This is a genomic window from Proteus myxofaciens ATCC 19692, from assembly GCF_001654855.1.
GTDB classification, from domain to species: Bacteria; Pseudomonadota; Gammaproteobacteria; order Enterobacterales; family Enterobacteriaceae; genus Proteus; species Proteus myxofaciens.
The window spans coordinates 1-48,179 of sequence record NZ_LXEN01000051.1 but is presented as its reverse complement, the minus strand read 5'-3'; the positions used below and the strand labels follow the sequence as shown (position 1 = coordinate 48,179).

At 36.2% G+C, this 48,179-nt stretch carries 40 protein-coding genes and 1 pseudogene; 24 read left to right on the top strand and 17 right to left on the bottom strand.

Annotation, left to right across the window (positions count from 1 at the left end; translation table 11 throughout):
• From M983_RS06190 to M983_RS06165, 6 genes are all read left to right on the top strand, one after another.
• Positions 1 to 331 (top strand): TatD family hydrolase (locus tag M983_RS06190; protein ID WP_210433231.1); only part of this gene is annotated, 331 nt, incomplete at its 5' end.
• A 586-nt stretch (positions 332 to 917) separates the two neighbouring features.
• Positions 918 to 1,697: a deoxyribose-phosphate aldolase gene (gene deoC, locus M983_RS06185; RefSeq protein ID WP_066748689.1), complete on the top strand. Its 780-nt coding sequence runs from the start codon at positions 918 to 920 to the stop codon at positions 1,695 to 1,697.
• A 73-nt stretch (positions 1,698 to 1,770) separates the two neighbouring features.
• A complete protein-coding gene (deoA, locus tag M983_RS06180) occupies positions 1,771 to 3,093 on the top strand; it encodes a thymidine phosphorylase (RefSeq protein ID WP_066748687.1) in 1,323 nt (440 codons plus the stop codon).
• 67 nt (positions 3,094 to 3,160) lie between these two features.
• Positions 3,161 to 4,387: a phosphopentomutase gene (deoB, locus tag M983_RS06175; protein ID WP_066748685.1), complete on the top strand. Its 1,227-nt coding sequence runs from the start codon at positions 3,161 to 3,163 to the stop codon at positions 4,385 to 4,387.
• A 77-nt stretch (positions 4,388 to 4,464) separates the two neighbouring features.
• Positions 4,465 to 5,181, top strand: coding sequence for a purine-nucleoside phosphorylase (gene deoD / locus M983_RS06170; protein WP_066748683.1), 717 nt, complete (start codon positions 4,465 to 4,467; stop codon positions 5,179 to 5,181).
• 288 nt (positions 5,182 to 5,469) lie between these two features.
• Positions 5,470 to 6,777: a CitMHS family transporter gene (locus M983_RS06165; protein WP_066748681.1), complete on the top strand. Its 1,308-nt coding sequence runs from the start codon at positions 5,470 to 5,472 to the stop codon at positions 6,775 to 6,777.
• Between the two features lie 115 nt (positions 6,778 to 6,892).
• Here M983_RS06165 and M983_RS06160 read toward each other — a convergent pair whose 3' ends face one another.
• The 6 genes from M983_RS06160 to M983_RS06135 form a co-directional block, all read right to left on the bottom strand.
• Positions 6,893 to 7,159: a DksA/TraR family C4-type zinc finger protein gene (locus M983_RS06160; RefSeq protein ID WP_066748679.1), complete on the bottom strand. Its 267-nt coding sequence runs from the start codon at positions 7,157 to 7,159 to the stop codon at positions 6,893 to 6,895.
• Positions 7,160 to 7,281: 122 nt separating this feature from the next.
• Positions 7,282 to 8,445 carry an MFS transporter gene (locus tag M983_RS06155; RefSeq protein WP_066748677.1) on the bottom strand — a complete coding sequence of 388 codons (1,164 nt, stop codon included), beginning with the start codon at positions 8,443 to 8,445 and terminating at the stop codon, positions 7,282 to 7,284.
• Between the two features lie 28 nt (positions 8,446 to 8,473).
• Entirely contained in the window at positions 8,474 to 9,763 is a 1,290-nt protein-coding gene (locus tag M983_RS06150) for a hypothetical protein (protein WP_066748674.1), read from the bottom strand.
• A 37-nt stretch (positions 9,764 to 9,800) separates the two neighbouring features.
• Entirely contained in the window at positions 9,801 to 10,988 is a 1,188-nt protein-coding gene (locus tag M983_RS06145) for an ROK family transcriptional regulator (protein ID WP_245684021.1), read from the bottom strand.
• A 308-nt stretch (positions 10,989 to 11,296) separates the two neighbouring features.
• On the bottom strand, positions 11,297 to 12,745 hold the full coding sequence (pyk, locus tag M983_RS06140; protein WP_066748671.1) for a pyruvate kinase: 1,449 nt from the start codon (positions 12,743 to 12,745) through the stop codon (positions 11,297 to 11,299).
• Between the two features lie 75 nt (positions 12,746 to 12,820).
• Positions 12,821 to 14,158, bottom strand: a complete 1,338-nt coding sequence (locus M983_RS06135; RefSeq protein ID WP_066748668.1) for an MFS transporter — start codon at positions 14,156 to 14,158, stop codon at positions 12,821 to 12,823.
• Positions 14,159 to 14,470: 312 nt separating this feature from the next.
• On the opposite strand from M983_RS06135, the gene M983_RS06130 reads away from it, so the two are divergent.
• Genes M983_RS06130 through M983_RS06120 form a run of 3 tightly spaced genes read left to right on the top strand, consistent with a single transcriptional unit; the run spans position 14,471 to position 19,442 of the window.
• Complete coding sequence (locus M983_RS06130) at positions 14,471 to 15,760, top strand: ABC transporter substrate-binding protein (RefSeq protein WP_066748665.1); 1,290 nt, start codon at positions 14,471 to 14,473, stop codon at positions 15,758 to 15,760.
• 57 nt (positions 15,761 to 15,817) lie between these two features.
• Positions 15,818 to 18,193: an ATP-binding protein gene (locus tag M983_RS06125; protein ID WP_066748662.1), complete on the top strand. Its 2,376-nt coding sequence runs from the start codon at positions 15,818 to 15,820 to the stop codon at positions 18,191 to 18,193.
• A complete protein-coding gene (locus M983_RS06120; RefSeq protein ID WP_066748659.1) occupies positions 18,171 to 19,442 on the top strand; it encodes a sigma-54-dependent transcriptional regulator in 1,272 nt (423 codons plus the stop codon). Before M983_RS06125 ends, M983_RS06120 begins: the two co-directional genes overlap by 23 nt.
• 76 nt (positions 19,443 to 19,518) lie before the next feature.
• On the opposite strand, the gene dhaM is transcribed toward M983_RS06120, so the two are convergent.
• The 4 genes from dhaM to M983_RS06100 form a co-directional block, all read right to left on the bottom strand.
• The gene (dhaM, locus tag M983_RS06115) at positions 19,519 to 20,958 is read right to left on the bottom strand and encodes a dihydroxyacetone kinase phosphoryl donor subunit DhaM (protein ID WP_066748656.1); all 1,440 of its coding nucleotides are present in this window, start codon (positions 20,956 to 20,958) and stop codon (positions 19,519 to 19,521) included.
• Positions 20,959 to 20,986: 28 nt separating this feature from the next.
• Positions 20,987 to 21,619 carry a dihydroxyacetone kinase subunit DhaL gene (dhaL, locus tag M983_RS06110; RefSeq protein ID WP_066748653.1) on the bottom strand — a complete coding sequence of 211 codons (633 nt, stop codon included), beginning with the start codon at positions 21,617 to 21,619 and terminating at the stop codon, positions 20,987 to 20,989.
• Between the two features lie 14 nt (positions 21,620 to 21,633).
• A complete protein-coding gene (gene dhaK, locus M983_RS06105) occupies positions 21,634 to 22,698 on the bottom strand; it encodes a dihydroxyacetone kinase subunit DhaK (RefSeq protein ID WP_066748650.1) in 1,065 nt (354 codons plus the stop codon).
• Between the two features lie 286 nt (positions 22,699 to 22,984).
• Entirely contained in the window at positions 22,985 to 23,245 is a 261-nt protein-coding gene (locus tag M983_RS06100; RefSeq protein WP_066748647.1) for an Ogr/Delta-like zinc finger protein, read from the bottom strand.
• 573 nt (positions 23,246 to 23,818) lie between these two features.
• On the opposite strand from M983_RS06100, the gene M983_RS06095 reads away from it, so the two are divergent.
• Positions 23,819 to 24,121, top strand: a complete 303-nt coding sequence (locus M983_RS06095; RefSeq protein WP_066748645.1) for a phage holin family protein — start codon at positions 23,819 to 23,821, stop codon at positions 24,119 to 24,121.
• Positions 24,122 to 24,491: 370 nt separating this feature from the next.
• Positions 24,492 to 24,872: a TonB family protein gene (locus M983_RS06090; protein WP_066748643.1), complete on the top strand. Its 381-nt coding sequence runs from the start codon at positions 24,492 to 24,494 to the stop codon at positions 24,870 to 24,872.
• Between the two features lie 116 nt (positions 24,873 to 24,988).
• On the opposite strand, the gene M983_RS06085 is transcribed toward M983_RS06090, so the two are convergent.
• The 4 genes from M983_RS06085 to M983_RS06070 all read right to left on the bottom strand — a co-directional run bounded on the left by M983_RS06085 (position 24,989) and on the right by M983_RS06070 (position 28,895).
• On the bottom strand, positions 24,989 to 25,465 hold the full coding sequence (locus M983_RS06085; protein WP_066748641.1) for a tellurium resistance protein TerW: 477 nt from the start codon (positions 25,463 to 25,465) through the stop codon (positions 24,989 to 24,991).
• A gap of 269 nt (positions 25,466 to 25,734) precedes the next feature.
• The gene (locus M983_RS06080; protein ID WP_066748638.1) at positions 25,735 to 26,670 is read right to left on the bottom strand and encodes an HpcH/HpaI aldolase/citrate lyase family protein; all 936 of its coding nucleotides are present in this window, start codon (positions 26,668 to 26,670) and stop codon (positions 25,735 to 25,737) included.
• Positions 26,663 to 27,751: a cysteine protease StiP domain-containing protein gene (locus M983_RS06075; RefSeq protein ID WP_066748635.1), complete on the bottom strand. Its 1,089-nt coding sequence runs from the start codon at positions 27,749 to 27,751 to the stop codon at positions 26,663 to 26,665. Before M983_RS06075 ends, M983_RS06080 begins: the two co-directional genes overlap by 8 nt.
• Positions 27,744 to 28,895, bottom strand: a complete 1,152-nt coding sequence (locus M983_RS06070; protein ID WP_066748632.1) for a phosphoribosyltransferase domain-containing protein — start codon at positions 28,893 to 28,895, stop codon at positions 27,744 to 27,746. Before M983_RS06070 ends, M983_RS06075 begins: the two co-directional genes overlap by 8 nt.
• 403 nt (positions 28,896 to 29,298) lie before the next feature.
• Here M983_RS06070 and M983_RS06065 point away from each other — a divergent pair, with 403 nt between their 5' ends.
• From M983_RS06065 to M983_RS06045, 5 genes are all read left to right on the top strand, one after another.
• Positions 29,299 to 29,889: a TerD family protein gene (locus tag M983_RS06065; RefSeq protein ID WP_066748622.1), complete on the top strand. Its 591-nt coding sequence runs from the start codon at positions 29,299 to 29,301 to the stop codon at positions 29,887 to 29,889.
• A gap of 91 nt (positions 29,890 to 29,980) precedes the next feature.
• Complete coding sequence (locus M983_RS06060; protein WP_066748621.1) at positions 29,981 to 30,436, top strand: tellurite resistance TerB family protein; 456 nt, start codon at positions 29,981 to 29,983, stop codon at positions 30,434 to 30,436.
• Between the two features lie 35 nt (positions 30,437 to 30,471).
• Complete coding sequence (locus tag M983_RS06055; protein WP_066748619.1) at positions 30,472 to 31,515, top strand: TerC/Alx family metal homeostasis membrane protein; 1,044 nt, start codon at positions 30,472 to 30,474, stop codon at positions 31,513 to 31,515.
• 37 nt (positions 31,516 to 31,552) lie between these two features.
• Entirely contained in the window at positions 31,553 to 32,131 is a 579-nt protein-coding gene (locus M983_RS06050; protein ID WP_066748616.1) for a TerD family protein, read from the top strand.
• Positions 32,132 to 32,207: 76 nt separating this feature from the next.
• Positions 32,208 to 32,783, top strand: a complete 576-nt coding sequence (locus M983_RS06045) for a TerD family protein (RefSeq protein WP_066748613.1) — start codon at positions 32,208 to 32,210, stop codon at positions 32,781 to 32,783.
• A 53-nt stretch (positions 32,784 to 32,836) separates the two neighbouring features.
• Here the strand turns inward: M983_RS06045 and M983_RS06040 are convergent, their stop codons facing one another.
• Complete coding sequence (locus M983_RS06040) at positions 32,837 to 33,511, bottom strand: HAD family hydrolase (protein ID WP_066748610.1); 675 nt, start codon at positions 33,509 to 33,511, stop codon at positions 32,837 to 32,839.
• Between the two features lie 401 nt (positions 33,512 to 33,912).
• Here M983_RS06040 and M983_RS06035 point away from each other — a divergent pair, with 401 nt between their 5' ends.
• The 5 genes from M983_RS06035 to M983_RS06015 all read left to right on the top strand — a co-directional run bounded on the left by M983_RS06035 (position 33,913) and on the right by M983_RS06015 (position 42,068).
• Positions 33,913 to 35,475 carry a methyl-accepting chemotaxis protein gene (locus tag M983_RS06035; protein ID WP_066748691.1) on the top strand — a complete coding sequence of 521 codons (1,563 nt, stop codon included), beginning with the start codon at positions 33,913 to 33,915 and terminating at the stop codon, positions 35,473 to 35,475.
• Between the two features lie 346 nt (positions 35,476 to 35,821).
• Positions 35,822 to 37,342 (top strand): methyl-accepting chemotaxis protein, encoded by a 1,521-nt coding sequence (locus M983_RS06030; RefSeq protein WP_066748607.1) that lies wholly within the window; start codon positions 35,822 to 35,824, stop codon positions 37,340 to 37,342.
• A gap of 237 nt (positions 37,343 to 37,579) precedes the next feature.
• Positions 37,580 to 38,473: a LysR family transcriptional regulator gene (locus M983_RS06025; protein WP_066748604.1), complete on the top strand. Its 894-nt coding sequence runs from the start codon at positions 37,580 to 37,582 to the stop codon at positions 38,471 to 38,473.
• A gap of 467 nt (positions 38,474 to 38,940) precedes the next feature.
• Positions 38,941 to 39,450 carry a Tli1a family immunity protein gene (gene tli1a / locus M983_RS06020; protein ID WP_066748602.1) on the top strand — a complete coding sequence of 170 codons (510 nt, stop codon included), beginning with the start codon at positions 38,941 to 38,943 and terminating at the stop codon, positions 39,448 to 39,450.
• The gene (locus M983_RS06015) at positions 39,438 to 42,068 is read left to right on the top strand and encodes a T6SS phospholipase effector Tle1-like catalytic domain-containing protein (protein ID WP_083954560.1); all 2,631 of its coding nucleotides are present in this window, start codon (positions 39,438 to 39,440) and stop codon (positions 42,066 to 42,068) included. The genes tli1a and M983_RS06015 overlap by 13 nt, the downstream gene beginning before the upstream one ends.
• A 261-nt stretch (positions 42,069 to 42,329) precedes the next feature.
• Here the strand turns inward: M983_RS06015 and M983_RS06010 are convergent, their stop codons facing one another.
• Complete coding sequence (locus tag M983_RS06010; protein WP_066748596.1) at positions 42,330 to 44,615, bottom strand: FdhF/YdeP family oxidoreductase; 2,286 nt, start codon at positions 44,613 to 44,615, stop codon at positions 42,330 to 42,332.
• Positions 44,616 to 45,287: 672 nt separating this feature from the next.
• On the opposite strand from M983_RS06010, the gene M983_RS06005 reads away from it, so the two are divergent.
• The 3 genes from M983_RS06005 to M983_RS05995 are packed head-to-tail and all read left to right on the top strand — an operon-like array spanning position 45,288 to position 47,825.
• Complete coding sequence (locus tag M983_RS06005; RefSeq protein ID WP_066748585.1) at positions 45,288 to 46,661, top strand: cytochrome ubiquinol oxidase subunit I; 1,374 nt, start codon at positions 45,288 to 45,290, stop codon at positions 46,659 to 46,661.
• Complete coding sequence (gene cydB, locus M983_RS06000) at positions 46,661 to 47,668, top strand: cytochrome d ubiquinol oxidase subunit II (RefSeq protein ID WP_066748582.1); 1,008 nt, start codon at positions 46,661 to 46,663, stop codon at positions 47,666 to 47,668. The genes M983_RS06005 and cydB overlap by 1 nt, the downstream gene beginning before the upstream one ends.
• Positions 47,652 to 47,825 (top strand): DUF2474 domain-containing protein, encoded by a 174-nt coding sequence (locus M983_RS05995; protein WP_066748579.1) that lies wholly within the window; start codon positions 47,652 to 47,654, stop codon positions 47,823 to 47,825. Before cydB ends, M983_RS05995 begins: the two co-directional genes overlap by 17 nt.
• 97 nt (positions 47,826 to 47,922) lie before the next feature.
• Here the strand turns inward: M983_RS05995 and M983_RS05990 are convergent.
• Positions 47,923 to 48,179: pseudogene (locus M983_RS05990) on the bottom strand (bestrophin family protein); the annotation flags it as partial.

Here is a 48,179-nt window from a genome sequence, read left to right as displayed (position 1 = left end):
TCTTCCTCGAAAAGGCGTCGTTCATGGATTTGCAGGTAGCTTGCAACAAGCCGAAAAATTTATTCAATTAGGTTTTTATATTGGCGTGGGAGGAACTATTACTTATGAGAGAGCACATAAGACACGTAACGCTATAGCTACTCTTCCTTTAGAAAGATTGTTATTAGAGACTGATGCCCCTGATATGCCAGTAAGTGGTTTTCAAGGTGAGCCTAATCGACCTGAACGTATCCAATCTGTTTTTGAACATCTTTGTACTTTACGCAAAGAAACGCCAGAGGTTATTTCTCAGCAAATTTATTTAAATAGCCAGCAATTATTCCAGATTTAAAACAATTACTTTTTCAATAGATATTCACCTAAACGCAACTCTTTTATGGCAATAAATCTTCTATAACAACCTAAAAATAAGCCTATATTTTATACTTATGGGTTTTATATTTGTCTTTATTGAAATGTTAACTATTTTTACTTATAGGATGTGAAATATTTCGCAGATTGCATCAAATAAAGTCAATAAGTTTGCTGTCTAGTTTAGATTACGTTTTTTTTGCGGTATAACGGCGACTTGGTGATAATATTCGAGTAATATTAACCCTTAATAGAGTTTAATTGTGACTTTTATCACACTTCAATGTGCGTGATTGCAAGTTGCATTTAATTACTGTGATACAAAGCACATCTAATTGTTCCTAAGCGTGTTCAAATAAAGATGTGCTGAAACTTCATGGAATGGCGAAAGCTCAATGACGGGTCGCCGAAGTGAGCATAGCGCGGTGAGAAGGATCTCAGCTGTCGTTGTAGTGTACGTTACAACAACATCTTCAAGGAACCAAGTCCGCTCGCCAACAAAAATTAATCGCTGATTTTAAGCGGGTGCCCAATATGGGCGTAAAAAAACATCGTTGGAGAGTTTTATGACAGATTTAACCGCAGCAGCGCGCCTTGCGCTGTCTTTGATGGATTTAACTACATTAAATGAAGATGATACTGATGCAAAAGTTACCGCATTATGTCATCAAGCAAAAAGTCCAGAAGGCAATACAGCCGCTATTTGTATCTATCCACGTTTTATTCCGTTAGCACGTAAAGTGTTACGTGAACAAGGTACGCCTGAAATTCGTATCGCAACAGTAACTAACTTCCCACATGGTAATGATGATTTAGCTATCGCATTAGCAGAAACGAATGCGGCACTTGCCTATGGTGCTGACGAAGTTGATGTTGTTTTTCCTTACAGAGCACTAATGGCGGGTAATGAGCAAATTGGTTTTGATATCGTTAAAGCATGTAAAGAAGCATGTGCAAAAGCGGGATCTTTACTAAAAGTGATTATTGAAACGGGTGAATTAAAAGAGCCAGCGCTTATTCTTAAAGCCTCTGAAATTGCTATTAAAGCCGGCGCAGATTTTATTAAAACATCAACAGGTAAAGTGCCTGTGAATGCAACTCTGGAAAGCGCAGAATTAATGATCCAAGTGATCCACGATATGGGTGTTGGCAAAGAAGTTGGTTTTAAACCAGCGGGTGGTGTTCGCACTGCTGAAGAAGCTGCTCAATACCTTGCATTAGCTAATCGCATTATGGGTGATAACTGGGTTGACGCTCGTCACTTCCGTTTTGGCGCATCAAGCTTATTAGGTAATTTATTAGCCACATTAGGTCATGGCGAGAAAAAATCGTCGAGTGGTTATTAATCTATTCGTGAAGCACGCTCATTTTAATTTGATTAAGTGAGCGTCATTAATGCTATAAAACCAGGAGGTTGCGGTGTTTCTTGCCCAAGAAATTATTCGTAAAAAACGTGATGGTCATCCTTTATCTGAGGAAGAAATTCGTTTTTTCATTAATGGCGTCAGAGATAATACTGTTTCTGAAGGTCAAATTGCAGCACTTGCAATGACGATTTATTTTCACGATATGACAATGCCAGAACGTGTTGCGTTAACATTAGCGATGCGTGACTCAGGAACGGTGCTTAACTGGAAAAGCTTAAATCTTAATGGTCCTATTGTAGATAAACACTCTACTGGTGGTGTTGGTGATGTCACATCGCTGATGCTAGGCCCTATGGTTGCCGCTTGTGGTGGCTATGTCCCTATGATTTCTGGTCGTGGATTAGGTCATACTGGTGGAACATTAGATAAATTAGAAGCGATTCCAGGCTTTGATATTTTCCCAGATGATGAGAAATTCCGCGATATTATTCGCAATGTTGGTGTTGCTATTATCGGTCAAACTAATTCATTAGCACCTGCTGATAAACGCTTTTATGCAACCCGTGATATTACTGCTACAGTTGATTCAATTCCGCTAATCACAGCTTCTATTTTAGGTAAGAAATTAGCAGAAGGTTTAGATGCCTTAGTTATGGATGTTAAAGTAGGCTCAGGTGCGTTTATGCCAACATATCAGAAATCTGAAGAGCTGGCAGAGTCTATTGTTAAAGTCGCAAATGGCGCAGGCTGTCAAACTACGGCCTTGTTAACAGATATGAACCAAGTATTGGCTTCAAGTGCAGGTAATGCCGTTGAAGTACGTGAAGCCGTTCAATTCTTAACAGGTGAATATCGTAATCCTCGTCTTTTAGATGTGACGATGGCGTTATGTGTTGAAATGTTGGTATCAGGTCGCTTAGCGGATGATCGTCAGCAAGCTCGTCAAAAATTACAAGCCGTATTAGACAACGGTAAAGCCGCTGAAGTCTTTAGTCGTATGGTTGCTGCACAAAAAGGCCCATCTGACTTTGTTGAAAACTACAATAAATACTTGCCAACCGCAGTATTAAGTAAACCTGTATTCGCTGAAAAATCAGGCTTTGTAACCGAAATGGATACTCGCGCTTTAGGTATGTCTGTCGTGACACTAGGTGGTGGTCGTCGTAAAGCAACTGACACAATTGATTATAGTGTTGGGTTAAGCGACATCGCAGCATTAGGTGACGAAATTGATACAGAAAGACCACTTGCTATCATTCACGCTAATAGTGAAAAATCATGGCAAGAAGCGGCGGATGAAGTTCGTAAGGCGATGATAATTGGTGACACTAAATGTGAAACATCACCAATGGTATACCGCCAAATCAGCGAATAAGAACTCAAATTATGATTTATAGGTGACATATCCGTTTATTTCGGAAAATGACACAGGAGAGAGAATAATGAAACGTGTATATATCATGGTATTAGATTCCTTTGGTATCGGTGCTGCTGGTGATGCAAAAAAATATGGTGATGAAGGTTCAAATACATTAGGCCATATCGCAAAAGCATTTGCTGAAGGTAAAGCAGATAAAGATGGTCGTAAAGGCCCTCTTCACTTACCTAATCTGTGCCGTTTAGGTCTAGGAAAAGCCGCTGAAGAATCATCAGGTGAATTCCCAGTTGGTTTAGATAAAAACGCAGATATTATCGGTGCATATGCTTACGCGAGTGAAATCTCTTCTGGTAAAGATACTCCGTCAGGTCACTGGGAAATCGCGGGTGTTCCTGTTCTATTCGATTGGGGATACTTTAAAGATTTGAAAAACTCATTCCCACAAGAGCTATTAGATAATATCGTTAAACGTGCAAATATTCCGGGTTACTTAGGTAACTGTCATGCATCAGGAACCGTTATTCTTGATGAGTTAGGCGAAGAGCATATGAAAACCGGTAAACCGATTTTTTATACCTCTGCTGACTCTGTATTCCAAATTGCATGTCATGAAGAAACTTACGGTTTAGATAAATTATATGAACTGTGTGAAATTGCACGTGATGAATTGAACAAAGGTGATTACAACATCGGTCGTGTTATTGCTCGTCCATTTATTGGTGACAAACCGGGTAATTTTGCACGTACTGGTAATCGTCATGATTTAGCGGTTGAGCCACCAGCACCAACTATGTTGAAAAAGCTGGTTGATGAAAAACAAGGAGAAGTCGTTTCTATCGGTAAAATTGCAGATATTTATGCAAATGTTGGTATCACTAAGAAAGTGAAAGCAACAGGTATTGATGCGTTATTTGATGCAACACTGGTAGAAATGAAACAAGCGGGTGATAACACCATCGTGTTCACTAACTTTGTTGACTTCGACTCTTCTTATGGTCACCGTCGTGATGTTGTCGGTTATGGTGAAGCGCTTGAGTTATTCGATCGCCGTTTACCTGAATTAATGGAATTAGTCACTGGTGACGATATTCTTATCTTAACCGCAGACCATGGTTGTGATCCAACTTGGCCAGGTTCTGATCATACTCGTGAACATATCCCAGTTCTTGTTTATGGTCCTAAAGTAAAACCTGGCTCATTAGGTCATCGTGAAACATTCGCGGATATTGGTCAAACAGTCGTGAATTACTTTGATTTATCACCTGTAGAATATGGTAAATCCATGTTTTAATTTTATTTCGGTAGGTATAGCAATGTATCTACCGAATTATTTTTGCAAAGTGAAAAGATTAATTAGAAGGATAAATTATGGCTACCCCTCATATTAACGCAGAAATGGGCGATTTTGCGGACGTTGTTTTAATGCCAGGCGATCCACTTCGTGCTAAATATATTGCTGAAACTTTTCTGCAAGACGTCCGTCAAGTCAATAATGTTCGTGGTATGTTAGGTTTTACAGGTACGTATAAAGGCCGTAAAGTGTCTGTTATGGGGCATGGTATGGGTATCCCTTCCTGCTCAATCTACGCGAAAGAACTTATCACTGATTTTGGTGTAAAAGTGATTATTCGTGTGGGTTCATGTGGTGCAGTATTACCGGATGTTGAATTGCGTGATGTTGTTATCGGTATGGGTGCATGTACTGACTCTAAAGTTAACCGTCTACGTTTCAAAGACCAAGATTTTGCTGCGATTGCTGATTTCCAATTAGTCCAAAATGCAGTATCAGCCGCTAAAGCTAAAGATATTAACGTTCGCGTTGGTAACATTTTCTCTGCTGATCTTTTCTACTCACCAGATCCAGAAATGTTTGATGTGATGGAAAAATACGGCATTCTAGGTGTTGAAATGGAAGCTGCTGGTATTTACGGTGTCGCTGCTGAATATGGCGCAAAAGCACTGGCTATCTGTACTGTTTCAGATCACATCAAGAAAGGTACTCAAACAACAGCAGAAGAGCGCCAAACAACATTTAATGAAATGATTGAAATCGCATTAGAATCTGTTCTATTACTAGAAGACTAATAGATTTATTACATTTCGTTGCTTAAAAAATAAAAAAGACTCAATAATGAGTCTTTTTTATTTACACTTGCTTGAAGGGGATTTATTTTAAATTAAATTTCATATTATATTTTTAATATATTCATTATTTTAAATATTAAAAATATATTTTAATCATAATGCGTGTATTCTATTTACTAGTGAAATAATCAGTGAGTGAGTTCACATGATTAAAAATGTTTTCACATCATCCTTTATCATTTTTGTAACATAAAGATACAAACATAATAATGAATAAAAGGATCTCATGTGTTAACGATTATCGGATTACTCATAATTATTACTATCGTGACATTACTGATGATGGGAAAAACAAGCCCTATTATTGCAATGTCGGTTGTTCCATTGATTGGAGCTTTATTTGCTGGATATTCATTTAGTGAGATCTCAACCTTTTTTGAATTAGGGATCAAGCAAGTATGTAATGTCGCCACCATGTTTTTATTTGCGATATTATTTTTTAGCATAATGAAAGATCTACATATATTTAATCCTCTCATTCGCATCATGATAGGCATTACGCGTGGTAACGTCATTATCGTTTGTATGGTAACGGCCTTAGTCTCAGCGATAGTGCATTTAGATGGTTCAGGTGCTGCAACATTTTTAATTATTATCCCTGCATTTCTTCCGCTTTATCGACGATTAGGAATGAGCCCTTATCTTATGCTTTTAGTCATGTGTACAAGTATGGGGGTGATGAATATGGTACCTTGGGGTGGGCCTTTGGGTAGAGCTTCTGCGGTAACTGGTATACCTGCGGCTCAGTTATGGCAAAATTTAATTCCTGTACAAGCTTTTGGTATTTTAGGTTCTGTCATTTTCGCGGGTTTAATGGGTATTAGAGAAACAAGACGTATTGCTAAAGCAACGTCAGCGGGTACCTATCAGCGAGATACCATATTAGGTTTATTTGATGAAAATGAACGTGAAACAGGCAATGAAAAACCTAAAAAATTCTGGATAAATGTCGCGTTAATTATCGCTTCAATTACATGTTTAGCATTAGGATTATTTTCTGCACCTTATATTTTTATGATTGCATTATCACTGGCTCTTATTATTAATTACCCTAATCCTAAAGATCAATTATCCGTTATTAATCATCATGCACCACAAGCATTATCTATGGTCGCAATAATCCTATCTGCTGGTGCGTTTTTAGGGATTATGTCTCATGGGAAAATGTTGGAATCAATTGCACTTGATTTAGCCGCTGTATTGCCTATTCATTGGATAAGCAAGTTACATATTATTGTAGGCATCTTTGGTGTTCCAATGGATATTTTCACCAGCACTGATGCTTATTACTTTGCATTATTACCGATAGTTCAAGAAGTAACATCAGCAGGGGGGGTTCATGCGACTGATGTGGTTTATGCAATGGCGATTGGTAATAACGCAGGTACCTTTGTGAGCCCATTCTCTCCTGCTGCATGGTTAGCAATGGGTATTGCTGGGACAGATATGGGACGCCATTTGCGCTATTCATTTGGTTGGATATGGTTATTTAGTTTCTTTACTTTGGGTGTTGGTGCGCTATTAGGTCTATTTTAAAACTTAATAAATATATGACTGATAGGTCAGTGAACATTTAATTAGAAATAAGTTGAAGTGACTTCAAGAATTGAATATTCGATTATGGAGTCACTTCACTATTTTAAGTTTTAGATTATCTTAGCTGACTATCTTTACTACCACGGCGATTATAACCACTGAATGCATCGTGTTTTTTATCTAACGCCTCCTGGCAATGTATGCAATAACGCACACCAGGTACGGCTTTTTGTCGAGCTAGCGAAATTTCCTCACCACATTCATCACAAAATTGTGCACTTTCACCTTGTGATATTTGATGGCGTATTCTTGAGATAGCATCATCAATGGTGGCATCTATTTGCTCTTGAACAGCACTATCATTAGCCCATCCACTCGCCATAATATTCTCCTATTCCAACATTGAATATAAATATTAATATAAGGGCGATGATGGAAAAATCAACAGCATAAAAAATCCCCTCATAAGAGGGGATAATAAGGAGGCGAAACGGATTGCTATTATTATTGTTGTTTGTGTTCTTTAATAAATAGAGAGAGGATAAAGAATAAGGCAACAAAAACGATAATTAAATTAAAGCCTATAGAGACATTATAACTTTCTGATACTTGGCCAATTAAAGAGCCCGCTAATGCACCACCTACACCTGACGCTACATAAATTAATCCCATAACAGAACCGCTTTTACTTGTTAATTTTGTCGCAACTGCGGCCGCTGTTGGAAATAATACTGATAATGCAAAACCAAATACCATAAAGAGATAGACAATATCTTGAACAAAAAGGCGGCTTACGATAATCGCAATAAGTGAAAATAGTGAGAACAAAATTAATGTCTTACGATCACCTAAGGCGAGATTAATAAACCCACCGATAAAGCGTCCAATAGTAAATAAGAATGCAAAGCTTGAAATAACATAAGCGGCGGTTTCTGCTTTTTGTGCATTTGTCATATTCCCAATATCCATAGAGGTATAGAAAATAGGGAAGAAGTTTAAAAAGGCAGCTTCAGCCGCGACATATAGCATAATAAACAGAATAACGAGTAATAAGGATTTTTGAGTCAGTAAATCTAAAAAGTCACTGAATTTCATATCCACTTGTGCGCTATTTTCAATTTTTAATGTACTAAGTACGACAAGAATAACGGCAACAATAACGGCGACACCGACATAGAATGAACGCCATGAAATCGAGTGTGAAAAGAGGTATTGTAAAATCAATGGAGTAACAATCATTCCAACGCCAAACATTGCATTGGAAACATTAAACATCATACCTGCTTTTTCTTTATAGAAGGTTGGAATAACGGTGACGATAGACACTAACATCGAACCAATACCCAAGCCAATCACTAAATAAAAGCCAAAGAATAAAATAACATTAAAAGCGAGGCTGGTTCCTGTTAAACCAACTGCCATCATTAATGAGCCGATGAACATCATTACTTTTAATCCTTTTTTATCGGTAAAGTAGCCTGTTAATAAACTGGCAACTAAAAAGCCGATTTGGAAAAAAGTAATTAATGTTCCCACTTGTCCCATATTTAATGAGATATCATGTTGAACTTGTTCGAGAATAAGCCCTTTCGTATTTTGAATGCCACCGAGTAAAAACATCGTGACAAACAAGAGGAAAAAGACTTTCCATTTTTGTTGCTTGGCCATAGTGTAGTCCTTGTTTTTCTGCGGTGTATTATTCTTTAGCCGTTTTCTTATTATGAGAAAGCTGGTGTTCACCAATTGCATCAAATAAGTCTTGTGTTGCCCATCCATAACAGTAATAAAGTAATGAATCACACGCACTTTCTTCTGCTGCAATGACGGCTTCTATTAATTGATTAGCAGGTAAATTCCACATTTGAATACCGCTATAAATAAAGGTATTAGGTTGTGAAAGCTGTCTTACTTTATTATTTTGTTCTGCGACAAAACGAATTGGAAAACCGTCTTGTTTAAACTGTTCATAAGAAAGCTCGTAAGGCAATTCAAATAAACGTTTAAACGCAGTAAATGCACGCTCTTGGCTTTCACTATCATGAGCAAAGTAATTAATTAGACCCTGAACATCAGCACCTCCTCCCAATTTATGGTAAGGAAAATGTTTTAATGTGTTGGAATAACGTGTTAGTTCATGATAATCCTGGCCTAAGATCCAACTATAAGCAGGTGGCCATAAATCAAGCCATAATGTAATTCCACCCGCAGTTTGCTTTGCATCCGCTAATAGTTTTTCAACGAGTTGTGAAACACTTTGTTGACGAAATGCCTGCCAAGCTTTTAAAAGAGGTTCTTCTTTTAGTGCTGTTACTGGTGTTTCAAAATCGCCTTGTTTTAAACAATTAGCAAGTGCAGCAAGACGTGCTTTTATTTCATTAACTGCTAAACCACGTTGTGCCATTTTCTTTTCACAATGGGGACAAAAACAAGTGAATAGCCCAGCAGGGTTTACCTCTTTTCCAGCCCAATCAGGAAAACGAATTCTGTCGATTAAAAAGGTGTCGTAGCCGTAGTTTTGTTTCAGTGCTGTGAAGGTCTTTTGCCATAATTTTGCGACATCAGGCGCATTAGGACATAGCCAGTGCGCTTGAGGACGACCTTTAAAATCGACGACGTGGTTGCTTTCTACCTCACCAATGAAATCACCGTTGAGGATATTTGCCCATGGTATGACTTTGTATTTTCCACCATCTGTTGCCTGTTTTATTGTCATTAACGGATCAGCGCCAGCTAAAATGGACGCATCAACTCGTTGGCTAAGACGAGGAAAATCGGTTTTTGTATTAATATGTAGAGTGCCCATTCCCATAACGACATCATGAATAGGGTTATGAGGTAAGTTGCCTACTGGGTAAGGGTTACGTTCAAAAATTGTATTAATTTCAACAAAGAGATGTTCTACATGCTTCATACCATCAAGGCGTTGAAGAATAGCAGGCATGCCTTCGTCTAAAATATCATGTGGATGAAGATGTATTCCGGCCATGAGTGACTCCCATCTCGTTTAAACGTTTTTATTAGAGTTATCTCAGTTGGATTTCGGGCATAAACTGAATAGAAGGATAAATAGTTGCTAAGGCGAGTATCGCAATACCATGTAGCGGGCCTTTTTCCCATAATTCAGTCAGCTCAATAGTAACTTTTGTGTTCGCAAACAAGTGTCTATCTAAATTTGCTTGAACACGTGGTAAAAAGAGTTCAGCAGAGCGTGTTAATCCTCCTGTTAATACAACTTTTTCTAAATTGGCTATGGCGATTAAATTCATTATCCCAATAGCAAGATAATCCGCCATTTCTTCAATTAATGATTGAGCGAGTGAATCACCTTGCTGTGCTGCATTGATAATTTCAATGGCACTCAGATCTTTGCCTGATAATGCGGCCATTCGCTCACTAAGGCCTGAACCTGAGCTAAAACACTCAAAACAGCCTTTATTTCGCCAATTTTGAAAAAGGTGATCGCGGGCAAACATCATATAGCCAATTTCACCGGCGGCATTGTTAGCACCGCGTATCACTTTTCCATCCATCAATAATGCAGAGCCTAATCCTGTTCCAATACCGATAAGCGCACAACTATGGGCATGACGACAACGACCTTTCCACATCTCGCCAATAAGCGCTGCTCGAATATCGTTTTCAAGAACGACGGGTACATTAAGTTTTTCTGTTAGACGTTGTGCTAAAGGCAAATGATCCCATTGGGGTAAATTTGGAGAGCCTTCAAGTACAACACCATTATTGATATCGATGATCCCTGGTGTGGCAACGCCGATAACATTGATCTTTTTGCGGTCTACGCCACTTTTTTCGATCACATTTTCAATACTTTGTGCAAATAACGTTAAAAAATACTCGCGATCATCAGTAGAAAAAGTAGGTTCTTGATACTCATACAACAATTCAGCATTTAAATTAAATACAGCGTAAGCGATTTTAGTACCGCCTAAATCAACACTAATGCCTAAACCATGTTGAGGATCGAAATTAATTAAAATACCTCTTCTACCTTGCCCTGAAGGCGAACTTATACCGCTTTCATAAACGATTTTTTCTTCAAGGAGATCATTAATAATTTCTGACACCGTCGCTTTTGTAATACCACTTATTTTAGCGATTTGAGCGCGTGACAATGGACCTTGTTGACGGATCACATTTAACACAAGAGAGGCATTCATTTGCCGTAAAGTATTTGGCACGCTGGGTGTCACGTTAGTTACTCCAAATTGTTTAGAAACAAAACTAAATTATGTTTTTTTTATGTAAAACCGTTTAATAAGGTTATTTATGCACCTATTTTACTTGTATGTAAAGTATAAAATGAACAATTAGTTTAGAAACCATCCTAAATGAGTTTTTGATCACATTTTAGTGAGCAAAATTAATCAATAAAAGAAAGAAAAAGAGAAAAATAAGAAAGAAAAAAAGAAAAATAGCCACATCCTTATGGCTAAAATTATGTAGTGCTTTTTAGTTTTATACTTCAGGTTGTCTCTCTCATAAGACGTGGGGTGAAAACTTAGACGACAACTTCAGCATGTTTAACCGGAACAAGATGACAACAATCGCTTTCGCCTGTTTTTTCAAATGTTGATAAACGCGTAATTAAAAGTGATGTGATATCTGTAAGTAACCCTTCATCATGTAGCTTTTTCATAATACGTGAATCGCTATCTGCACTATTTTGGCGTTGATAATAAATTGGTGTAACACCACGTAATACGGTTAACTGACCTGCTAACGCGGCATTATCTGTTAGTGCATAAACGTTATTATTTGGCATAAAACGAGAAAGCAAAGTCACTGATTTACCATTGTCAGTAAGCGCGGCTACACTAAGGTGCTCATCATCATGAAATGCAGTAGTCGCGGCGGCTAATGCAATCCAGCGACCTGTTTGCGAATAGTAAGCAGGCGATTGCCATGGATTTTCTCTATTAGCCGCAAAAGAACGTTCTGCACCTTGAGCAACACGAGCCATAGCACTGACAGCTTCTACAGGATATTTACCTGCTGCCGTTTCTGCTGATAGCATAACAGCATCAGTCCCATCACCAATTGCATTTGCAATATCCATGACCTCAGCGCGCGTTGGCATTGGGTTTTCTATCATGGACTCCATCATTTGTGTTGCGGTAATAACAGGGCAACCTAAAGCACGACAACGCGCAATCAGTTGTTTTTGCGCACCAGGTAAACTGGCATCACCAATTTCAACGGCTAAATCACCACGTGCTACCATAATGACATCAGAAGCGTTAATGATATCGTCCATATTTTCTTCACAAGAAACCACTTCAGCACGCTCTACTTTAGCAACAATTTTAGCGTGGCTTCCTGCTGAAATGACTAAATGACGTGCATATTCAATATCAGCACCATTGCGTGGAAATGAAACGGCAATATAGTCTGCTTGAATAGCGGCTGCTGTGTGTATGTCTTGCTTATCTTTATCGGTTAATGCAGGTGCGGATAAACCACCACCAAGTAAATTAATACCTTTACGGTTAGATAATTTGCCACCTACAGTCACTTTTGTTTCAATTTTATTATTATTAACGGCAATGACTTGAAGTTGAATATTGCCGTCATCGAGTAAAAGAATATTCCCTGGTGTGACTTCTTTAACGAGTTCAGGATAATCTAAGCCAACTTGTTGCTCATCACCTAATGATGCATCTAAAGAGGCATTAAGCGTAAATGCTTCACCTTGTGTTAAGTGAATTGAATCGTTTTTAAAGTTAGCAATACGAATTTTTGGGCCTTGAAGATCAGCTAAAATACCAATATATACACGATGCTTTTCTGCGACCTGACGAATAATTGCGGCTGTGGCCTGATGCTGTTCACAAGTACCATGTGAAAAGTTCAAACGAAATACATTAGCACCTGCTAAAATGAGTTTTTCAACCATCTGTTCTGAACAGCTAGCTGGGCCTAGAGTCGCAACAATTTTTGTCTTACGCATAATGACATTCTCTTTTATTTATAAGGAGGGAGTATGACTCCCTCATTGACAACGAAACTAATAATGATTAATCCATTAATTCATGGTGACTTTTTTCGCATTCCAGACAAACGTTGCTAAGATCATGGAAACTATCGCAGAACCAATCCAGAAATATTGCACTGTGCTAAAGTCGTAATGAGTTACATCACCAACTGTAGTTACTTTGATAAGTGAAGCAGAGATAAGCTCTTGAGCAGAAGCCGCGATATAAGCGAACAATCCGATAAAGCCTTTCACAGCACCAACCGCATTTTTAGGCATTAGGTCACATGCTGTTAAACCCGCTAAGAACACCACAAGTCCCCCCATTGCAAAACCGACCATACTCAATGCAACAGCATCCATCATGCGGCTTTGAGGACCCCAGAACATCAGCGCAAAGCCTGTGATATTGGCAATACCATAGATAAGTGTTGGAATATGACGATTGGCATTAAACAGTTTGTCAGAAGCCATACCAGCAAGGATTGCACCAAAGAAGCCAGCAATTGGGTACGTTGACATGGCAAAGCCAGCATCAATTAATGAATAGCCTTTTGAGCCTTGAAGATATAAAACAGCCCATGAGCTAATGGCATAGCGAGAGATATACATAGCGGCACAAGCAGCTGCGATTATCCAAACTGTAGGTTGTTTTAAAACAAAGAATTGAGCGCGACGCGTTTCTTTGGGATCACTTGATTTAACCGCTTCTGATGGTTCACCGTAAGCCGTCGCAGGATCAGGTAAGCCATAAGTACGAGGACGGTCTTTTAAGATAAGTAATAAAATGATGCCAGCAGAAATACCTGCAATACCTGCACCGATAAAACCAGCACGCCAGCCAAAGAAACTCACTATTGTTGCCGTTAAGATCCACGTAATGGCTTCACCGATATTACGAGAACCACCCCAAATAGAGTAAACTGTACCGCGCTGTTTTGGTGAGAACCATTGGAAAATAGAAACACAAGAAGGGGCTGATCCTACAGATTGGAACCAACCATTAATTCCCCATAATAAGATGAAGAATAGGCTCGCTGTCGACATCCCCATAAAGATACATACAAAAGAGGATGCAATGAGAGAGATGGACATAAAGCGCCCAATATTGGCATAATCCGATAAAAAGCCGTTTGAGAATTTACCAAATGCATAGGTAAAGAAAAACGCAGAACCCATCAAACCTAATTCTGCTGTAGTGACAATGCCTGCATCAAGCATGGGTTTTTTTACCACGCCAAGTGCCATACGAACAACATAAAACATGGCATAGCCAAGGACTAATCCCAAGAAAACTTGCCATTGATTTTTTTTATAGATTGCGCGGATCTTTTCACTCGACGCTTGGATAAGCGGTAGATCCTTTCTGGTTTTAAAGAAACTTAGCATAGAGATGACTCCGAATAGTATTCATGCCTGAAGCTGATTTTTGTTTTCAGTGATGATGCTATTCATTTAGGTCGTCTTGGTGCAAAACAGTGAATTTGAGTCAGCGCTGACACATTCGGCTGAATTGATGAGTCAATTTTGTAACATTGCTATTAGGTGTTGTTTTAAAAATGGGTGAAGATATCGTTGTATTACTAATTCAAATGAGTCATTAAGGACTCATTATCTAAAAATAATAAATATTACTAAATATCAGAAGTTTGATGCTCGACACATTTTTCGGTTTATTTCAATCAAATCCAGGGGTATGTAATGAAAATAAAAACAATATTTAGCCTCGTCTGTTTGCTCTTTAGTTGGCTGTTTATCATGCCGGTACACAGTGATGAGCAGCCACTTGTTATCTTGACGACGCTTTCTGATACACCAATGCGACCGCTAACAGAAGCTTTTAGTGCTCGTTATCCTGAAACAAAAGTGCAAGTTGTTTATCGACGAGTTGCCATAGCAACACGCATGATGAAGCAATATCCCACACAGCCTGTTGATATTGTGATGTCATCATCGGCTAATTTCTTCCATCATCTAGATAGAGAAGGGTTACTAGCTCGATTACCTGTAAATTATGAAACGCCTAAATGGCTGACACGTCATAGTGATATTCTTAATGATAAAATCACCACCGTGGGCTATTCCGGTATTGGTATTATGAGTAATACACAATATTTACAAAAATTAGGTATTCCTGCGCCTAAAAGTTGGCTTGATTTAAGTGATCCCATCTATCAAGGGCATTTAACCATGACAACACCCGCGAATTCAGGAACGATGCAATTGATGGTTGAAAATGTTTTGCAAGAATATGGCTGGGATAAAGGCTGGCAAATCTTACTGGAAACCAGTGGTAATCTCTCTTCAATATCAGCGCGTAGCTCACGAGTGAGTGATGCAATTGCAAGAGGTATTGTAGGTGCAGGTCCTATTATTGATAACTATGCATTTAATCATCAAAAACGTTTTGATTTTGTTGAATTTAGCTATTTTGATAAGTCGATTATTTTACCCGCTTATGTTGCGATTGTTGCTGAAAGCAGTAAAAGAGAGACCGCTGCAAAATTTATTGCATTTGCACTCTCTGATAAAGGGCAAGAGATCATTTATAAAAGTGATATGGCGAAGATCCCTCTTAGTAAACAGATCTTACGTAATAATGATGAGTTGGCTAATAATACCGAATTCATTCTTAACAGTAATGAAGCTTATCGTCGTAGTGAAGTTGTCAATGCTTTGTTTGATCAAATGATCACCCATAACTTTCCATTAATGCGCCAAGTCTGGAATGATATTCATGAAGCAGAAAGACAGGAAAATAAAACACCAGAGCGTATAGCGGCTATTAGTAAAGCCAGAAACATGGCAAGTTCGGTACTTATTACCGAAAAAGAAGCTAATTCACCGACGCTTCAAGCCCTTTTTATGAAAGAAGCCGATCAGCGAGAATATTCAGATCAAGCTCTTGCCGTTCTTTATCAATGGCGTACACAAGAAGCGCAAAATCTTGAACAAGCATTGGTTTTACTTAAAGAAACCAAATCACCCTGATGACCTTGTGGTTCACGTATACAGCAAAACATGCTGTTTTAATGAAAGGTATTATGGATGAAATTATTTGTGCCTAAGCAATTTGGCAAGCTAGGTAGACGCCTTTATATGGCGTTTATTTTTAGCTCATTACTCACCTTATTAATTGGTGTAGTTATCTTTTTTATGTGGGGAAAATTAGCGACACAGATAAATGCCTCAGTTGAAAATTCGTTACCGATGTTAACCACCAGCTATAACATGGAGCGTTATAGCACAAACTTGCAGATGCTCTTAAAAGAGCGTGAACAAACACAGCGAAAATCAATTTCAGAGCAACAAAAGCAGGCTATCTATCAGCTTTTAGATAATCTGCGCGATTTTCCTATTGAACAAAAGCCCCAGCGTGATTTTTATACACAACTTGTTGATGAATTATCTCATCTTATTGATGAGCAAGATATTTTGTTAGAAAAACGTCGTGAGTTAGAAAATAGACTAGCGCAACTTTTAGGACAATTAGCATGGATGCATGATGCTGTTGGTGAAGATATTAAACCGCTACTCAATGAAATTGAGTGGCATGTTAGCCAAATGATTAATGAGAAGAATGTACAAGAAAATAGCTTACAGCTTTTATTAGAATCGACCTTATTACAAGAGCTATTTACCACAGAAAATGAGTTAATCAGTTTAGTTGAAGAAATTGCACATCAACGCTATAGCCGTGATATTGATGTTGCGTTTCATTATATCAATGTAAAAACAGATGAAATTGTTGCCTTAAATGAAAAGTTAAAAAACTATCCTTCGACAATCGCTCATCGTCAGGTATTACAGGAAATTATAGCTATCACTCGTTATAAAGGGGATATTTATCAAACATTAATTGATGATGTAGAAAATGAACGAAAACTTAAAGCATTAACACCAGAACTTACACAAAAGCTTTCACAATTTGATGATGCTGTAAGAGGTAATGTATTTGCAACTAGTGAAGCGTTAAATAATCTGAATGCAGATACGCGAAAATTAATGGCAACAGGAAAAATAGTCATTGTGGTGATTATTGTTGCTTCATTATTGCTTAGCATCATTGCGATGAAAATTCTTATAGATAGACGCTTAGTCGCAAGATTAAATAGATTAAGCGATGATTTAGCGCATGTTGCAAAAGGACATTTAACAGAACCTGTATTAATTGAAGGGAAAGATGAAATTGGCTTATTGAGCCGTCGATTACGACGATTTTGGCGACAAATGAAAGAAGTTGAAGCTAGTAACGCACTAAATCTGATTAATAATACTGATGCTAGCCTCATTACATGTCATCATGATGGCAAAGTCGAAACGGTGAATCCAAGTGCTGCGACATTACTGGGTATTGGCAAAGAACAAAGTAATAAACCGTTATGGCAACTTTTTAGTGGTGAAGCCAGTGTTATGCTCAAAGCCCAATTTAGTATAGAAAGTTCACTTTATCGTGTTGGACAAAGTGAATGTATTATCACTATGGTGCAATCACATACTTCTCGTTTTCTACAATTTAATATTCGTGAATATCCCCATAAAGAAGAGCATAAATATATTGTTACTATCACCGATATTACACGCCAAGAATTAAGTCGTTTAGAATTACAACATCTGGTTGCACTAAAGACGCAGGATTTACAAGAGAAAAACCAGCAACTTAACGACGAAATTATACGCCGTGAGCAAGCGCAAAAGCACCTGATACAAACACAAGAGGAATTAATACAAACGGCTAAAATGGCGGTAGTAGGACAGGCGATGACAAGTTTAGCTCATGAGCTTAATCAGCCTCTTTCTGCAATTAATACTTACCTTTATAGTGCCAAATTAACGATAGAAATGAAAAAATACGATCAACTACCTGATTCAATCGAACGTATTGAAAAGCTTAGTGCTCGTATGAACCGAATTATTACGGCATTACGCAATTTTTCTCGTAAATCACCGTCTGAAATTAGCTTTGTATCAGCACCTTTAAAAGAGTTGGTGGAAAGTGCCATGGTATTAGTTGAGTCGCGCTCTAAACGAGAGCAATGTACCATTATTAATCAGCTTTCCGGTGAACTCACTATTTGTGCTGATCCTACGCAAATAGAGCAAGTGTTAGTCAATCTTTTCGTCAATGCGATGGATGCAATAGCAGGAAGTGGAAAAGGTCAAATTATAGTCATGAGTTTATCTAGCACAGCGAGACAGCAACTCGTTGGCATTGCCGATAGTGGTAAAGGCTTTAATCGTGATGTTTTACCAAAACTCTTTACGCCTTTTACTACCACAAAAGATGTGGGATTAGGGTTAGGTTTATCAATTTGCCGTTCTATTATGCAACGGTTTGGTTATGAAATTTACTTAGCATCGACTTTAACAGGTGGTGCTATGGTTGTTTTGGAGTTTACAAATGACACAATCACAGATGCCTGATGTTTTATTAATTGATGACGATGAAGATATTTTAGAATCATATCGTCATTTACTTAATCTTGCAGGTAAAGTTGCTAGAGTAACTAATTCACCTGAAGACGGCTTAAATTTATTAACACCTCATTGGCAAGGGGCGGTTGTGCTTGATATTTATATGCCAGCAATGAATGGTATGGAAGTATTAGAGCGAATAAAACAAATCGATGCTCGTATCCCCGTTATTATGATAACAGGACATGGTGATATTCCACTGGCTGTAGAGGCGGTTAAAAAGGGGGCTTATGATTTTATTGAAAAGCCAATTAATCCGCCATTATTTTTAGAGCTGGTGGCTAAAGCGTGTAAAGAGCGTAAAACAACACTTGCACTAAGAAATACAATGATTAGCACGACACAAGAACGACTTGTTGGTGATAGTGCACAAATCACAGCGATTAGAGAACAAGTACAACAAATTTCTGATATTGATAAAGACTTAATGATTGAAGGTGAAATGGGCACAGGGCGTCATTTATTGGCGCAATTACTTCATGAATTAAGCCCTCGTCATGAACGTGCTATTCAAACCATTGATTGTCAAAATACGCCAGATATTAGCCAAGTGATTGCGCAAATAGAGCAAAATAATATAGGGACACTTATTTTACGTTCACCTTATTCTCTTTCATCACAAGCACAGCGCTGGTTAAGCTCTTATTTGTTAGATATGGAACGGCTTGGTAAACGTCACTTTAAAACCATCGCTATTTTAGAAAACAATACACAAACACTCGTGACTGAAGGGCGATTAATTCCTGAGTTTTATTATTATTTCTCTCAAATTACGTTCTCTTTACCCCCTTTAAGTGCAAGACGCCCTGATATCATTCCATTATTTAGGGCATTTTTACGACAAAGCGCTCATAGACTCGGTATCGCCATTCCTAAAATTGATCGTAATTATCTTGATATTTTAAAGCGCTATGATTGGCCTGGAAATATTCGTGAATTACGCAATGTTGCAGAGTTATATGCTGTTGGCATTGTTAAAATGGTCGACAGTGAACAACACCGAGCTATTATCCCGCCTGAGGGGCCATTAGATAATCTTGTTGATGAATATGAACGCCGTTTAATTGAAGATGCGCTGTATTTATTTGCAGGCAGAGTGAGTGATGTTGCGGATTATTTAGGAATACCACGTAAGAAACTTTATTTGCGTATGAAAAAACATGATTTAGAGAAAGAAAGTTATAAACCTAAGATCTAGGGTCATTATAATAACCCGCACTATCATATGCGGGTTTTTCATTTAAGCTACGATTTAGTTATTTCTTTCTCTTTTATCAAGCGGTAATCGTCAATTCGCTATTTTGAATATCAAATTTGAGCATTTGCGCGTCTTTAATAGTCAGTAGCTCAGCACCTAAATTGACGAGCATTGGTTTTTTCATCTCTGAAGCAATAATTGCACTATGTGAACGATAGTCGCCTTCTGCTAAACCAATTGCCAGTAATTTATGGTTTTCAACTTGAATTAAAGTTGAAGGATATATTTCTTTCGCAATAAGAATAGCCGGTTTTGATGGTACATAAGAAGGGCGAGTTTTATTTTGCAAATGATATAGCACTTGATTACGGAGATCACGTAGATCAAGCTCTCTAGCGCGTAAATAAGGATCTGTGAGATCACGATATTGTTGCGTTCTCTCTTGCATTTCATCAGACCAACTTTGTTGTGCACTGAGCTTATCTTGCTTAATTCTATCTGTCACTGATGATAATAAATCGTCATCATCTAAAATCATGATATGCCCATCAAAAATAGCACTAATATGTTCTCCCATTTCACGGTGTGCTTTTTTAACATAGCGTTTGAGATCATCTAACGTATCGTTAATTGCTTGATTAAATAAGGTAATTTGTGTATCGATATCAATTGGTGAAGATAAGTTTTCAGTAATAGATAAATCAGTTTCATGCCATAAAAAAGCAGGAGCTTGAATCACTTTAGCAGGAACTAAAGTACCTTTTAAGGTTTTATTGCCTAACTCAGCAGGGATTTCTTCACCAAAGCCGTTTTTGGCTAATTCAAGAAATGCCGCAATAGCTTCATCTTGTTGTTCACCAGACGCGATAAGTGTAATCTCATCACCTTGACGAACTTGGATTAAAGAAAGTTGATTTAAACTTAAAGGATTAATGCGTCTATTACCTTTAATAAGTTGATATTCGGCTTTAAATTTTGAGAGTGTATCAACTAAGGCCGATGCCGGTCTGACATGTAATCCATGAGGATTGCGTACAGTCCAATGCGCTTCTTTGCCTTCTATTTTTACAGGTGCATCTGTATTTTCAGTCACATTTGAAATATTTTCACCTAATTGCTCTTTCTTAGGTAAAAGGGCGCTTGACGCTTCTTCAAGTACGGTTTCAAGCTTTGCGCCAGAAGAGGCTGAAACAACTGCCGCTAAGGTACCTTCAACTAGTGGTGCTGAACATAAAGAGACTTTTTCAGCGATGTCAGGATCAAGAAGCTCTAAAGCTGTTTCTGTACTAAGAATAGCGCTACCTAAATCCATCATAACAATAATCGCGTCAGCATCTGATAGCGATTCTATGGTACTCATGATTTTTACTGCATCTGTACCAATAGAGTGGTTTTCATCATCAATTCCAGCAGCAACACCGAGCTTACAGTGTGTTGGATTGATCATCTGGCTTGCGAGTTCAGCAACACCATCAGCGAGGTGCTTACTATGAGAAACAATAACAATATTTATCATTGCAGACCTTTCTTGGTTAGATTATAAGTTATTTATCAAGACTTTCTGTTAATGCTTGTAGTATAAAAACGACAGAAGCACTACCGGGATCTTTATGACCCATACTACGTTCACCAAGATAACTCGCCCGTCCTTTTTTTGCTTGCATTGGAATGGTATCTTCAGCGCCTTTTTTAGCGGCATCTAACGCTTTGGTAACCGCTTCTTTAATAGATAACTTATCGTCATTAGCTTGTTTTAGTGCATCGAGAACAGGCCACCAAGCATCACACATCGTTTTATCACTAGGTTGTGCTTTTCCGCGACTGACAATGCCATCAACCCCATCTTTAAATACGTCATATAGTTGATTTAAATCGAGACTTTCAAGACCTGCTGCGGGTTTTGCTCCTCGAATAAAGAAAGTACCAAATAGCGGACCACTAGCACCCCCAATATTAGAAAGTAAAGTCATACCGGTATTTTTTAAAATAAAGCCAATATCTTTATTTTCAAATTCAGGTAATTTTTCAAGCACCTTTTTAAAGCCACGATTCATATTTAAACCATGGTCAGCATCACCAATTTCACGGTCCAGATCGGTAAGATAATCACTATTTTTTTCAAAAAGTTGTGCGCATTGTTGTAACCAAAGAATAACTTGAGTATTTGTTAGTGCCATTATTTTTTCCTCTTTTATTTAACCATTGCAGGAGTATTAACAGGTGCATCCCATAAGCTGAGAAGATTATCATCAACCTTTAATAACGTGATAGAAACGCCTGTCATATCAAGTGAGGTACAATAAGAGCCGATTAAGGAGCGTTCAATTTTAAGACCAAATTTTTCACAACATTCAGTGAGATGATTGTAAACACCATATAATTCAGAAAGCGGTGTTGCACCTAAATTGTTCACTAAAGCAATAACGCGATCGCCTGATTTTAACGGTTGTTTTTCTTGATGTTCATCAACCCATTCACCTGTATCACGGTCCCATCGATGAATAATGCGTTGATAATGGCCATTTTCAATTAATGTTGTAAACATAGCTTCAACAGTATCATTCAATGTACTGAATTTACGGCGATTAATACCTGGTTCACCGTGAATACCAACACCAAATTCCATTTCATTTTCTGGTAGTGTAAAAGAAGGTTTACCCGCAGCAGGTACCGTGCATGCATCAAGTGCAATACCAAGAGAAAAACCGTTATTATTAATTTTGTATCCTAGTTCAACTAACTCATCTAGCGTATCACCGCGTTCAGCTGCGGCACCCAGTAATTTCTCCATCAATACTGTATTAGCAACACCACGGCGCCCTGCTGTATATAGACTGTCTTTTACTGCAACATCGTCATCAACGAGTACAGTTGCTACTTTTACACCATCATCATGTAAAAGTTCTGTGGCAGTTTCAAAATTGAGCACGTCACCGGTGTAATTTTTGATAATCATTAAAACACCTTCACCGCTATCAATTTCTTTTGCGCAGTCATACATTTTATCGGGTGTTGGTGATGTGAAAATTTCACCAGGACAGGCACCATCTAACATACCTTTGCCAACAAAACCTGCATGCATAGGCTCATGGCCACTACCACCGCCTGATAATATAGCGACTTTATCTTTGATAGGGGCATCATGACGGGTGACATAAAAAGAGGTGGGGTGGAGTTTAATTTCAGGGTGAGCTTTAGCGAAACCTTGTAATTGTTCTGATAAAACATCATCAACACGGTTAATCAGTTTTTTCATCGTAATACTCCATATGAATTTTTAGTGTGATCTGATGACAACATCATTGCGCATCCGATCTTAAAATTCGTGATTAAAGGATGGGATAGCGTTGCAATCCTTTTTAACCAAATTAGATAATTCTATGATAATGAAACAACAAAAAAATTTTGTGAGTGACCTACGAATTATTTTTAATAATATAAAAAATATTTGCAATGCAATTAAGACGATATAAAAAAGAGAGCACAACCTGTTAAAAAATAACAGGCTATGTAATCAGACAATATGTAATCAATTTGTTTTGTTACATCGATTGTAACAATGTTAACGCCTGCTTTCTTTGTTCAGGAGAAAGATTTTTTATTACATTTAATAATAGAACATCTTTATTTTTTGCGCTTGGCATTAAGGTATGGCTAAAGGTGAGATTTAAAACAAAGGTGTGCCCACATTCAGGATCACGGCAAGCACAGTAGAGGTCAGATAACTCTTTATGTTTGCGATTACTTTTTTTAATCGTGGCTTTTTCACCACATTCAGGACAAAAAACAGTTAAGGCACGCATAGTACTTTTCTCTTTGTAATGAGTAGGTAGATAACTTTTATATTAGACTAAATTTGTATTATAACCAGTAACACCATTGTTTATTTGTATTTATATTGTTTTATTTTCCATTTTTTAGCTAAAAACAAATAATTTTGTAAGTATGAGTGAAATAATTCGGTATTATTCTGTTATAAGTACATTTCAGAACTTAACCGAACAAAGTTTCTCGCATAAAATACAAACTTTATAGATAATAGAATCACTTTACATCACAAGGATATATTCAACATATTGAATTTTTGGTCTATTTTATTTGTTTTTTGAAGTAAAAATCGATTAGAGGTGAATAATACTGATTATCGATAAGCAAGAAAGTAAGTAGAAAAAATACTGAATAATATGTTGTTTAGTGCAAAAGGATTTTGCGCATTGTTCAAAACAAAAGGAGCTTGGGTTATCTCAATAGTGGTTTTTATTCAGTAGGATCAAGGAAGTTTCATTCACAAGGATGTGAATAAGGGATAATTTTATAATAATCGGATAGATATTATGAGATAGGAGGCTCTTACAACGTTAACTAAAGAGGTATTCATGGATGAATATGAAAAGACCCTGGCATCATTAGTGATTGTTGGCGCTGCTATAGCATTAGGGAAAATGCTGGTAACAAATGAAATAATCACAATTAGGTTATTTATAGGCAGAATTATTTTAGGTTCAGCAGTTTCTGTTGTCGCGGGTGCACTATTGATTTTATGGCCTGGAATTAATTCTATTGCAGTAATGGGAATTGGCTCTGCATTGGGGATAGCGGGTTATCAATTAGTTGAAATTTGGCTAAGGAAACGAGGTAATCAGCTATTTTCCAATAAAGAAAAGGATGACGATAAATAATTTTATTATCTAATTCTTTACGATATTTTTAATAAATACAAAAGGAGTAATAAAAATTTATCTCGAATAATTAAGGAATTATATTATGTTTAACAAGTAGGTATGGCGGTATTTTCGTTCTCTATTTTGTTGAATTGCTAAGGAAAGCATCGAGATAAGATACGTTAAATATGGATGTTAATAACGTTATTGGAAGATCATGTAAATAAGGATGTTTGCATGATCTTCATTTTTACTAATAAGTCGTCCTCAAGTATCAGCATTATCAATTTATTATTGATCTTGCGTTTTAAAATTCTCTATTTTAAATTCAGAATTTATTTTTAGAGTGTTAATATAAATGATACTGAACACCTAACTTATGAATTTTATGAAAATATTATCTCTTGTATCATCTTTATTCTTCGTATCAATTTTATTAATGGGTTGTACTCATCAAACAACTCAAAATACAACTTTAGAAGGGGCAATAAATAATGATAATGCTCTGCCTTTGAAAAGACCAAAAGCGATTGTACAGCCGTTACCGGGCTATCCAGTAAAAGCCTATTTCCAAAAAATAGAAGGTTCTTTAAACATAAAATTTGATATTGATGAAAAAGGGATGACACAAAATATTAGAATAAAAGAGTCACCATTAATCGATATATTTGGTCTTGAAGTAATAAAAACAATCGAAAAATGGCGATATGAACCAGGAGAACCGGTAAAAGATCATATTGTAATAATAGAATTTAACATGCGAAAATAATAAAGAGAAAATTATGGGCGTTATATTTAAAATAGCGCTTAATTAATATTAGTCATTCAATATATAAAAACGTTTATTCTTAACAAAATAATTTGATATTGCTTTATCTATTTATCCTATTTCTTGCTATTTTTTTCTTTTAATGTTGTTTGAATTAAATGTTCAACGTAGTTATCTACTAATAATTCAATAATTTCACTGCGGGTTGTACTTTTCAGGAAAGAAAGTCTATCAATTTTACGCAACGCGGACATTTTTAATGAGAAAGAAACTGATCTTTTCTTATCTTTATCTAAATAAACGCGACTTGTTATTCCTTGTTGAAGGTGCTCTTCATTTGAAGACAATGCCTCTTTCATGCGACGTAATACTTTATTATCAAGCTGTCCTCTTTCGATCATTTGATAAGAACGAGAAGCCTTGCTGTATTTTATTTCAGCACTATAAGTCTCTCTAATTTCTTTTAAGACACGAGTTAATGTTGGCTCTGAGCACTCAAGCGCAGAAATAATTTTAATGGTAGGAACTTTGTTCCCCGGGCTTAAAAGAATTGCCAGTGTAAAAACTCTAACCTGACGAGAGCTCAATTGCATGAAAAATTACCACTTATTGTCTTGTCGTTTATATGTTAAATCAGCGAAGGGTATATTTTTAATATACTACAGGATAAAATAGAGTAAATGCTGAATTAAATATAGTATAAATTAATTATTATTATAAAAAAATAAAGATAAATTAAAAAAATATTTATTTTTATACTATTTAGTCAAAAGTTAGTAAATTTCATGGAATGATCCTTAATAAGTATTTAAGTTTCACAATATTTTATTAAGAATATCAAGTTTTATTCGTTATCGACGTTTTAACGTGTTATACACTGTTTTTGTTGATTGGGATTAATGCCATACAGTTTCGCTCTAGTGAGTATTGTTAATGCCCAATGGCGGTGTGTTGCTGGCTCACACATGGCCCCTTGTGATTTAAAAACCGCTTGTGTTGAATTTAAAATACGCAGTGCATCAGAATGTTCTGCTTGTGACACCATTAATGCTTGCTCAATTTGATAAATTTGTTTGGGATGAATGGCTGTTTTTCCTACTAACCCATTAGCAATATCAAGTTCTAGTTCCTTTTCCATCATTTGATTATCATCAATGTGCTCACAAACTGGCGCTGTTAATGCAAATTGTCGAGTACCAAATACAGCAACCAGCATTTTTATGACATATCCCATTGGACCATCATAAAGCGTAAGATGGCGGGTTCTTCTTAATGAAAGTACATTCATTAAATCATTACCACCGATACGTAATGCAATAATTTTTGCTCGACAAGGATGTTTCAATAGTGCTTCTGCAAGTGTTGTCATTTGTATAACATCAAACACTTCAGCAGTTTCAAGTGTAGGCATCATTGATAAATGAGTATTTTCAATAATTGACCACCAAGTCGGCAATGAAGCTTGTGTGAATTTAGGTAATACAAAGCCATCAATTGCCGATAAATCAAGATGTAATGTCATCCACTTTGCCATGTTAGTATGACGAGGGCGAATAAATAGTAATGGCAAATGTAAGTGCTTTGACTGTTTTTTATGCTCAGCTAAGATATTCACCAAATTTTTTAGGTTTTCTAGTGCAAAAGGCACATCGATATCACTCACTGCATCTTCTAAACAAATCACTAAAGAACGCAATCGAACAATTTTTTGATTGAGTATAATCGACGCGATATCAAGGCGAGTTGCAGGCATATAAAGTGTCGCCCCTAAGTTCCAAGGCGAAAGGCGCTCAATCATTATTCACCTTTTTAATGATAGTTACAGCGCGGTATTGACCAAGTGTTTCACCAACTTCACTCACTTCAATATTTTTTTCTTGGGCAAGATAAAGCAGTAATGCGAGAGAAGGGTCGCATCTTTTTTTGACGAGAATTTTTTCAGGTATTCGGCGTAATACAGCGCGCGTTGCTTCAGCGATACCCGGTTTTATATGATTGAGAGTCGCAACCTTATGATGATGAGCTAAATACTGTATCACCTTTTCACTACGTATTTTTAAATTAGAGTAGCGCTGTTTAAAAGAAGCATAAGGAAGATGTGCTGATATTTTTTTATCTATAAATTCACTAATAAAATCAATAAAATAACGACTGCATTCATACTGTTTTAAATGATGGCAATTTACAACACCATGAAAACCATGGTAACGCCAAATAGAACGAGAAATTAAGCCCGAAATAGGCGCGCCCATAATGCTAAAAGGAATAAGCCAATCATCATGACTTGCGCTTAACCATGCACAACCACAGGGATCAGCAAGAACGACTAAACGAGGAAAGGAGGGATATCCCACTCTTTTTGATAATGATTGAGCTAATTCGTGAGTAATAGCTCCTTTTCCAGTCCAACCATCAACAAAGACAATTCCTTTAGTACCGTGTTGCGCTTCAATCCAATCCAATGCGTTAGTATCAATACCTCTATCACGAATAATACTAACACCATAATGATAAGAGCGTATTCCCATTTTACGTAATGTCCGATGCAACATAACACCTAATGGCACACCAGCGCGTACAAGACTCACTAAAATAATGGGAGTATCACCAAAATATTGAGTAAGAGATTTTGTCAGCATGATAACTTCATCAGCAACGCGAGAAGCGCAAGTGGCTAGTGTTTTTTCAAATAAAGTTAAATGCCATGGTGTGGGCTCAGGCTCTTGGCTTAACATATCGGAGTAATGATATTGGCCTGATTGAATTAACACCTCTTTTAATGTGATGGGGGTTATCTCTATTTCGATAGGCTGAAGTAAAAAATCGATATCTTCAGCTAAATAGCTCCCTGAAAAAGGTTTATGAACTAAATCATTCATAACTCAATATCTCAACACAAGACGCTATTTTTTTGAGCGCATAAATGAGCTGATTATCAATACTAGTAATAGGCGTTTCACAACACAGAAAAATACGATCAAATTGTTGGTGAGTAACATTATAGAGAAAATTGGGTATACCAAGACCATAATTATCTGCAAAAGTAATGGCAGACTTAATTGCAAAACTCATTGAAATAGGAGAGCGTGTTGTCGCACTAAATTTCACAATCGCACCTTGCTTTTCAAGGCGCTCTGCTAATAAAAAAGGTACCCACACAAATTCACCAGTTCCTAAAACCAAGATTTTTTCACCTTTATTAGTGTGTATTAAAGGTGCTAAATCATTTGTGGAGTACCTCATTCCAAGGCGTCCCCAATTTTGTTTTCCTGTAATTGCGACGTGTCCTTTAGTGCTCACATTGATATTTAATGGTGTAGGTAATGGGGCATTTGGCGTAGCTTGCCATTGCCATTTTCCTTGAACTAACGATATAGATTTAAAAGGTAATGAGCAGCGTTTAGCTATCGCACTATCACTCCAATCAGTTAATGTGACAGTGATAACTTGCTGAATATTAATTAGCTTACCTTGGATTTGTAATGCAGAAAGTAGATTTAAAAATGTATTACCCGTTGTGGCTTCATCATCAATAAGAACAACGGTTCTTGCTTGTTTCACCCAATCTTGTTGGTTTTTCTCATTTGGAAAATACAGTAAATGATCGGTTGCATGGCTATGATTTTCTTTAAATTCGCATAATAGCGTAGCGTTATCGATAGGATGACGAGTTGAGGTTAAATAGACAGATTGTGGATAACGAGTACTCACTTCATCAAATACGCCAGCACCTAAACCAACCGCTGTTTCTGCCATACCAATAAATACCGTAGGACCTTCTAAATAAGCTGGAAATTGTTTGGCAATTTTTTGATATGTTTCACGCATTTTTCTTGGTGAGATAGGGATATGGCGACCGAGGACTTTACTAACAAATAAAAAAGCGCGCTTAGGATTGTGACGTTCTGCAATATCAAATAATTCATCGAGATATGCAACATTAGAGCAATCATGCGTGATGCTTAACGTACCACAACTCAGGTGGCGACGATAAATGGAAGAGCCAAATATCTTATTATCCATTTTAGTTTTTATCCGTTTTTATTTTTGTACAGTGCTGAATTTATCGTTAAAAAATTCGAATTGTCTTACTCAATCTCACTATCTCGTGCGTGGTACAAATATTGTAAATGACTAGGATCGTCTTTTTTATCATGAAGATCCTTTTGGTGAATGTCAATCATAATATGATCAATTAAATATTGTTTTAATACTAATAAATTAGCTTATTTATTAGTGTTTTTATTTTTATAATAATAGTTTTAATTATATAAAATTAATATATATCAATTTGTTATATTTTTATTAAGGTCGTGGTAAGAAAATATTCTTGAACAACTACTTCATCATGCTATGATTATTTTTAATATAGCATTTTTAGCATGGATAGATCAGTAGGAACACTTAACTTTTAAGGACATTATTTATGGTTTCATTAAGCAAAAATCAGACAGTTTCTCTGAGTAAACAAGCTCCCTTACTGGGCCATTTAACGTTTGGTTTAGGCTGGGATCCCATAATAAAGAAAAAAGGATTTTTAGGTTCTTTTCTTGGAAAAAGTGAAAGTGCGATTGATTTAGATGCAAGCTGTGTACTGCTTGATGCGCAAGGTCATCAAATCGATCTTATTTGGTTTCGTCAGCTAAAATCTCATTGTCAGTCTATTCTTCATTCTGGAGATAATTTAACAGGAGAAGGTGATGGCGATGATGAAACAATTGAGGTTGATTTAACCAGCTTACCAAGTCATGTTGAATACTTAGTATTTACGGTTAATAGCTTCCGTGGGCAAACGTTTAATGAGGTTGATAATGCGTTTTGTCGGGTTGTTGATACTGTAACAAATAAAGAATTGGCACGTTATAAACTTGCAGAACAAGGCTCACATACAGGGATTGTGATTGCATCTTTACAACGTAAGCAAGGATTGTGGGAATTCACAGCCTTGGGTGTACCGTGTAAAGGGCGAATTATTGATGAAATGATGCCGGATATTGTTGCGACTGTTTTACAGTAGGATAAATGACAGTAAATAATGTCTAATATATTGAATTTTAAATGTAATTTAATTAACAATATCAAACAGAATCGGTATAAGGAAAGCCACCATGAGTTTTTTCAATAAAATTAAAGAAACACTTAATTCAAGTCGTTCTGAATTAGTTAAGCAAGTTGGTCGTTTTAAAAATAAGAAGTTTATGCAAGGTACTGTTGCTGTATGCGCGCAAATTGCTATCGCAAGCGAGGGTGTCAGTAGTGAAGAAAAACAGAAAATGCTGGGTTTTTTAAAAGCTTCTGATGAACTTAAGGTTTTTGATACATCAGAAGTGATTGCATTTTTTAATAAATTGATTGCGAGTTTCGAGTTTGATACCGAAATAGGTAAAGGCGAAACAATGAAGTATATTTTGGCGATGAAAGATCAGCCAGAAGCTGCACAATTAGCTATTCGTGTTGGGATTGCTGTTGCAAAAAGTGACGGTGATTTTGATGAAAAAGAGAAAGAGGCTGTGCGCGCTATTACCATTGCATTAGGTTTTAAGCCCACAGAATTTGGTTTGTAACTCTATTTAGTATAGGGAACCGTCTAGGAATTATTATGGTATCCACACACATTGGTTTTCCAACAGAGACTGTTGTTGTTTTTGTTGCACTTGCTATAGGCGCTATTTTTATCGACTTATTTATGCATAGAGCAGATAAGCCGATAACTTTAAAAAATGCCATTTTTTGGTCAATATTCTGGGTCGTCATTGCGATGGCATTTGCCGGATTCCTCTATATTCATCATGGCACAGAAGTCGCAAGCTTATTTATCACGGGTTATGCATTAGAAAAAGTGCTATCTGTTGATAACTTGTTCGTCATGATGGCGATTTTTTCTTGGTTTTCAGTTCCTGATCGTTTCCGCCATCGTATTCTTTACTGGGGGATTATTGGTGCAATTATATTTCGAGCCATTTTCGTCGCTATCGGAACAGGATTACTCAGCTTAGGGCCTTATGTTGAAGTCATCTTTGCACTCATTGTTGCTTGGACCGCGGTTATGATGCTGAAAAGTGGTGATGATCGTGATGAAATTGAAGACTATTCACAACATCTTGCTTATCGCTTAGTTAAACGCTTCTTCCCAATATGGCCAAAAATCAGCGGACATGCTTTTTTATTAACACAAAAAGAAGTTGATGCTGAACTAGCAAAACCTGAAAACAAAGATGTCACCATTGGTCGCGGTACTAAAGCGGCTTTATATGCAACGCCTCTTATGCTGTGTGTGGCTGTAGTTGAGCTTTCTGATGTTATGTTCGCTTTTGACTCAGTGCCTGCCATTATTGCGGTAAGCCGTGAGCCACTGATTGTTTATAGCGCAATGATGTTTGCAATCTTAGGATTACGTACGCTTTATTTCGTATTAGAAGCGTTGAAACAATACCTTGTTTACCTTGAGAAAGCCGTTATTTTCTTATTATTCTTTATTGCAGCGAAATTAGGCTTAAATGCGACTGATCATATTTGGCATCACGGTTATAGCATTTCTGCAACAACAAGTTTATTTGTGGTACTTGGTGTTCTTGCGCTAGGCATCCTTGCCAGTGTTATTTTCCCTAAGAAGAAAGACGATATAAGTAATAACAGCCATTAATATGTTGAAAAATAATTTTATTTAAAAGGGTTTTGGAATGAGCGTATCTCTTATTAAAGGTGGTAATGTCTCTTTGAGTAAAACAGCACCGACAATGAAAAATGTTCTTGTTGGGCTTGGCTGGGATGCTCGTTCTACTGATGGCCAAGATTTTGATTTAGATGCCTCTGTATTTTTATTAGCCACAAATGGAAAAGTTCGCAGTGATGCTGATTTTATTTTTTACAACAATCTCAGATCAGCAGAAGGTTCAGTGATCCACACTGGCGATAACCGTACTGGTGAAGGTGAAGGTGATGATGAGACGTTAAAAATCAAGCTAGATACTATTCCAAAAGATATTGATAAAGTTATCTTTGTTGTGACTATCCATGAAGGGCAAGCGCGTCGTCAAAATTTTGGGCAAGTATCAGGTGCGTTTATTCGTTTAGTTAATGATGACAACCAAATGGAAGTCACTCGCTATGATTTAACCGAGAATGCCTCAACCGAAACCGCCATGTTATTTGGTGAGTTATATCGACATAACGGAGAATGGAAATTTCGTGCTGTCGGTCAAGGTTATGCTGGAGGTTTAGCGAGTGTTTGTGCTCAATATGGGATCAATGCTTATTAATTTTAGCCTGTAAAAACAAGCTATTAACAGCAATAAAATGTAATTATCAGTTCATTCAAAAAGTAGGAGCTTTACAATGACTGTTTCCCTCGTTAAAGGTGGTAATGTTTCGCTAACCAAAGAAGCGCCGACAATGACGGTTGCTATGATTGGTTTAGGATGGGATGCCCGCGTGACTGATGGTGCTGAATTTGATTTAGATGCATCAGTATTCATGGTAGGCGAAGATGGAAAAGTACTTTCAGACGCTAGTTTTATCTTCTTCAATAACAAACTAAGTGCATGTGGTGGTGTTGAACATCAAGGAGATAATCGTACTGGAGAAGGGGATGGTGATGATGAGCAGGTTAAAATAACGCTCTCAAAGATTCCTACTGATGTAAAAAAACTCGTATTTGCGGTGACAATTTATGAGGCAGAAAATCGCAAACAAAACTTTGGTATGGTAAGTAATAGTTTTATGCGTGTTTATAATAACGATAATGAAACTGAAATTGCGCGTTTTGATCTTTCTGAAGATGCCTCAACAGAAACAGCAATGATTTTCGGTGAGCTATACCGCCATGGTACTGAGTGGAAGTTTAAAGCTGTAGGCCAAGGATTTTCAGGTGGGCTTGCTGCATTAGCGAAACAACACGGTGTTAATATTTAAATTTTATAGCCCTCGTATATGAGGGCTATTTTTCTGTATTGCGTTTTATTCGATTATTTTTTTACCGTCAATTTAATAGGGGATTTTCTTGATTTATTTGAACCTGAATGAAAATGGCGCCAATGTGGCATTTGTGCGGCTAAGAGTAACTCATGATCACCACGAGAATCACCCCAGGCTTTCATATGATAAAGAGATAGATCGCCATAAACAGCTTCTAAACGCTTAATTTTTTCACCACAACGACAGTTATTACCGATAATTTTACCTGTTAACCTTCCATCAACCACTTCAAGTAATGTGCCAATCAGCTTTATACCCAATCTATCAGCAAAAGGTTGAAGAACCATAGCAGGAGAGGCTGAACAGATAGTAACCTCACCACCATGATTCACTTCTTCTGCAACTGCCAGCAATCCATTAGGTCGCATTAGTTTTGCCCAATAAAGTTTACAGAACTCTTCTGCTTTCTCTTTTAGCCACTTCTCATCAATATCTGTTAAAAATGTTTTTATTAAGATTTCTTTTAGCTCATCGCGAGTAAGTTTACGCCTAAAACAACGCAGTGTGGGTAATACCATTTTAATAATACGACTTGAAAATTTACGTCTACCGAAAGCAAATTTTAAAAAAGGGATAAAACTATCGCGATAGGTTAAGGTGCCATCAAAATCAAACACTGATAACGATTTTACGGTGTTTTTTGAGGTTTCAAACAGAGGTTGCATCAGAATTTAAGCTCCGTAAATGAAGAGTGCAAGATATCAATTAATCCATTATATCATTGTTACAAAAATGATATAGAGGGAATATTATGGGTCTACCGCTGTGCATTTTGGATAAATGTTAATAAAATGTATTTTAACTTTTTCATTATTAAATTGAAAAATAATTTTTTACAAAAAAATATATATTAATTAATAATAATATTTGACGGTTATTTTTATTATTCGAGTTAACAAATTAATTTATACTTTATAAATATAAAAAAACTCACGGTGATTTTATATATTTATAAATAAAAGCTTATTTTCAATGGGTTAAAATATATTTGAATGTGTAAATAAAACAATAAATTAGCCGATAAAAAAATATTGTCTATTGATTTTATTATATGGGTACCTCTATTATGAGTATTAAAAGAACGGCGAAAATAGGTTCTATTCTATTATTGTTTTTATTTATTATATCATCTGCAATATCGTCATTTTTTGTTTATAAAATGAAAGCAAATTTTGATCAAGTTGAAGTATTGGCAACACGATTTACCGATATCCAAGATGCAAGATATCAGTTAGTAACGATGCTATCTAATGTGAATTACCTTATGCATAATCATACACAAGATAGTGATTTAGATAGCACTATTATTGAACAAAATAAGCAACTAGCAATAAAATCAAAAACAGTTATTGATAGATGGATTAAAGAAAAAAAAATGACGCAAGAGGCTCAAAAAAGTACTGAGAATATTGCCAAGTTATTTTATAACCTACTTGATAAACTTGTTATTCCATCTGAAGGTATTAGTGCATTAAAAATAGAAAATAAAGAAATAGCAACAGAATTTAAAAAATTAAATATATTATTTGATAATTACTTTTCTATTGTTGCTAGTAATAAAGAAAAAATTTCTGAGAAGCAATCTATAATGATTGAGTTTTCTATTTTATCTACCGTTATTTCCTTAATTATTGTATTTATTATACTCTTTTTCGTTATTCGCTGGGTAAACAAAACATTTATTACGAATCTAGAAGTCTTATCTGGTATTTTGAAAAAGGTAGGAAGTGGCAATTTAATCTTCACATTACCAAAAAAAAGTCATGATGAATTTGGTGAATTATTTACCCACGTCGAGGAAATGAAAAAAGCGTTAACTTCAACAATCTTGAGTGTGAAAAAAGAAACATTGGAAATAAAGCAAGGAACGAGTGAAATTTCATTAGGGAATCAAGAACTGTCATCAAGAACAGAAGAGCAAGCGAGCGCCTTGCAACAAACAGCGGCAAGTATGGAAGAAATTAAAACGACAGTTGCAAATAACAGTGAGAATACGCAAGAAGCCAATATCATCTCTAATCAAGCACAAGAAATTGTGATTGATGGGTCTAAGGTAATGAAAGACGCGATTAATTCAATGAAAAAAATAGAACAAGGCGCGATTAAAGTTGCTGAGATTAATGATGTTATCAATAGTATTGCTAGTAAAACTAACATATTAGCATTAAATGCAGCTGTTGAGGCGGCAAGGGCTGGTGAGCAAGGACGTGGTTTTACTGTAGTTGCGGCTGAAGTGAGAGATTTAGCGGCTAAAAGTGCAGAAGCTGCAAAAGAAATAAGCCATATCATCAAGGAATCAATAGAAGATATTGCTCATGGAACTTCTTTGGTGAATAAAACGGGTGAACATATGCAAGAGGTCGTCTCATCAATTAATAAAGTAAACAAAATAATGCAAGGAATAAGCCTAGCCTCTGAAGAGCAACGAATGGGCGTTGAGCAAATTGCTGTAGCAATTACTCAAATGGATTCAGTCGTTCAGCAAAATGCAGCATTAGTTGATCAAGCCGCTTCTTCAACACTCGTACTCGATGAAAAAACACAGATTTTAACGAATAGTATGTCAGTATTTTGTATTGAAGAAGAACAACAAGAACAGCAAGAAGAACAGCAAGCAGAACAGAAATAAAACGAATAGATAATAGCAGTATTCACTTTGATGCGGTTTATTAAGGTGGATACTGACTATTATACGATATAAAGTGAGAGAATTTAGGTATTATTGGGCAATAAACACTTTTGAATGAAATAAATTATGTAAGTAAATATAACTTATAATGCTAATGAGTTGTTTTATATTGGTGATGCAAGCTAAATATTTCACTATTGGCGATATATTATTTTTTATTTTATTAATTTAAAGTGATTTAAAAGAGGAAAGATATTTATAATCCTGATTAATCAGTAAATAAAATCTATATCGTGCCGATAAATGATCACATTTGTGTCATTTAATTGCCGAGGTGGATAGTTTCATGAGTATTGAAAAATCAGCTAAAGTAGGCTCGATTATATTGTTATTTATCTTTTTAATATCATCTATATTGTCGTCATTTTTTATTTATAAGATGCAGAATAACTTTACTGCATTAGATTCACTTAATACCCGTTTAAATAGTATTCAAGTCGCGAGATACGAATTAGCAACAATACGTTCTCATGTGAATTTCTTGATGAATATGAAAACGCTAGATTCAGATAAAAGTGAAACCCGAGAAACGCTCGTTACTGAGGCAAAGGCGTTAGCAGTAAAATCAAGAGCAACCATTGAGCATTGGGTTGAAGTAAAGAAAATTAGCGCTGATGCGCAAAGAAATGCAGAGCAACTTTCTACGCTATTTTATCAACTTCTTGATAATATTATGGCGCCAATTGATACTTTAGCATATGAAGATGTTGATCTTTCAAAAGACTTTTTACGCTTATCAGAATTATTTGATGAATATATTGTGATAACAAAAGGCGTAAATCAAGATATTACAGATCAGCAAGAATGGATGGCTAAACTCTCTATTTATATTAGTGCTATTGCTTTAATTGTGATTTGTACTCTTCTTTATATTGTTATTCGCTGGGTAAACAAAACCTTTATATTTAATTTAAATACACTAGCAGCTATTTTAAGAAAAGTCGGTGAGGGAGATTTAAGTTTTTCATTACCTAAAAAGCGCCATGATGAATTTGGTACACTATTTAAAAATGTGGGTGAGATGCAAGTAGCGCTAACATCAACAATTAAATTAGTGAAAGAAGAAGCATTAGAGATTAAACGAGGATCCGCTGAAATAGCGACAGGAAACCAAGATCTTTCGTCACGAACTGAAGAACAAGCAAGTGCCTTGCAACAAACAGCGGCCAGCATGGAAGAAATAAAAACAGCTGTTGTTAATAATACTGATAATGCAGTTCTTGCTAACTCTATTACTGCACAAACACGTGATCTCGCTATTGATGGTTCTAATATCATGAATGATGCGATTAGCTCTATGAAAAAAATAGAGATAGGCACGTTAAAAGTCGCTGAAATTAATGATGTTGTTAACAATATCGCAAGCCAAACTAATATATTAGCATTAAATGCAGCGGTTGAAGCAGCAAGAGCGGGTGAGCAAGGTCGAGGTTTCACCGTAGTTGCTACAGAGGTGAGAAATCTTGCTGCAAGAAGTGCAGATGCAGCCCGTGAAATTAATCAAATCATTAAAGCGTCTGTTGAAGATGTTGCACATGGTACTGAATTAGTGAATAAAACAGGTGCTCATATGCAAGAAATCGTCTCATCTATTTCTCAAGTGAGTCATTTAATGCAAGGCATTAGCATTGCATCTGAAGAGCAAAAAGTAGGGATAGAACAAGTCGCTGTTGCGATAAATCAAATGGATTCTGTGGTTCAGCAAAATGCAACGCTTGTAGAGCAGGCCGCAACCTCGACCATGATTTTAGATGAAAAAGCCCAAAATTTAACAGATAAAGTGTCTGTCTTTAATATTATTAAATAATATTTATTCTAACCTTAGCCCACGTTGATTAGCTATTAGCGTGGGTATTTCTTATTTTGTCCTTTTATTCCTATCATCTTTATCATTATTAAGTTTGACTGTATTCATAAGAAAAGCACTGGTAGACACTAGTAGATAAGTTAAACTACGGGTATCGTTAATTATAGATAATAAAAATCAATAACGAATATAGCGTTAATCTCTTTTATTCACCTGTTTATCATGAGGTAGCCCACTATCGATATTAAACAATTATTTTATTTAATCGCGTTAGATAAAACACAACATTTTGGTCAAGCTGCTGAGATGTGTCATGTTACGCAACCCACATTATCGATGCGATTACGTAATTTAGAAAAAGAACTTGATGTTGTGCTAATTAAACGTAGTTCTCGCTTTGAAGGTTTTACCGAAGAAGGTGAGAAGATATTAATGTGGGCGAAAACGATGCAATCTGCTTATGATGGATTACAGGCAGAAGCGGCAAATTTTCGACAACAGTTATTTGGTCAATTGCGTATCGGCATTGTTCCTTTGACTAATCTTAATCCAATGAAAATGTTGCAGAAAATCTCAATGGTTTTCCCTGAAATCCGCTTTCAAGTTACTTCAACGAATAGTGAGAACATTATTGATTCTCTTAATAGCAATAATATTGATATCGGTATTTGTTATTTAGAGAGCGCGAATTCTCAACAACATGAAATATATTCGTTGAAAAAGACAGAGCTCGGATTGTTATATCATCGTGACCATTTTATGCCATCAGCGAGAACCATTCAGTGGGAAGAAATAATAAAGTTACCATTAGCATTACTAAATAAAGAAAATCATTTTCGTCAATCAGTTGATTTAGCCTTTCAACGTTACAACTTACAACCTAAAGTCATGGTTGAAAGCAGTTCAACTCTTCACCTTATTCAATCTGTTGATAGCGGATTTTGTGCATCAATAGTCCCGTTATCAAAAGGTATGGAAACGCTTAGTCATAACCTTGCAGTTGTTCCGATTGCTGATGCTGTTGTGAACGCACCTTTAGGCATTATTATCCGACGAGAAGAACCTCGCTCAATGCTGATTGAAAAGTGTTTTGCACAAATGCGTCATTATTTAGAAAAGATTAATTTGTAGTTTATTGATAAAAATGCGCAATACCCATTGCTAAAAAATGGGGAGTTTTTTTATCAGATGATGATTTGTTGTAGAAGTAATCTAATAAAGATTAATTTTATTAATGACTTTTTCGCTGACAAATGATTCAATATCCAATAAAGACGGATTGACTTAAATGATAAGTTGATAGCCGTTATATGATAGTTAATGTATCTATCAGATTCATAGTATATCCTTTTGACGCTTTCCTATGGTTCACATTTAATAAATAATCAAACCTCAATCGTGACCAAATTAAATACAATCCACGCGAGTTAAATCAACATCAAATCTAAACAAAAAACACACTAAAGGTAAAATAATTTGATGTGTTTAACATAAAAAGAGTTTTATATTAAATATAATTAATGGTTAAATTGTATTCATTGTAAGTGGATGATTTATGTTTAGTGTATGGTGCTATTTCTTATGAAAAGGATCTTTATATGCGTTGGTCTGCTTTCTTTTTTTTCATCATCCCATTTTTTATTTTAGGGTGTTCACCTGACGACAAACCGGAAGAGAACATCACCTATGTTGGGGCGAACTTATTGGGTTATAACCATGTAGCAGGAACGAATATCAATTGGTTTTCGGTTAATGGTTATCGAGGGCGAACCGGGGGATTTACTTGCTGCGTGATGTTACCTGAAATATGGCAACCCAATATGCAACTCAATGTGAAGTGGGAGGTGAATCCTGACCCGTTTCCTACAAATATGCCCCCTTTAGGAACTGATGAATTTAGGGAGTTCATGAAAAAAAAGGAAGCCAATTACCGACAATATCAGACTACCGTGACTATCCCGGAATATAAAGATTCCTGTGGATTGCAAGTCCACTTCTTACCCTGTCAACAAGTGAAAGTCACCGCGACGTGTCATGGTATTGAACACCCAGAGCACCCAATTAAAGACCCCTTTGACCAACCGGAGCCAGAACAATGTCCCCAATGATTATCGCCCCGAAAAAAGACCAAGTTTCAACTCAAGGTGCTCCTTGCTGGGTTCCCCCTCTGTTCCCTCTCAATGGGCGGTTAGCGCTGACTGAAAAACAGCTAATTAAGAATATCGAAAAAATAAGGCAAGAAGAATTTCAACATCGAAGTAACTGTCACCGGGAATTAAAAAATTCATGCTGTAAAAGTTTACATATCAGTTTATTTTTTGATGGCACCAATAACAATGAACCTAACGATACAAGCAGTACACCACCGCATCCGTCCAATGTTGCTAAACTGTACCATGCCAGTGCTCCCGAAAATCGTCAGGCTAATGAGAGAGGCTTTTATGCTTACTATATTCCTGGGGTTGGGACGCCTTTTCCTCAAATCGGGACGTATGATTATTATTCTGCGGGTTTGCAGTTTGCTGTTGGTGGGGAAGACCGTATTAATTGGGGATTAGTTCAACTATGCAATGCATTGTATCATGCGGTGACAAAAGATTTTATCAAAAATGGGATTATGAAAAAGATGGTTGAAACGATGAATTCATCCGATCCGTCGAGAATGCGGTCTCGAAATGCTGCTATTATGGCGGCAACAAGCCCTACGAATTTTAATCGAGAAAAAATAAATCAGGCATATTTAGACGCAGTTTCGCCAAATAATAATCAACATAGGGCGCGTTTAGATGCCTTAGAAAAGTTGCTTATTCCTATTAAGAAAAAAGTGTCCGATTCTCAATGTAAAATTGTGGCTATTAAATTGTTTGTCTATGGTTTTTCTCGTGGCGCAGCGGAAGCCAGAGCGTTTGTGAGTTGGTTAGATGAACTATTATCGTCCAATCTTTTAGGGTTTCCCGCAGGAACTCTGTTGGGCGTCAAAGTATCGGTCGAGTTTTTAGGTATCTTTGATACCGTTCCTGCGGTGGGGATAGCCAACGTCGTGCCGGGATTTACGGGACATAATGGTTGGGCTGGGCAAACTCAGCCCTTGCCACAATCAGCGCTGATTAAAAAATGTTGTCATTTTGTCGCGGCAAATGAACAGCGACAAGCCTTTTCTCTCGATTCAATTCGCACTGCGGAGGGGCATTATTTACCCCACACGGTGGAAGTAGTTTACCCCGGTATGCACTCGGATGTTGGAGGGGGATATCCAATGGGCGACCAAGGTAAATCGCGAGATAATGCAGGGGACTTATTGTCTCAAATCACACTACACGATATGTATGCAGCCGCGATTGAAGCCGGTGCCCCATTAGCGGTCCATCCTGAAACGTTAAATCAGCTATCTGCCGATTATCAACAGTGGTATTCATTTAGAAAAATGAATGATACTACAGTAAAAGAATTCGATTTTTCCTTAAAATTGGTTTCGACGTTTAACCATTGGTTATCAACCACCTTAATTGACAATCAGAACGAATATGATTTATCCGAAGACCCCATTTACACGCCGTTTCGGTTTGAAACAGTGTGCTTAGAGCAAATCATGGAGGAGCAACTCAGTTGGATAACGGGGTGGCGGATTATGCGTTTTGCATCCTCTATCTCATCCCTTATGAACATAGCGTCACAACCTTTTTTTCAGCAGGCTTCTCAACACCCAAAAATTCAGGCTCAACCCTATGAGCCAGGATATAGTCAGCAAGCGCAAAATGCGTTAGCTGAGCAATGGTCTCTTTTAACAAATAAATCTCAACAAGTTGAAAAAAAACGTAATATTGAAATAGCTAAGTATAAAAATAATGAAGACTGGTATCCCAGTGATGATTTTATTGGAGCACCATTATTTGATGCTGATAATTCAAGGGGACAGCTTTGGGAAGCTGCGTTAGAGTTTGCTGCTGATTATGAACGTAGATCTCGCCCAACTCCTTTATTTACTCCTGAAAAGAGACAGACAAAAAATGAATGCATAATTAAAACGCGTTACTTGCAATCCTCTAATTCGGCCTACTTTGCTAAAGAAGGTATTACTCAACCATTCCCAGTTACACATTGTGAAAAACTACCTGAATATAGTTTTGATGCGGGTACTGCTTTATTAGCTGAATATTTTTTACAGAAATTAGATCCTCTTCTTGCACGTAGTGCTTATATTTATACATATCAAAATGAGGCATATGAATATTTAAAATTTAAAGATGCAGGACGTTATAAATTTGAACATTTTTTTCTACCACATCTAAAAAATCAAATTCCAAATCCTAAAATTGGTTCTTTGATTAATTTGTATGATAATTACATACATGATTCTCGAGCATGGTTTATGCATTCAGAAAGTGGTGTTAGAGAGCCTTTTGGCAGTTATTTTTTATCAAGAATGATTTATTTTGGTAGTAAATGGAATAAAGCAGTACAACTACGTTTTGATGGTGATCACATACTTGGTGTTGAAAAACATTTGCAAGATATGGCTGTTTTTGCGCATCATCCAACCTATGGTGTCAAAGTTTATCACCGTACTACAGGACAAGAAATTTCAGTGGATGATGGTCAGTTGCCTGCATTAACTCATAATTTTATTCACCAATTGAAGCCATTAGTTACGCTGAAAAAAGCTAATAAAGAAGCCCAAGTATTTTCTAATTTACAAAAAATAGTGAATGATACTTTTATTTCTTAAAATCTAGTTAGGATAGTATGTATTCTTATCTTTTTTAGTATCTGTAGTTTATTTAACTTCAGTTATATTAAATCGCGTGATGATCGTTATCAGATTTTTTATACATACCCACAAACCTTTGCCTCATACTAATCATTAAATTTATTTACTGATTATATTGGTCATAAATTATAGATAAAAAAATTCCCAATAATCGATTATTCAACTATTGGGAATTATTTAAATATATTCTGCTTTTTAACTAATTAATTTAACTAATCACTAAGCGACTTGCTGTTGCTGTGCATATACCTTAACAGGTGTGGCTTTATAAGAAGGGGTGCCACTTTCTTTATCAATATAATCTAATGGAATTAATACATTAGCTTCTGGGTAATAAGCCGCGACAGTGCCTTGTGCAATACTAAATGAGACGACTGTAATATTCTCAAGCTTTAGTTTTCTATTTTCACTCACAGTTTCAATAGTGACTTTGTCGCCTTCTTTTAATCTTCTTGCGATTAAATCAACGTCACTCATAAACAACACATCACGTCGGCCAAAAATACCCCGATACCTATCATCTAACGCATAAATAGTTGTATTGTATTGGTCATGGCTACGAATAGTGACTAAACGTAGAACATCGTCACCTTTGACATCTTTATTCTCTTTTACGCCTTCAAATACTGAGAACATGGCTTTGCCTGTTGGTGTATTCCACACTCTTTCTGTCGCAGGAAGTGGCATACGAAAACCACCAGGAACACGAATGCGCTGATTGTAATTATCAAACCCTGGGATAGTTTTTTCTATCATGTCACGAATAAGATCATAACTTTCAGTAAATCTTATCCAAGGTGTTTTACTATAAGAAAGTGTAGCTGCTGCCATTTCAGCCACAATTACGGGTTCTGATTTTAATAATCGAGAAGCTGGCGTTAATTTACCTGAAGATGCATGTACCATCGACATTGAATCTTCAACGGTAATGGATTGACGACCTAATGCTTGCACATCTAATTCAGTACGACCTAAACACGGTAATATAAATGTTTCTTTTGCAGTAAGTAAATGAGAGCGATTTAATTTTGTTCCAATATGAACACTTAAATCGAGTTTTCTCATTGCTGAAAAAGAAAGCTCAGAGTCAGGTAATGCCACAGCAAAGTTCCCACCTAAACAAATAAGCGCTTTAGCGGTACCATCTACCATTGCTTGCATTGCATTAACAGCATCATGCCCGTGTTTAGAAGGCGGTTTAAAACCAAATGTTTCTTCTATTTTTTGCAGAAATTCTGGTGAAGGTTTTTCAGTAATGCCAACAGTACGATTACCTTGAACATTAGAATGCCCTCGTAATGGGCATATTCCAGCTCCTTGTTTACCAATATTTCCTTTCATTAAAAGAAGATCTGCAATTAAACGGACATTCGCTGTACCTTTATTATGCTGTGTTATTCCCATACCGTAGGTAATAATGGTGGCTGGTGAATTCGCGTAAAGTAAGGCAACACTTTCGATATCTGCTTGAGAAAGTCCACTTTCACTTTCTATATCTTGCCAAGAGGTTTGATTTAAATCTTCAATAACGGCTTCAAAACCTAGAGTATGCTCTGCAATAAATTCATGGTCGAGAATATCACCACGTGCATTATCCCACTCAATTAAGGTTTTCATAATACCTTTGAGTGTCGCTGCATCACCGCCAGCTTTAACTTGATAATAAGATGACGCAATATTTGTTGAGCTATATGTTGCCATTTCAATCACACTTTGTGGATCAGTAAAGCGCTCTAATGCTCTTTCTTTAAGTGGATTTAATACGACAATAGGCACACCACGGCGAGCAACCTCATGCAGTGTACCCATCATTCTTGGATGGTTTGTGCCAGGGTTATGACCAATCGCAATAATTAATTGGGTATGATCAAAATCATCTAAAGATACCGTACCTTTACCGATACCAATGGATTGCGGTAATCCCACACTGGTTGGTTCATGGCACATATTTGAACAGTCTGGAAAATTGTTTGTGCCATATTCTCTAGCAAAAAGCTGAAATAAATATGCGGCTTCATTTGAAGCTCTACCTGATGTATAAAATTCAACATTATCAGGAGAAGGCATTGCTCTTAATATTTCACCAATACGCTGAAATGCATGTTCCCAAGTTACGGGTTGTAATGTATCTGTTAATGCATCATAAGAAAGAGGGTGAGTTAAACGGCCATAACCTTCAAGTTCAAAATCTGTTCTTTCTAATAAAGAACTTACTGTATTTTTTGCTAAAAATTCAGGCGTAACCCTCTTTTTGGTCGCTTCCCAAGTGACCGCTTTTGCACCATTTTCACAAAACTGAAAAGTTGAATGATACTCTTTATCAGGCCATGCACAACCAGGGCAGTCAAAACCATCGGGTTGATTAGTATTAAGCAGTGTTTTAGGTGCAACAAAGGCATCCATTTGAGTGCGAACAGCGATGGCAGTTGCTTTTAATGCACCCCATCCTCCTGCTGGACCATGATAAGGTTTTACACCAGGGATTGATGATTTATTTTTACTCATATCTACATTCCTAAAACGTAAATAATTATATTTATTTATAATAAAAAATTGGCAGATGAATATGAAAATCAAATCAGCTATATAATTAAATATATAACCATATCTCGTTTATTATTGAGTATTTAGCCTATTAAATAAAAATTAAATTAATACTTAATTAGAGATTTTTGAGTAAACATTTCGTTTTCTTCTTGTTTAAGAAATTAAAACATTGCATTTAAAGAGTCAACAAATATGAAACAATAATACGTGATTATCGGGTGTTTTTAATAGTTGATAGAGCATATCTATCACCTGATAAAATCAATTGATTTGACTAACTGTTATAGTTTGGTTAAAAATGTTTTATCAGCGATAAATAAATGATTTTTTGAGTTTGGTAATTATATATACATTTAAAATCAATAAGATATGATATTAATTTGTTATGTATTTTAATGCATAATGTTTTTTTGTTGTTCTTGATTATTTGTCTTTATTTAAGTGTATTTAAATTTATTAAATGTAATTAATAACAATATATTTATTCTATTTAATAAGTCACCTGCAAATTAGCTGATAAATTTATTTATTAATAATAAAAATTATTAATTGATTTTTTGTGAGAAAACATAATTAGGAAAATAAAATGAATAAATTTATGAAAAATAGATTTATAAAAAGAGAGGCATTATGTTTGGCTTAGATGCTTTTCACCTAGCAAGAATACAGTTTGCTTTTACGGTTTCATTTCACATTATATTTCCAGCAATTACGATTGGATTAGCGAGCTTTTTAGCTATATTAGAAGGATTATGGCTAAAAACAAAACAATCCAGTTATCTAACGTTATATCAATTTTGGATTAAAATCTTTGCCGTTAATTTTGGCATGGGCGTTGTTTCAGGTTTAGTCATGGCATATCAATTTGGAACAAACTGGAGTGGTTTCTCACAATTTGCCGGCAGTATTACAGGCCCAATGTTAACTTATGAAGTTCTTACCGCTTTTTTTCTTGAGGCTGGTTTCCTCGGCATTATGTTATTTGGCTGGAATAAAGTTGGCCGTAAATTACATTTTTTCGCAACATGTATGGTGGCATTAGGGACATTAATTTCGACATTTTGGATTTTATCTTCAAATAGTTGGATGCAAACACCGCAAGGTTTTGCTATTGAAAATGGTATTGTTGTGCCTATTGATTGGTTTAACATTATTTTTAATCCTTCTTTCCCTTATCGTTTATTACATATGTCTATTGCTGCATTTTTAGCAAGTGCATTATTTATTGCTGCTTGCGCTGCGTGGTTATTATTAAAAGGCAGGGATACCGCTCCAGTTCGTAAAATGTTATCAATGGCATTATGGATGATATTAATTATTGCGCCTATCCAGGCTTTTGTTGGCGATGCTCATGGTTTAAATACGCTTGAATATCAACCTGCAAAAATAGCTGCAATTGAAGGGCATTGGGATAATTCGACTAAAGGTGCAACACCACTTATTTTATTTGGTATTCCGGATATGGAAGAAGAGAAAACAAAGTACGCACTCGAAATTCCCTATTTAGGGAGCCTTATTCTGACTCATAGCCTTGATAAACAAATACCCGCACTAAGTTCTTTTCCTCCTGAAGATAGACCTAATTCCACCATTATATTTTGGTCATTTAGAATCATGGCAGGGTTAGGAATGTTAATGATCTGTCTTGGTATTCTTGGCGTTATTCTGAGAAAGAAAAAGAGAATATACACTTCACCATTATTTCTACGTTTTACGTTATTAATGGGGCCATCAGGATTAATTGCATTACTTGCAGGTTGGTTTACTACAGAAATAGGTCGTCAACCTTGGGTAGTTTATGGGTTACAGCGAACTAAAGATGCAGTTTCTGCTCATGGAGATGTGCAGATGAGTCTGAGTTTATTGGTCTTTATTTTAGTTTATTTTTCTGTTTTCGGTATTGGTTATTTTTATATGATGCATCTTGTTAAAAAGGGACCTATAGAAGCGCATAGCTTAGCCCAAGCAGTATCAATATTAGTTGAAAAACAAGGTGATAAATAATGAATATTGATTTTTCTATTATTTGGTTTGCTATCATTATTTTCGCCACATTAATGTATATTATTGCTGATGGATTTGATCTTGGTATTGGTATTATTCTGCCATTGACTAAAGATAAAGTGCAACGCGATACCATGGTTAATAGTGTCGCACCAGTATGGGATGGTAATGAAACGTGGTTAGTATTAGGCGGTGCAGCTTTATATGGTGCATTTCCTCTGGCTTACGCGGTTATTATTGATGCGCTGACAATACCATTAACATTAATGCTAGTTGGTCTTATTTTTAGAGGTGTTGCATTTGAATTTCGTGTAAATGCATTACCGAAACATCGTTTGTTTTGGGATAGTGCTTTTATTGGTGGTTCTATATTAGCGACATTTTGCCAAGGGATCACTGTAGGTGCTGTTATTAATGGTTTTGATGTAATAGAACGACGTTTTAATGGCTCTGCGTTAGATTGGTTAACGCCATTTCCAGTATTTTGTGGTTTTGCTTTACTTGTGACTTATGCGTTGTTAGGTAGTTCATGGTTAATTATGAAAACCGAGCATAAACTTCATCGTAAAATGTGTTCACTAACGGTGTATTTAGCGATTATTTTATTTATCGTTATTGCTATTGTCAGTCTTTGGACACCGTTAACACATACTGATATTGCTGAGCGCTGGTTTAGTTTGCCTAATTTATTTTTTTTATTACCCGTTCCTTTCTTCGTTATCGGATTGACTTGGGGAATAGTGAGGACAGCTTATAACTACGGGCATTATTTACCTTTTATCTTATCACTCTTATTAGTCTTTATTGGCTTTAGTGGTTTAGGTATTAGTATTTGGCCAAATATTATCCCTCCTAATATTTCTATTTGGGATGCCGCATCTCCATCATCAAGTCAGAAATTTATGTTAGTAGGGGCAATATTTATTATTCCTATTATCTTGGTATATACCAGCTGGAGTTATTACGTTTTTCGAGGAAAGGTTAACCCAAATGAAAGCTATCATTAATCATTATTTAAAACAAAAATCTAGCCATAAAAAAACATGTTGGTATCAAAAAATAGGGTGGATGATAATTATCTGGACATTAAGTGTATTGAGTTTAGTCGTTATTGCATCATTCTTTAAATTACTAATGTATAGTGCTGGGATGAGAACACATTAAATTTTTCAAAATAAAATATATAAAAAGGCAATGTAATATCACATTGCCTTTTTGGTTTTAATTAATTCTTTGTTTTTTTGATGCTCAATATTATCTATTATAATAAGTTGTAATATTTATCTGGCTTATTAATAATAGGTAGCGGTGTAATATCTTGCATTTCTAATATGTTTCTTTCAATAGTATTGCAGATTGCATTCAGTGGTAGGTCATTTGCAGATGTACCAAATGGATCTTCTAATTCTTCTGCTAATGAATCCCATGAAAGAAAAGTATAAGAAATAAAAACAGAAACAAAAGGTGTCATATAATGTAAGTCTGCCACTAATGCAAAGGGCAATAACGAACAAAAAA

What these genes read in the sequence shown, in the direction of transcription:
- M983_RS06035 (WP_066748691.1), top strand. Translation starts at nt 33,913, where the DNA reads ATGAGTATTAAAAGAACGGCGAAAATAGGTTCTATTCTATTATTGTTT.
- M983_RS06060 (WP_066748621.1), top strand. Translation starts at nt 29,981, where the DNA reads ATGAGTTTTTTCAATAAAATTAAAGAAACACTTAATTCAAGTCGTTCT.
- M983_RS06080 (WP_066748638.1), bottom strand. Translation starts at nt 26,670, where the DNA reads ATGATTGAGCGCCTTTCGCCTTGGAACTTAGGGGCGACACTTTATATG.
- M983_RS06015 (WP_083954560.1), top strand. Translation starts at nt 39,438, where the DNA reads ATGTCCCCAATGATTATCGCCCCGAAAAAAGACCAAGTTTCAACTCAA.
- dhaK (WP_066748650.1), bottom strand. Translation starts at nt 22,698, where the DNA reads ATGAAAAAACTGATTAACCGTGTTGATGATGTTTTATCAGAACAATTA.
- M983_RS06130 (WP_066748665.1), top strand. Translation starts at nt 14,471, where the DNA reads ATGAAAATAAAAACAATATTTAGCCTCGTCTGTTTGCTCTTTAGTTGG.
- dhaM (WP_066748656.1), bottom strand. Translation starts at nt 20,958, where the DNA reads ATGATAAATATTGTTATTGTTTCTCATAGTAAGCACCTCGCTGATGGT.
- M983_RS06090 (WP_066748643.1), top strand. Translation starts at nt 24,492, where the DNA reads ATGAAAATATTATCTCTTGTATCATCTTTATTCTTCGTATCAATTTTA.
- M983_RS06100 (WP_066748647.1), bottom strand. Translation starts at nt 23,245, where the DNA reads ATGCGTGCCTTAACTGTTTTTTGTCCTGAATGTGGTGAAAAAGCCACG.
- deoD (WP_066748683.1), top strand. Translation starts at nt 4,465, where the DNA reads ATGGCTACCCCTCATATTAACGCAGAAATGGGCGATTTTGCGGACGTT.
- deoB (WP_066748685.1), top strand. Translation starts at nt 3,161, where the DNA reads ATGAAACGTGTATATATCATGGTATTAGATTCCTTTGGTATCGGTGCT.
- M983_RS06005 (WP_066748585.1), top strand. Translation starts at nt 45,288, where the DNA reads ATGTTTGGCTTAGATGCTTTTCACCTAGCAAGAATACAGTTTGCTTTT.
- M983_RS06055 (WP_066748619.1), top strand. Translation starts at nt 30,472, where the DNA reads ATGGTATCCACACACATTGGTTTTCCAACAGAGACTGTTGTTGTTTTT.
- M983_RS06120 (WP_066748659.1), top strand. Translation starts at nt 18,171, where the DNA reads ATGACACAATCACAGATGCCTGATGTTTTATTAATTGATGACGATGAA.
- M983_RS06135 (WP_066748668.1), bottom strand. Translation starts at nt 14,158, where the DNA reads ATGCTAAGTTTCTTTAAAACCAGAAAGGATCTACCGCTTATCCAAGCG.
- M983_RS06095 (WP_066748645.1), top strand. Translation starts at nt 23,819, where the DNA reads ATGGATGAATATGAAAAGACCCTGGCATCATTAGTGATTGTTGGCGCT.
- cydB (WP_066748582.1), top strand. Translation starts at nt 46,661, where the DNA reads ATGAATATTGATTTTTCTATTATTTGGTTTGCTATCATTATTTTCGCC.
- M983_RS06150 (WP_066748674.1), bottom strand. Translation starts at nt 9,763, where the DNA reads ATGGCCGGAATACATCTTCATCCACATGATATTTTAGACGAAGGCATG.
- M983_RS06085 (WP_066748641.1), bottom strand. Translation starts at nt 25,465, where the DNA reads ATGCAATTGAGCTCTCGTCAGGTTAGAGTTTTTACACTGGCAATTCTT.
- M983_RS06160 (WP_066748679.1), bottom strand. Translation starts at nt 7,159, where the DNA reads ATGGCGAGTGGATGGGCTAATGATAGTGCTGTTCAAGAGCAAATAGAT.
- M983_RS06070 (WP_066748632.1), bottom strand. Translation starts at nt 28,895, where the DNA reads ATGGATAATAAGATATTTGGCTCTTCCATTTATCGTCGCCACCTGAGT.
- dhaL (WP_066748653.1), bottom strand. Translation starts at nt 21,619, where the DNA reads ATGGCACTAACAAATACTCAAGTTATTCTTTGGTTACAACAATGCGCA.
- M983_RS06045 (WP_066748613.1), top strand. Translation starts at nt 32,208, where the DNA reads ATGACTGTTTCCCTCGTTAAAGGTGGTAATGTTTCGCTAACCAAAGAA.
- M983_RS06030 (WP_066748607.1), top strand. Translation starts at nt 35,822, where the DNA reads ATGAGTATTGAAAAATCAGCTAAAGTAGGCTCGATTATATTGTTATTT.
- deoC (WP_066748689.1), top strand. Translation starts at nt 918, where the DNA reads ATGACAGATTTAACCGCAGCAGCGCGCCTTGCGCTGTCTTTGATGGAT.
- tli1a (WP_066748602.1), top strand. Translation starts at nt 38,941, where the DNA reads ATGCGTTGGTCTGCTTTCTTTTTTTTCATCATCCCATTTTTTATTTTA.
- M983_RS06065 (WP_066748622.1), top strand. Translation starts at nt 29,299, where the DNA reads ATGGTTTCATTAAGCAAAAATCAGACAGTTTCTCTGAGTAAACAAGCT.
- pyk (WP_066748671.1), bottom strand. Translation starts at nt 12,745, where the DNA reads ATGCGTAAGACAAAAATTGTTGCGACTCTAGGCCCAGCTAGCTGTTCA.
- M983_RS06125 (WP_066748662.1), top strand. Translation starts at nt 15,818, where the DNA reads ATGAAATTATTTGTGCCTAAGCAATTTGGCAAGCTAGGTAGACGCCTT.
- M983_RS06050 (WP_066748616.1), top strand. Translation starts at nt 31,553, where the DNA reads ATGAGCGTATCTCTTATTAAAGGTGGTAATGTCTCTTTGAGTAAAACA.
- M983_RS06040 (WP_066748610.1), bottom strand. Translation starts at nt 33,511, where the DNA reads ATGCAACCTCTGTTTGAAACCTCAAAAAACACCGTAAAATCGTTATCA.
- M983_RS06155 (WP_066748677.1), bottom strand. Translation starts at nt 8,445, where the DNA reads ATGGCCAAGCAACAAAAATGGAAAGTCTTTTTCCTCTTGTTTGTCACG.
- M983_RS05995 (WP_066748579.1), top strand. Translation starts at nt 47,652, where the DNA reads ATGAAAGCTATCATTAATCATTATTTAAAACAAAAATCTAGCCATAAA.
- M983_RS06010 (WP_066748596.1), bottom strand. Translation starts at nt 44,615, where the DNA reads ATGAGTAAAAATAAATCATCAATCCCTGGTGTAAAACCTTATCATGGT.
- M983_RS06075 (WP_066748635.1), bottom strand. Translation starts at nt 27,751, where the DNA reads ATGAATGATTTAGTTCATAAACCTTTTTCAGGGAGCTATTTAGCTGAA.